Below are 57,671 nucleotides of genomic sequence, written 5' to 3' on the forward strand. Positions count from 1 at the left end.
TTCATCACCATTTATCCAACAATCACCCAAAAATTCGGTATTGCTCCAAGGATATATAAAAAAATTTCTTCCTGCGTTCACATTTCCCTTAAAAGTTGTCTGAGATGAAGGTCGAGAAATAAAATCGTTAGTAATCTCCGAATTGCTGTTCACAGTGACTTCTGAACCATCGGTTGTCCAGAAACTTTTGCCAACCCATAACGTATTCGTTGAATCACTTCCAAAAGTTACTTTTGCACCGGGGAGGATAACTACACTGCCGCTGACGTTGACATCGCCATTAAATGTAACAGTCGCATTCGAACCGACCAAGAGGTCACCCTTCACCGTTAAGTTGCCTCTTACCTCACTAGACACCCCCTTCGTAAACTGCGTCATGCCTTTAACAGAAACGTTATCATTAAATCCAGAATTTTGATTCACCTGAACACCTTGGGCAAAATTAACATCTTGATTATAAGAAGCGTTGTTCGCTAAATCCTTAGATACTTTTTGAGATCCATTTATTGCGCCGCTTTGAATCAAGGTGAAATTATTCGCAGAAGACGGAAGCTGCAATTGATGGGCACTGAACTGAGGTAATATTTTGGTTGTCATTAAATTGTCTAAGTTAGCGTTGATAACTGGCTTGTAACAGCGAGTGGTCTGGTTATCAAGATAAATATTATCAGCTCTTAATAGATTGTTATTCATTAGCTTCGTAAAAAAGCTATTCCATTGATCCACAAGGCCTTCAAGTTTACTACTGTAATCGGGCGCTGCAGGCGTCGCATCACCACTGACGTTCGGTGGTGTATCTTCTGGTTCTGATGATTGAGAAATGCTTACTTCAGACGAAGATGGCGGTGGATTATCTACGTATTGAAGTAAATACCTATTCTGGGAATTTCCCATAGTTAAACTGCCGTTAAAATCATTGGGAACGTTTATGCCTGTTCCATCTGAATCGCCTGTCGTTGTATTTACTTTTTTGGTATAACTAATCACTATCATTTGACTGACTTGCCTATTGACGCCATTGACAACACCGGAACTGGTAATTTTAAATGGGACATTTCCAGGCTCCGTCAGGCCCGTGATCGTTGCCGGATCAACTGCTTGGACAGTCAAATTGTTCGAAGGATGATTTTGCAAGGCACTTAATGATGTATTGGCGTTAATTGACTGCGCGATCGATTCAATTTTGTTTGTAATTTGACCTTCAATTGTCATTGAATTAGTTGGATCATTTGAATCATTGGTATCGATCGTCGTCTTTCCACTATTTAAATCATTAGATAAATTCATTAATTGTGTATTTAAATTTGTTGAAAAATTTTTCATTCCCATTTCCGCAACATCCGTCGCTTGAACTCTGTATTGCTCATGCGTAATTTGTTGCGAATGACTATAGGAAACACCCATTAACGACAAGCTTGCAATCATCAAGAATGAGATGACAAGCATGACAATGAGTAATGCATACCCACTTTCGTTTGATTGACAAATCTGTTTCACCAATTTCATCATCAAATTCAGCACCTCCTACCATCAATTTCCTGTTCCAACTGCATCAGAGAGCGTAATATCTAATTCATAGGACCAGTCTCCGACGGCGCCATTGTCCGAGGTAACGACAAGTTGAATCGGTTGAGCCAACAGGCTTTGGGAGCCGTCGTTACTTGAACTGAAAAAGTTCGATTCATCTGAACTATCTGATGTGCTGCCCGTTTGTTCCGGCCAAGTATAGCTGCCATTCGGTTGATCTTTCACGTTGTAATTGATTCCATCACTGGAGACAACTTGGTTCTTTCCGTCTTGATACAAAAGTACAACTTGATGGTTATTGTTCACTTGTAAAGAAAATGGAGCGGATGATCGATTGATAAAGGCTTCTTGAACACGTTTTTGTACGAGCTGTGCATCCTGCTGTATCGTATTTTCTGTCAATGTACGATCTGCGGCTCGATCGACGGCTATCCATATTGAAGAAATTAATACGACACAAATGGTCGTCAGTGTCACCGCTGTAAGCACCTCAATCAAGGTCAAACCATTTTCATGCTTTACGCTCATTTATTGTTCTCTCCTCTTTTATTGAGCGTCCATTATTGATTTAATGTGTTATAAACTTCAACGTAATTTTCAGGCGAATAATACACTTGCACAACCATTGGGGAAACTTCGGTCACTAAACTGCTGTCATTCGAAGAAGAACCACTGTCTTCATCACTCTTGAGGTAAAGATAGACCTTGTATGTCCCACCGTTTTGCGAAGTCGATGCATCGGAATCGAACAAGCAGTTATACCCATCAATTGATTGTTCCGGTTTATTCTCAGTAGCTACTTCTGTCAGTTGACTCATATCTAACTGGTTTTTCGCGGCTTTCGCTATTTCTTTTTGAGCGATCTGCATTGCTGTTTGCCTGAGGCCATTATTGGTCACTACTTGTTGGGCCTGTACAAGTGACAGTGAAAAAGCGACAATCACCAAACTCAGTAGCGTAATCGCCGCTAGTACCTCAACCAAGGTGAACCCTTTATTTTTTCCATGGTCCATTCGTCATAGCCCTTTCTTAATTCCTATTTTTATTTTAAACTGTATGTGTTGGAATGAGAAGAAGCTTTCGAAGATTTGTAGTCTTTTCATCTTATAGAAGGAGCGTTTTCATGCAACGAACGCATCAAAGACTTGGCGATTTGCTAATGACCAACGGACTGATTTCGCAGCGTCAATTGGACTCAACGTTGGAACAGAAAGCGCCCGCGCAGCGATTAGGAAACGCTTTGATTGAACGCGGTTATCTCTCAGAACAGCAACTGATTGACGCGCTCTCCATTCAGCTGAATATCCCGCAAGTCCACCTCTCGACGATCATTATCGATAAACAGGCTGTTCGGCTGATCGATCAGAATTTCGCGCGCGCGCAGGAATTGATCGCCTACCAGAAAGAAGATAACGTACTGAAAGTTGCCATGGTTGATCCTTTGAACTATTTCGCCATTGATGATTTGCAGATGATGACTGGATGCAAGATTGACGTCGCCTTGGCACTGCCGAGTGAGATTATTTCGAATATCAACCGAATGTACAGCGACGAGGATCCTGTCAATGACCTGTTGAAGGAAATGGATATCCGCGTCACGGACGAAGCCGTGACGAGTGCCACCACCCAGGACACACCAATCATCAAAATTATTAACAAAATCCTTATCAGCGCCGTTGAAGAGCGCGCCAGTGATATTCATATCGATCCCCATGAATTCAATATCGCCATTCGTTTTCGCATTGACGGCCGGCTGCATCTGTACCGCACCTTCCCGAAAGAGATGCTCAGTATACTTGTCACGCGGATTAAGGTGATGAGTCAAATGGACATCACAGAACGACGCTTGCCGCAAGACGGACGCGTCAAAGCCACCATTGGTAAGAAGCGGCTGGATTTGCGCGTCTCTGTTCTCCCGACCCTTTTTGGTGAACGGATTGTGATGCGGCTGCTCAATACGCAAGGTCTGCTGCTGAAAATACCCAATGTCGGCTTCACGAGCGATCAGCAGAAGCTGTTCATGAAATTGATCACGCGGCCAACAGGACTCGTCCTCATCACCGGACCAACGGGATCAGGGAAAACGTCGACACTATACGCTGCGCTCAATCATCTGAACCGAGAAACAGAAAATATCATGACGATTGAGGACCCTGTCGAATATCAGATTGACGGAATCAATCAAATTCAAACGAACGCGCCGATCGGACTGACTTTTGCCGCTGGACTACGTTCCATTCTTCGCCAAGATCCGAACATCATCATGGTCGGCGAAATCCGCGATTCAGAGACGGCTGAAATTGCGATCCGCTCTTCCCTGACCGGGCACCTAGTCCTCAGCACGTTACATACAAACGATGTACCGACAACGATTTACCGATTAATCGATATGGGCGTGGATCCGTTTCTTGTCTCTGCTGCCTTAACCGGCGTTGTTGCGCAGCGTCTCGTCCGGCGGATTTGTAAGGACTGCGCGGAAGATACGCTGCCAACATCGATTGAACGTGCGCTGTTCGCGAAATCCGGAATGACCTGTCCCGATCATTTAGTCAAAGGTCGCGGCTGCGCGTCGTGCCATAACACCGGCTATCATGGTCGAACGGCCGTCCACGAGATGCTCGAGATTAACGAAAATGTGGCTGAAAAATTGATTGATCACAACTCTTTTCGCGAAATCCAATCGCTCGTTGCTGGATCCGGCGGGCAATCGATGCTCCAGAATGGTCTAGAAAAAGTTTCCAAAGGCATTACAACGGTCGATGAACTTTTAACGATTATCAATTAATCGAGGGAATGAAATGATGGAAAATCAAAAACTGACGAACTGGCTAACGACTGCTTACGAAGAACACGCTTCAGATTTACATATCTCTGTCGGCATGCCGCCGGCGATCCGAGTAAACGGCATGCTCCACACGCTCGATCAGCCGGCTGTTAAACCGGTAGACACGCTTGAAATGGTTCGCGATATTTTGTCAGAGAAACAATTGAATGAACTCAGTGCGAATGGTGAATTGGACTTTTCTTTCAGTATCCATGGTCTCTCCCGTTTTCGGGTTAATGCTTTCCGCCAGCGCAGCTGCTATAGTTTGGCGTTTCGACTGATTCCGCAGAACGTCCCACGCCTCGCTTCCCTACATCTGCCAATGGTGCTCGAAAAGTTGTGCGAACGACCGCACGGACTCTTTCTTGTGACTGGACCAACCGGTAGTGGGAAATCGACGACACTCGCCGCGCTGATTGACAATATGAATCAAACGATGCGCCGGCATATTATCACGTTGGAGGATCCGATTGAGTATTTGCACAAACATAATAAATGCATTATTCAACAACGCGAAATTGGCAATGACACGGAATCATTTGCAATGGGTCTCCGCGCCGCGCTGCGCCAGGATCCGGATGTGATCATGGTCGGGGAAATGCGCGATTTGGAAACGATCCGAACCGCGCTAACCGCCGCGGAAACCGGTCATCTCGTGTTAGCGACCCTGCATACCAATGACTCCGTCCAAACGATTGATCGAATTATCGACGTGTTTACAGCTGATCAGCAAGGGCAGATTCGGATTCAACTGGCTGCTGAACTTGTCGCGATTGTCTCGCAGCGTCTCTTCCCTTCCGCTGATTTTAATGGGCGTTGCGTGGCGACAGAGATATTAATTAACAATCCCGCGATCAGTCATCTGATCCGCGAAAAGAAAATTTATCAGATTCCGAGCGTGATTCAGATGAATCGGTCCGAAGGGATGCAATCGATGAATACGTGTGTTCAGGAACTTCTGGCGCGCCGGCAAATCGCGAGCGAATCGGTTGAACCCTATCTGCTGAGGAGGTAAAGCATGCCGATTTTCGATTATATCGCCACCGACTCCCGCGGGAAAATGAAGAAAGGCCGTTTAACCGCAGACAATCGCCAAACCGCATTAACAGAGATCATAAAAAAGGGTTTTGTCATTGAATCGATTAAAGAGCAAAGTGATTCGATCTGGCAGAAAAATTTAGTCCTCGGTAGCGGCGTCAAACTTAAGGAAAAGGTCGTCTTCTTAAGACAATTTGCGACAATTATTCAGGCTGGTGTTCCTGTTGCCGAAGCGCTAGAAATCCTTTGCAATCAAGAGGAAAGGAATAAATATTTCAAAGATGTGATCCGCCAGATGGCCAATGATTTAAATGAAGGACAGACGTTATCACGGGCATTTGCGAAGCATCCGAAAGTCTTCGGCTCGATGATCGTTCATATGATTCGCGCCGGTGAAGCAAGTGGTCGTTTGGAAGAAAGTCTCGACCATTTGGCGATTTACTATGAGAAACAAAATAAATCCCGTCAAAAACTGACGACAGCGATGATTTATCCATTCTTTGTTTTGCTGATGTCTTTTGCCGTCGTCCTGTTCATGCTGACATGGATCGTACCGATGTTTCAATCGATGTTCCAGAGTATTCACGGCAAGCTGCCACTCATTACTCGTTTTACTATCTATCTATCAAACGGCTTACAGCATTCTTGGTTGATTCTGCTCCTGTTACTAATGGCACTGCTCATCTCTATTATTCTTATTTTCAAAAATCCATCTAGTAAAAAATGGCTAGACGGTGTTATACTGAAGGTGCCATTAGTCGGAGTTGTGACCTATAAGACAGAATTATCTCGGCTCTTGTGGATGCTCGCTCTGTTGATTGCCAGCTCCGTCCCGGTGATTGACGCGCTCGAGTCAATTAAAAAGATTACGAACAATTTAACGATTCGGGACGCGATCGCGCGGGTGGCTGCGGCTCTCGACTTCGGCAAACCGCTTTCCGAGGCATTCCGGGACGAAAAAATCTTTCCGGCCATTATTTATCACATGACAGCAATCGGAGAAAAAACAGGTATGCTCGATAAGATGCTGAATCATGTGGCTACATACTACGACAACGATGTCGAACAGTTGCTTGAACGGATGAAAGCGCTGATTGAACCGATTGTCATCCTCTTTCTCGCCACAATAGTTGGCTTCATCGTGATGTCTATCATCATCCCGATGTTTCAAATGTATCAACAATTTTAATACATGGAGGCGTTTTCTGTGCTCAAAGCTCTGCTCAAGAAATCAAAAAAGAATCAAAAAGGCTTCACGTTGATCGAACTCCTCGCCGTGATCGTGATTCTCGCCATATTAGCTGCGATTGCCATACCGAGTGTTATTTCGATTATCCATACACAGAATCAAAAAGCGCTAGCTCAGGACGCACTCAATGCGATACATGCAACAAAGATTTACGTAGCTGATCAAAATCCAACTTTACCAGTTACAAATGCCAGTACGGCTTCAGATGGTGTACTAAATTCATATGTTGATAAAGCAGGCGGCACAGGTGGTCATGAATATAAAGTTAGTGTTAATACGAGTTATGATTATACAGTTAATGGTGTTGCCACTGGAGATTTACCTGATAATGCTCCATCAACTGTTACAGAGGCTAATTTAATTTATTTTAGCCAAAATGGTAAATGGCCAACTGCAAATCAATAATTATTGTTTTTTAAGGAGGAATGATTAATGTATCGATTCTTTATGAAAAAAAAGGTTAAATTAAATCAAAAAGGGTTCACTCTTATCGAACTTTTGGCTGTTATTGTTATTTTAGCTATCTTAGCAGCAATTGCTATTCCGAGTGTGATTTCAATCATGCACAGTCAAAATCAAAAAGCACTTGCGCAGAATGGATTAAACGCAATACATGCAGCAAAACTATACGTTGCAGATAATAACATTGATCAATCTACTTCCGATTTGACAACATCAAATCAATTAAAACCATATGTCGATAAGGCCGGTGGTGTAAGCGGGGATTACACGGTGTCAGTTACATTTTCAAGCAGTGATGGCTCAGCTACATATACAGTAACTAGTGGTGATCTTCCTAATACTGCAACAAGCGCAACTGAATCGCAACTGATAAACTATAGCAAAACAGGAAGTGGAATTAGTACCCCTGCTTCTTCTTCAACAACAGGTGGCTAAAATGATATTGTATTATCATTTTATGGGTTGGGATGTTACATATGATCTTTCTTGATAATATATACATTGCCATCTTAGGTCTTGTCCTTGGCTCTTTTTTCAATGTTGTTGGCATGCGCGTGGTCGCAGGCCAGTCAATCATCACGCCGCCTTCGCACTGCACGTCGTGCGGGCGGCGTTTGACTATCCGCGACTTAGTACCGGTCTTCTCATGGCTTTTTCTGAAAGGGCGGTGCCGGACGTGCGGGGCGAAGCTCTCGCCGCTTTACCCGATTATCGAAGCGGCAACGGGTCTACTTTTTCTGTTCAGCTTTCTCCATGCGACATCGATTGCAGAAATTTTGGATGGCTGGCTTCTTGTCTCGCTCCTGATGATTGTCACCGTTACGGACATTGAAGCGATGGTTGTTCCAAATAAAATCATTCTGTTTTTCTTTATACTCTCGATCGTTTTTCGGATCATTTTCCCGACAGCACCTTGGTGGGATGCCGCGCTTGGCGCAGGGACTGGCTTTTCTTTACTGTTTCTTATCGCGATTCTTTCAAATGGCGGCATGGGCGGCGGTGATGTGAAATTATTTGCGGTGCTCGGCCTTTTGGTCGGATTCAAACTGGTTTTAATTGGCTTTTTCTTCGCAACTTTTTATGGCGCTTTGCTTGGCGGCCTTGCCCGCTTGTTTGGAAAAGTCAAAAAGCGTCAGCCCGTTCCCTTTGTGCCATTTATTACATTAGGAATGCTCACCGCCTTTTTCTTCGGCGACTGGCTGTTCCGCGCTTATCTAAGCTTATTCTCCTGACAGAGGAATGATGGTCATGTTCGATTGGTTTCATACACACGCACGCGTGGGGCTCACCTTTTCCGATCAGCTGATTCGCATGGTACTGTTCCGCGGCAATCCAAGCGATCTGTCGCGGCTTCAGTTCTGGGAAGAAGAGCTAAAGCCGGACATCGTTCAGGCAGGAAAAATTAAAGATGAACAAGCCTTTACGGATGTACTGAAAAATATGGTGCGCGCGCTTGGCGCCAAAGGCAAGTCGGTCTCTTTTGCGATTCCCGAAACACAGCTCGTGCTTCGCAAATTGGATATGCCCGGCTTGATGACTGACGCTGATTTGAAAAATTATTTTTTTATGGAAATCGGCAAGAAGATTCAGCTTCCTTTTGAGCAGCCTGTGTTCGCCTTTCACACGATTTCCCAAGACGCGACCGGAACAAAGGTGATTCTCTTTGCTTCACCGGAAAATGTCGTCCGCCATTATATGAAAATCTTGCGCAATGCTGGTCTCGATCCAGTCAGTGCCGAATTCTCTTCGCTCGGGATTGAGCGCTGGATGCTCTATCAGAATCCGGAGATTGAGAAACAGCAAAGGATGTACATACAACTTGAGGAAGAAACACTCACGGTGACATTCTTTGATCAACAGGTACCTCTCTTTGTTCGTCAAATCCATTTGCAGCGCGTGACCCGCGGATCAGAGAAAGATCAGGAAAATGAATTCTTACTTAATGCAGCCGATGAAGTCGGACGGATGGTCGATTTTTATCATTATTCGGTGCAGGCCGGTCAGGCAAAAATAGAGAAAATCTATTTGATTGGCGGCGCGTCCGCAATGAAGGCATTCAAACAGATTTTGAAAAAAACATTGGATTTTCCGGTCACCATTCTCTCTATCGATCCAGAACGTACCGACGCGCCTGAAGATCTCGAACCGGTATTCCTTCCGGCAATAGGGCTCGCAATGAAAGAGGTGCGCGTATGATAGATATCAATCTACTGCCCTACGAAAAACGAACACCGAAAGCGCTCATCCGCCTGATTATCATTTTTGCTGTCTTCTGTTTGGTGATGCTCATTCTGGCCGTTATCTATACCATCAATCTCGGGCATGACGTGCAGCAGGCAGAGCAGCAAGAAAGCCTGTGGCAAGCGCGCTCAGAGGTAAAGAAAACGTTGAAACAGCCGAATGCGCAAGCATCTAAAAACGCGCTGTCCCAATCTGAAGCGGTCATGAATGTGAAAGCGTCGCGTATTCCGTTGTATGATACGTTGCTGCTCTTTCAGCATCAACTGCCGCCCGGTGGCACGATCCAGCAGCTTTCCTTTGATTCCAGTGGCAATATGAGTGTCACCTGTGGTTTAAACAGCTATAGCGACATGCAGCAATTCATCGCCAAGTTACGAAAAAGTGCATTTAATAACGTAGAATTAACGCAAATCACTAATGGACAGGGCCAGGCTGGATCGAATACAGCAAGCAGCAGTAAGTATCAAGTCAGCCTGACTTTAGTCAGCCTGGCCAATCAGCAAGGAGGCCAATGAGCATGACCAATAAAACACTCTATGTCGTCCTTGCTTCGCTACTTATTGTCCTACTTGGGTTTGGTTCGTTCTATTTGCTGAAAATCCGTCCGATGCAGCAAGCGCTGGCGCTGGCGCAACAAAACACAACCATGTATCAACAACTGACCGCGGCAAATCAGAAAAATTATAAGAAACAAAAAGAAAAAGCAAAGCAGAACGCAGCAGCAAAAAAAAATAAAATAAACGCAGATAAAGTCAATAAGCGTATTTTACCGGCTGATCCGAATCTCGAATCCTTTCTCGTTGATTTCCAGAGCAAAGCCGCAAAATACGGGGTCACCATTGACACGGTCAGCAGAGCTTCTGCTTCGGATAACGGAAACTCAGCCGCAGTGAACGCTGCAGCGTCTAATAGTGGTTCAACCGCTTCAGAAGTCAGCACAACGTCAGCAAGTAATAGTGCTGATTTTTCAAGTGCTGCGGTATCTTCTGCAAGCAGCAGCACATCCACTGCTTCAAGCAATACGCAAAATGCTGGCAGCTCATCCGCTCAAAATAGCGTTGCAAGTGCGGCTTCAGCGCTTCATGCGGATAATTTGGCGATTACGCTCAACGCACCGAGCCAAACCAATATCACCTTGTTCGTTGGTTATTTGGAATCTTTGAAACGGCTGCTTGTGATCACCAATTACACGATGCAAGCCTCCGAACAGGCAATCACAACAGACACATCGAGCCCCGTGTCATCGACCCGTACAAGTAGTTCAGGAGAGTCAAACAGCGCGAACAGCTCAAGCAGTGACAGTTCAAGCGCTGTGCCGACGATTCCGATTGTGCAGGCAACAATGACGCTAACCCTATTTTCGGCAAAATAAGAAGTGAGCGCTCGAAGTCAATAATTTCGAGCGCTCACTTCTTTGACGCCATTTGCTTCATGAGTAATAAACCAGCAGTTTCCGACTGTACTGTTCAATCAGTTTTATTAACGGAAAAACCCCGTATGGCTAAGCCATACGGGGTTTGTTTTAGGTTTTAAGGTCCCAAACGTGCCGTTGAGGAACCGTAGCTTTGAAACCCGCAATAGAGCAGGTGGGTGTCCTGTTCCACAATTTACGGATCCCTCTACGGGCCTGCGCGCCAGGTGAAAACAACGGACTCCCAAGCATTAAATGTTCGGTCAAAACATATCGGCATCCGACTAACACTTTAGGATCTGAACTAATAATAGCATAGATTGATGCAGGCAGCAAGCCGATGAACAGGCTCGTAAGCCTGGTTTATTTTAACAGCGTCGCCACATCGAGATGCAATTCATTTAGTTGAGCATCGCTAACTTCACTCGGCGCGTGCGTCAATACATCAGAAGCGCTGGCCGTTTTCGGGAAGGCGATGGTGTCGCGCAGGCTAGAGCAGCCAGCGAGCAGCATCACAATTCGGTCGATCCCAAGTGCCATGCCGCCATGTGGCGGTGTGCCGTATTCGAAGGCTTGCATCAAGAAGCCGAATTGCTGTTCTGCGCGTTCCTCACTAAAGCCGAGCACCTTGAACATTTTTTCCTGCATCGCGTGATTACAAATACGTTCCGAACCACTACCGAGTTCGAAACCGTTCAGTACCATGTCGTATGACTGCGCACGGACACTACCCGGATCGCTTTCGATCTTGTCCATATCTTCAAGGAACGGCATCGTGAACGGGTGGTGTTCCGCCAGATAACGGTGTTCCTCTTCGCTGTAGGCGAGCAACGGGAATTCTGTGATCCAGAGGAAATTGAATGCAGACTCGTCAATCAGGCCGAGCGTTTTGCCAAGATGGAGACGGAGCGCACCGAGGCTATCTGCCACAATTTTTTTCTTGTCGGCGACAAAAAGTAACAGGTCGCCTGCTTCGGCATTCAACCGTTCGCGAAGACGCGCTGTCAAGTCTTCATCGAAGAATTTCGCGATCGGTCCTTTCATCGCATTTTCTTCAACTTTGAGCCACGCAAGGCCTTTAGCGCCGTATGGCGTCACCACAGCCTTCAAATCTTCGTCGACCTGCTTGCGTGAGAAATGCGACGCCTTACCTTTGACATTCAACGCTTTGACCTGACCGCCGCGTTCCTGAACCTCTTTGAACACTTTCAGCGTGCTATCAGCAGCAATGTCTGTCAAATCAATCAATTTCAAATCAAAACGGGTATCCGGCTTGTCGCTGCCGTACAAGTCCATTGCCTGCGCATAAGTCAGGCGCTGAAAAGGACGCGGGATGTCGATACCTTTGATTTCTTTCATCAAGTTGACGAGCATCTCTTCAATCATCGCTTGAAATTTGTCGACTTCGAAGAAAGACATTTCAATGTCGACTTGTGTAAATTCCGGCTGACGGTCTGCCCGCAAGTCTTCGTCGCGGAAACAGCGCGCGATTTGGTAATATTTTTCCATGCCGGAAGCCATCAGCAATTGTTTGAAAAGTTGCGGCGACTGCGGCAGCGCGTAAAATTCGCCTGGATGCACACGGCTCGGCACCAAATAGTCACGCGCGCCTTCTGGTGTACTCTTTGTCAAAATTGGTGTTTCGATATCGAGAAACTCTCTGTCATCGAGGAAACGACGCAGTGTCCGTGTGACCTTGCTGCGCAGTTTAAAGATATTCAGCATTTCCGGACGACGCAGATCAAGATAACGATATTTCAGACGCACGTCTTCAGAGGCATCAATCGTGTCTTCGATCGGGAAAGGTGGTGTTTTCGATGTATTGAGCACTTGGATGTCGCTGATCATCACTTCGATATCGCCGTTCTTAACTTTCGGATTGATCGCTTCTTCAGCGCGCTTCATCACTTCACCGGTGACCGAGAGACAGTATTCGCTGCGCACCTTGTCTGCCTTGCTCCAAGCTTCCTTTGAGACACTCGGATTGAAAACAACCTGAATAATCCCTGAGCGGTCGCGTAAATCAATAAAAATAACGCCGCCGAGATCCCTTCTTTTCTGTACCCATCCGGCCAGTGTGACTGTTTGGCTAGCGGATGCTACGGATAACTCACCGCAATTTGTGTTCCGATACACAAAACTCACCCCATCAATGGTTTATTTTATTCTTGAGATACGTGCTGACTTCGTCAAAAGCAACCCGTTCCTGAGATCCATCAGTCATATTTTTCACATTCGCTTGGCCGTTCGCTAATTCTTCGTCGCCAATCACGAGCACGTAAGCCGCCTGTTCGCGATCAGCTGCTTTGAATTGACCTTTCACCTTTCGACCAAGGTAATCCTTGTCCGCGCGAATCCCATTCTGCCGCAGTTGGTGCAGAAGGACTGCCGCTTTTTTCTCAGCTTCAGCACCGATTGCCGCCAAATAGCAGTCTAACTGGTTACCTGTCTGGAGCGTTATTCCTTCGCTCTCGAGCGCAATCAGCAACCGCTCAATACTGAGGGCGAAACCGACACCGGCTGTTTCCGGACCGCCAAGTTCACTGACGAGCCCATTATAGCGGCCGCCACCGGCTAGCGTCGAAATGGCACTGCCCGTTGCCCCCATGATTTCAAACGTGGTGTGGTTATAGTAATCAAGCCCGCGCACAAGCGTTGGGTCAAGTTCATAGGTGATGCCTATCGCGTCCAATGTCAATTTGACCTGTTCAAAATAATCCCGCGCTTCATCGGTTAAATAGTCAATGATCGAAGGTGCGGTCGCCATCAGTGGATGGCCGTGATCCTTTTTGCAATCGAGGATGCGCAACGGATTTTTCTCAAGACGCTCCTGACAGTCTGAGCAAAATTCGCCAATGGACGGTTTGAAATGATTAATCAGCGCGTCACGGTGGGCCTTGCGGCTTTCCGGATCACCAAGACTATTCAGCACCAACTTCAATTTTTTCAAACCAAGCTTACGATAAAACGTCAGCGCAAGCGCGATCATTTCCGCATCGATCGCCGGATCTTTTGAACCAAGTGCTTCCGCGCCGAATTGAGTAAACTGGCGATTGCGTCCCGATTGCGGTCGCTCATAGCGGAACATCGGACCAATATAGTAGAGCTTCACCGGTTGCTGCGGATCGCCGTATAGTTTGTGTTCAACAAACGCGCGAACGACCGATGCCGTCCCTTCTGGCCGTAGCGTCAGTCGACGTTCACCACGGTCTGTAAAATTATACATTTCTTTCTGCACGATATCGGTTGTATCGCCAACACCTCGCTGAAACAAGTCAGTCGATTCGAAAATCGGCGTGCGAATCTCTTTGTAATTGAATAAAGCGCAAGTTTCTCTAGCCACTTCTTCAATTTTCTGCCAAACACCAGAATCTTCCGGCATGACATCATACGTTCCTCTCGGAATCTGTATCAACACAAGTCCTCCTTCTGTTTCTCTCTTGTAAAAATGAAAAGTCCCTTGTCCGTCATCAAATGACGGACAAGGGACGAATGAACATTCGCGGTACCACCCTAACTTGAAGCAAAAATATGCTCCCGCTCAACTCCGGTTAACGCCCGGCTGACGATCGCCCCTACTGACGCTTGCGTTCGGGGCGATACCTCCTAAGTGTCTCTCTGCAGCTGTAAATGCCAGACGCGCTTTCAGCCAGCGACGCATCCTCTCTGGGGCGGCAAACAGCAGAATCTCTTATTCATCGGTCTGTCCCTATATAGTACGAATGAATGACAGAAATGTCAAGAAAATTCGATAGCTTCTTTGAATTTTCTTGTCTTTTTTTGTCAAAAAGCATGTCCGTAAAAATAATAGCTTTTTCTTGTTCAAACAATAGATGAGTCGTTACAATAAAACAAAATAAATCTTGGGAAAGAAACCACGACTTGGGTGGAGGAATTCTGATGCTATTTTCTCATACTAAAGTGGAAACCGGCAGACCATTCCGCTACAGATCAATTAATATCGGCAACGCACTCGATGCACCACGCGGCATTTCATGGGGGGTAAGCATTGAAAGTAATTTTTTTGCTGCGATCCACCAAGCGGGTTTTAACGCTGTTCGACTTCCTGTGCGTTTTTCGGATTATGTTCAGGCAGCGCCAAATTACGTTCTTGACCCGGAATTCATGAAAAAAATAGACGATTATCTCTCTGTCGCGTACCAACAGCAACTGACCGTGATTCTTGATCTTCACCATTTTATCGAATTGATGGATAACCCGTTGCGTTACCATGATTGTTTTTTATCGATCTGGGATCAACTGGCGACGCGCTACCGTGACCAGCCAAACACGCTGCTGTTTGAAGTGCTGAACGAACCCACAAACAAGCTAAGCGGCGACTTATGGAATCACTATTTAGCCGAAGCCATATCCGTGATCCGCCGCACAAATTCGACTCGACCGCTGATTGTCGGTCCGGATCATTTTAATTCGCTGCATCGCTTGCACGCACTGCGTCTCCCAAAGGATCCGAATTTGATCGTCAGCTTCCATTACTACGAGCCGAATGCGTTTACTTTTCAGGAGAATCCTTATCTCGGCTTCACACAGGCGCGTAATGTCGCTTGGCTTGGCACACCAACGGATCTCAGGCAGATTCACGAGGACTTTGCCTACGTCAAGCGCTGGGCGACGCGCCATCATGTTCCGATCTATCTCGGCGAGTTCGGCGCCAATCAAGCCGCAGCCAATGACTCACGACGGCGCTGGACTGAGGCTGTGCGTCGTGAGGCCGAAACGCTGGCATTCGGCTGGGGCTACTGGGAACTCGCCTCGTGGTTCGGCATCTATGATCCGGAAACCCGGACTTGGGATCAGGCGCTGCTTGATGTGCTCCTGCCTGAGGTGCGCGATTAAATTGTGCGGCGGCCGATAGCAGCTTTCTTCGAAGAACGCGCCACTTTTCGAGCGGTTTTGAAATCGATTGGCGCACCTTGCCTCGTTTTCCGAGCACTGTGTGCTACTTTTAGCGTTTTACGAATTTTTCAACTGCAAGCTGAGATGCTGCTTGCGTTCCGCCGAACGCAGCTATGATCTTTCAAGCAAAATCTGCAGAAAAAAAAGAAGCGTGTTGCAAGCAGCATCAATTTTGAAGCGCGCAACACGTAGGAATTCGCTTATTTATTTTTACTTTCAACAATCAGGGTAACAGGGCCGTCGTTTACGAGTGAGACGGCCATGTCGGCACCAAAATGGCCCGTTTCAACGGTGAGACCATGCTGGCGACGCAGGTGCTCATTAAATGCTTGATAGAGCGGCTTCGCCTCTTCGGGCCGCGCGGCCTCAATGAAGCCTGGGCGGCGGCCATGGCTCGTATCCCCATAAAGAGTGAACTGCGAAACCGAGAGGATGGCGCCGCCACAGTCAATAATGGAGCGGTTCATTTTACCGCCCTCATCTTCAAAAACGCGGAGACCCGCGATTTTATCAGCAACATAAATGATATCGTCCGCCGTATCACCTTTTCGGATACCGACGAGCAGCATCAGTCCCTGTTCAATTTTACCAACGCAGGCGCCATCAATAGCAACCTGCGCTTGCTTCACGCGTTGCAAAACAACTCGCATCGAATCATTCACCCTGCCTTTTGCTATTTCCTTGACTCATTTTTTGTGTGATGCGCCTTGCGTGCCTTTTTATTGCATGACGCGCCTGACGCTGTAGACATCAGGAATCCGTTTAATTTTATCAACGACACGGTGCAGATGCGCAATATTAGTAATGGCGATCGTCATATGAATCATCGCCACTTTATTTTTGTCGGCGCGACCGCTGACGGCATTAATCGCCGTGTGCGCGTCGGAAACGCATTGCAATACCTCATTGAGCAGGCCATTGCGATCATAGGCGGTTACTTCAATGTCAACATTATACGCTTTGGATTTCGACTCGCTGTTTTCCCATTCGACTTCCATTAGCCGATGCTGATCTTCGCTACTGATATTCGGACAATCCTCGCGATGAATCGTAATCCCGCGCCCGCGCGTGACAAATCCGATAATCGGGTCGCCTGGAACCGGATTGCAGCAACGGGCCAGACGAACGAGCAGATTGTCCACACCTTTGACGCGAACGCCGAGCGCTGTCCGTTTCGCATGTTGCGGGACGGGCTGCTTCACTTCCGAATGTGTTTTGGCTGGCTCCGGTTCTTTCTGTACTTTATTTTCCTGGATAAGCCGACTGACGACCTGTTTGACGGGTATGCCATCATAACCAACAGCGGCAAACAACTCATTTTCGTGTGAAAAATTATAACTTTTGCACGTGCTGGCGATATTTTCTTCAGTCAGCGTGTTTTTCAGACTAATGTCTTGGCTGCGCAATTCTTTTTCAATCATCTCACGGCCCTTGGCGACGTTTTCTTGACGCTGCTGGCGTTTGAACCACTGACGAATTTTATTCTTCACCGCGGAACTTTGCGCGATCTTCAACCAGTCACGGCTCGGTCCGTAGGAATGACTCGACGTCATCACTTCGACAATATCGCCGGTCTTCAGTCGATAATCGAGCGGCACCATTTTACCATTGACACGTGCACCGACTGTTTTATTGCCGATTTCCGTGTGAATGCGGTAAGCAAAATCAATCGGCACCGAACCGACCGGCAACTCAATGACATCGCCTTTCGGGGTAAAAACAAAAACGGTGTCGGAAAAAAGGTCCATTTTGAGCGATTCCATAAATTCTTTGGCATCGGATGTTTCATTCTGATACTCGAGAATTTCGCGAAACCAAGTCAGCTTGTCCTCAAATTTATTATTGAGATTCTTCGTTTTTCCTTCTTTATATGCCCAGTGGGCAGCAATACCGTATTCGGCGACATCGTGCATTTCCTCCGTGCGAATCTGCACTTCAAGCGGGTCACCTTTCGGTCCGATAACAGTCGTGTGCAGCGATTGATACATATTAGCTTTCGGCATCGCGATATAATCCTTGAATCGTCCCGGCATTGGCTTCCAGTGGGTATGAATGATGCCGAGTATCGCATAACAGTCTTTGATGCTCTTAACAATAATGCGAACCGCGAACAAATCATAGATTTCATTGAATTGTTTATGCTGGTTGACCATTTTTCGGTAGATACTATAAATATGCTTTGGCCGTCCCGATACTTCGGCCGGAATATGCACGGACTTGACATATTCGCGCAATTCGTCAACGACCTGAGCGATATATGCCTCGCGCTCATCGCGTTTCTGCTTCATTAGATTGACAATTTTATAATATTGCTGCGGTTTCAAGTAGCGCAGCGAAATATCCTCGAGTTCCCATTTGATCGCTGAAATACCGAGCCGGTTGGCAAGCGGTGCGAAAATCTCCAGCGTTTCATTGGCCTTCTGAATCTGTTTTTCCGGCGACATATATTTCAGCGTCCGCATATTGTGCAGCCGGTCCGCCAGTTTGACGATCACGCAGCGCAGATCGCGCGCCATCGCCACGAACATCTTACGATGGTTTTCTGCCTGCTGGTCTTCCTTGGATGTATATTCAAAATGGCGCAATTTGGTCACGCCATCAACGAGCAGCGTCACATTGTCGCCAAACTTCGCGCGGATATCCGCCAAAGTGATCGGCGTATCTTCAACGACATCGTGAAGGAAACCGGCGGCAATCGTCGTTGCATCCATCTTTAAATCGACAAGAATACCAGCAACCTCAATCGGATGCATGATGTATTTCTCGCCTGATCGACGCACCTGCCCTTGATGGGCATTATCCGCAAAATGATAGGCTTCCTCAATCAAATCGAGATCCTTCTGATCCAAATAGGTTGCGGCGTTTTTCATCAATTCTTCCATTGTCATATATCTATCACCTATGTGCAGCCTCATTTCAAAGTGTATGGCATTCGGCAGCAGCACCGCCGTCAGCACGTATCGCTACAATCGTTCGATCACATGAGCAGTTAATGATCAATTATATATTGAACTGCCTAAATTTTTCTCATGCACCTTTTTTCCACAAATGCGCCCCGGCTGCTCGCTTGCCGCGGGCGCCGCGCGTCTCCTCAGACAGGCTAGAATCTGCGGGGTCCCACTTGGCTCGCTTCTCCCGCAGGCGTCTCGCGCCTTCGCTCCATTTTTTTTGTAAAATCTTATACATTCTTATCTCTTGAAAAAAGATAATAATCTTCTGAATTCTTCATGCAGATGAAACCTCGCATGCTTCGACTGTTGAAAGGGGCAAACAGTCTTGCGGCTTCTGTCCCTTTTCAATTGCCTTGTGATTATTATCAAAGAAAATGTCTGTAAAGTAAAGTTTTTTTCAGGTACTAGGAGCAAATCCACTGTTTTTTATGTAAAAGGAGCACCCAGTTGCTTCAGGCGCTCCAAAATCAATCAATACTTAATTAGAGAGAATACATTATAGTCTTTAAGCAAGGAACGACCGCTCAGTTCCGTTAATTCAATCAGGAACGCGACGCCGACTACTTTCCCACCGAGCTGTTCGACGAGTTTGATCGTCGCATCAATGGTTCCGCCGGTCGCCAGCAAATCATCTGTGACAAGCATCCGCTGCCCTGGCTTTATCGACTGGCGGTGAATACACAACTGGTCCGTTCCATATTCCTTTTCATAGCTTACCGAAACGACGTCACGCGGCAATTTTCCAGGTTTACGTACGGGGACAAAGCCGGTTGTCAACGCGTAAGCAAGTGGTCCGCCAATCACAAAGCCACGCGCTTCAGGTCCGACGATCACTTCAGCTTGCCTCTCCCTAGCAAATTGCGCGAGTTCATCAATCGCGGAGCGATAAACCTTGCCGTCTTCGAGTAGCGATGTGATGTCGCGGAAATTAATCCCTTTTGTCGGAAAATCCATTACCGACTTAATATACTGCTTATAATCCATTGATGGTCCCCTCCGGAAGAACTTCCTCTCCCCGATGCTTCTTCTGAAGGTCGAACCAGTCTTTTAAAGAACTGATCGGGGAGTAGCAGAATAAATCTTCTAATTCCATTTGTTTTTTTTCATTCTGATAAGTCGTTGATGCACTTAGCGGCTTTTTCTCAGGTGCCGCGACAACGCTCAGGACACCCTTATCTATTCTAACAAAACCCAGTTCAAAAAACACCCTTGTCATTAAATAAACCATCCGTTCCGACCAACCCTTATACGTCGCAATTTGGTGTAGTGTCGGATCGATTGGAAACGAGCGTCGTTTTCGGATCAAGGCAAACAGCCAGACGAAATGTTCACGCTGCGGAAACGCAGTGAAAAAGTGATCACGCTCATGTGAGAAAACTGCATAAATGCGATGAACGGCCGGGCTTCTGGCAAGTAAAGTCGCAAGTTCAGACGCGTCTTGTGGTAAATCCAGAAGCACAAGCACCGGTTCATGAACGATCAATGCCGAGTCATAAACAGTAATCGCTGTTTCTAGGTGCAACCTGTCCACCGTATCCTTGCGAAATGCCAAATAAACGGACGAAACCGCGGATAACTCCGTTAATTTTTCCCGCAGCCGTTTCTCGGATCGCCAGTCGAAAAGTTGCAAGCCATCGACGCGCAGATCCTGAATCACAAATTGCGCTTTGCGGAATCCGTTCCATTCGTTGATACTGCATTCGCCGAGCACAGATAAATGGTCGCTTGCGGCAATTTGCTTAGCCACTGCGCCAAGACGAAAACCAATTCCATCGAGCTCTTGCTCCTGTCCTTGCAAAACGCCTTTTAAGTGATCCTGGTCGCGTCCGATCAGCCGGACTTTTGTCATCGTCACGTCATTCATTTGAAAGACCGGTTTTGGATTACCCGTACCGAAGGGGGCGAGTGCGGCCAGTTCATTGATAAAATCAGTCGTCACCTGGTCCGGCGTGACCGTTCCAGCGACAGCCACTGTAGGCAAAAGTGGTTTATTGGCTAAAACTTCTGCAGCATGGGCGGCAAATTTTTCCCGAAATGACTCAATCGAGGCAATAGCTAAAGTAAGTCCAGCCGCCATCTTATGTCCACCAAACTGTTTCAGATTAGAAGCACAGGTCACCAGACCCTCGTAAAGATTAAACAGATCGATGCTGCGTCCGGAACCTTTCGCAACGCCCTTTTCTTCATCGATACTGAGGATAATCGTCGGTCGATGGTAGCGTTCGACAATTTTTGAAGCGGCGATACCGATCACGCCTTGATTCCAACCCTTTCCCGCGAGGACAAACGCTTTATCGCCCCGCGCTGCGTAGACCTTCGCCTGACTGTCGGCTTCAACTGTAATCGATTCGACAAGCGCCTTACGCTCGCGGTTCAATGTTTCAAGCCGTTCAGCAAGTGGCTGTGCTTCGCTCGGATCATCTGTAAGTAACAAGCGTAGCGCCGGCGCAGCATCCTCAAGTCGTCCAGCAGCATTGAGACGCGGTCCCATTTGGAAGCCGATCACATCGCTATCGACCGGGCCAGAAACACCCGCCTGAGCTTTTAGCGCATTGATCCCGGCAAAAGAACCCATGCTCATTTGATTCAATCCTTTTGAAACAATCAAGCGGTTCTCGCCAAGCAGCGGCACCAGATCGGCAATCGTCCCAATGGCGGCTAAATCAAACCAACGTGGATCAAAAGTCTCGTCAGGAAAAAGTGCCTGCACTACTTTCAAAGCAACCCCGGCTCCACAAAGGTCTTTAAATGGATAGGAACAACCCGGCTGCTTCGGATTTAAAATGGCAAAAGCCTCGGGCAGCTGTTCCGGTGGTTGATGATGATCGGTGACAATATAATCAATGTTTAATTCTTTCGCCCGCCGCGCCGGATCAAGGGCGGCTATGCCGGAGTCAACCGTGACAATTAGGCGAACACCCGCAGCGGCTGCAGCTTCAACAGCCCCAATATTGGGGCCATAGCCGTCCTTGAAACGATTGGGTATGAATCGAGAAACGTCAGCGCCAGCCGCGCGCAGCGCACGGACGAAAAGGGCGGTCGACGTCACACCGTCTGCGTCATAATCGCCAAAGATCCGTATTTTTTCATGTTGCGCAATAGCCGCTTGAATGCGATCCACCGCTTCGCGCATGCCGCGCATTTGCATCGGATCATGAAACGTATCGCGCTCGGGGTGCAGAAAAAGATCTGCGCGGTCAGGAGTCCCTGCGCCGCGCAGAATCAAGAGTCGGGCAGTCATCGGTGAAAGATGAAGGACGCGTGCCAGTTCTTCCGCACGCGCTTCATCTGCATCCTGAACAGCCCATTGATATTTGGATGGAAGCATCCGCCTTCGCTCCTTCTCTAATCGCATGATCAGGCGGTTTCTTTATTTTAATCTTCTTCGCCGTGCGTAACGGGAGTCTTCCGTGACGGCCTCATCGGCAACAGCGTCTTCGTCAGGGACCGAATTATTATCTGCATCCGTCGAGAGATCGCGGTTGTTTAGTTGCCGTTCCAGTATTCGTATGCGCCGCTGCTGTCTGTAAATTTTGCCGTAAGTAAATAAACCGACAAGCAACGCACCGATTAGAATGCCTCCAATTATCACGAGAATCAACGGCAGTCGCACTTTGCCGACAAGGAAACTGAAGGTCACATTATCGACATTGGCAATTGAAAACAAAATAATCAACAGTATAAAAAGTAGCGTAAACAGAAGATACCATTGTTTTTTCACAATTATCCAGGCTCCTTCCAGAAACAGCTCGTCCGGCGCTTATCAGTTTTGCACCTGCACCGTTCTCTTTTTCTTTCGGCTAGCCACATATTTCGTTTTCATCACTGCCCAGAGTGGACAAGCAATACAAATGGAGGAATAAACCCCGCAAATCAAACCAACAAACAACGCAATCGTAAAGGTTCTGATCGATGGACTACCGAAAATCAGCAAGCAGATAACCGGAAATAAAACCGTCAGCACAGTGTTGACCGAGCGTGTTAGGGTTTCGCGAATACTGAGGTTGACAATATCGCCAAATTCCTGCAAGGTCGCCAATCGTCTGCGACTCAATTTAATATTCTCGCGAACCCGGTCGAACGTCACAATCGAGTCATTAATCGAATAACCAACGATCGTCAATACAGCAGAGATAAACAAAATATTGACTTCGATATGCAGCAGGCTGAAGACGGTGATGATGATAAAAGCATCATGAATCAAGGCGAGTACTGCGGTTAGACCCTGTAAAAATTCGAAGCGAATCCAAACATAGATGATAATGAAAATCGATGCGAGAATCAAAGCAAAAATACCGTTTTTAGCTAAATCGCGGCCGACCTGCGGTGAAACCGTACTAATCGTTGGGTTTGCGCCAAATTGTTTCTGCATCGCGCTTCGGAGCTTCGCAACCTGATTCTGATTCAATACTTGGCGTAACTGCACAGTCGCTACATCATTGTGTGCGCCAGAGAGCACAGGTTCTTCTGTTTGGTAGCCCATCTTTTGAAGTGAGCGAACGACTTTGTTCAACGGCATCGTCTGATTCGTTGGGCTCTGGATATCGACTCGAGTCCCACTTGAGAAATCGACACCTAGATTCAATTTGAAAACGAAAAGTGAAATGATTCCGAGTACAATCAACACCGAGGACACGGTGAAGAATACATTCCGGAACTTCATAAAATCGAGACGTCCGTAAAATTTATTGTAATGTTTATAATTCATTTTTTCATCAGTTTTCACGAATGTCACTCCTCTTCACGCCGAGCAACCCTGGCTTGTTATTAAGCAATTTACTATGAACAAGCAGTCCTAGGAAAAGCCGTGCACCATAGATCGACGTAATAAACGTAATAATATTACTAATCAGCAGCATCACAGCAAATCCTTTAATCGCACTTTCGCCGAGGACAAACAAGACGGCGGCAGCGATAATCGTCGTGATATTGGCATCGACAACGGTTGGCAACGCGCGATGGTTGCCGGCACGGAAAGCAGAAAGTATCGTTTTGCCGCTGCGGATTTCATCCTTTATACGTTCGAGTGTGATAATATTCGCATCAACTGCCATACCGATACCAAGAATTAAGGCAGCGATACCCGGAAGTGTTAATACAGCCTGCAAACCAACAAATACTCCCATAACAATAAACACATAGAAGACGAGCGTAATATCGGCAATCAAGCCGCCGAGGCGATAGAAAAACAGCATGAATAGGAAAATAACCGCCACACCAATTGCACCAGCGAACAAAGTCTCTTTCATCGAATCCTGACCGAACTGCGCGCCGACACTATTCGAATAGATTTCTTTCATTTTAACCGGAAGCGAACCAGAATTCAGCAGGTCCTTCAGCGTCGTGGCTTCCTGAACACTAGACATGCCAGTGATCTGCACATCGCTTGTATTCAGCACAGAATCAACCGAAGGCGCGGAAATAAACTTATGCTTCTTCTTGTTGACTTGCTTCAGAAATGAGTCGCCTTTCTGGTAATCCAACCAAATGACAAGCACATTGGGGTTTTCATTCATAATTTTTCTTGTTACTTTTGCGAACTTATTCGGATCTTTCAGCCGCAGCGTAACCAGTGGTTTGTTCAGGTTATCAAAACCGACCTTGGCCTTGCCTGGCACCAGATCCGAGCCATCGAGCATTAGCCGATCCTTATAATCGCGGAATGTCAGATTCGCTGTTGTTGATAGCAATTTACGCGCCCGTTTTTCATCTTTGACACCAGGAAGCTGGACACGAATCCGGTTGCCATTCTCAATTGAAATATTCGGTTCACTGACGCCGAGCACGTTGATTCGTTTATTAATCGCCGCCACTGCATTACTCATCGTGTCTTTATCAATTTTCTGCCCTGCTTTAAGCGGCTCCACTTGATAAAGCACTTCAAATCCGCCTTTTAAATCAAGCCCAAGCTTGACATTATGTATGATTGGCTGCGCGATCATCGCCATGATCACACCGGCGACAATCAAAATCGCAAAAAAGGAAAAAAGATGCCCTTTTTTTACCATGACTTAACTTGCTCCCTTCTCTATCGCACCGGGCGATCGCCTTTGCGCCCCGGTGCTTGTCCCTCTGCACTTATTTCAAATGAAAAAGCGTGCCCATATCCGTCTCACTATCTTTGAACATATCAATTCTTAATTTATTCATATAATCGTTGACCGACAAAGACATTACATGGGCGACCACTTCGTGAATCCGTTCCGGCTTTTCTTTCTTTTTCCCCTCCATCGTCTCTTTGGCAAATTGCCAAAAATCGTCAAAAGTCAGATGGTTCAGTCCAAGCATATGGAATTCTTTTAATTTGCTGTAGAGAAACGGTGCGATCACCGTCCGCCATTTTTCAAATTCGTCATGAACATCAGCCATGCTGCTTCCCTCCCATAAAGATTATCATAGCATATCTGGCACAGCATGCGAAAGACAAAATACAGGACGCACCAAAACTCCTATCGCCTGCAAAAAATCTTGAAAAGTCAACGTGAGCGGCACCACTTGAGCCTTATTTCCAAACAGCTTGTCATGCTTGGACCAAACCCATGCATATAGTTAAATAAAACGAACGGTTCTCGAGCAGACCTTGCACGAAGAAAGCGGGAGTGGGATGACACGTCAATCATTTCTTAAAGGATCCTTTATATTGATGGCAGCCGGCCTGCTGACCCGGGTGCTTGGTATGATCAACGGCATGGTGCTCGCTCGCGTCATCGGTGACGAAGGCGTCGGCCTCTTTATGATGGCGTATCCAGCGATGCTGCTCGTTGTCACACTGACGGAGCTTGGCCTTCCAATCGCTATTTCCAAATTGGTTGCTGAAGCCGATACATTCGGCGATAAACGAAAAATAAAATTGATTCTTGCCTTATCACTGACTATCGTCGGTTTCGTCAGTGTTACATTAACGATCTTGATGTTGATAGCCATTCCTTTCATCGCAAAATTTCTTTATGCAGACAGCCGCGTCATTTATCCGCTACTTGCGATCACGCCGGTGATTCCGATTGTCGCCGTTGCTTCAGTGATTCGTGGCTATTTCCAGGGTATCCGGAATATGAAACCTTATGCCTATTCCGGGATTGTTGAACAAGTGGTACGGATCTCGCTTGTTTTTACATTATCGAGCATGCTGATGCCACGCGGCGTTGCTTTTGCGGCAGCCGGTGCGATGATCGCCGGAGCGGCCGGCGAATGTGCGTCGCTGTTCTATATGATCCATCAATTCCGCAAAGAAGCGCAAATGAAAATTAAAGGCGGACGAAAAATGTTGAAAGGCAGCCGGTTAACCTTGCGGCGCTTGTTGAATATCGGTCTGCCGACAATGGGCAGCCGATTGATCGGATCGCTCGGCAATTTTCTTGAACCGATGATCGTTTCACACGGGCTGATGGTTGCTGGCTATTCCATCAAAGCTTCGGCACAGTTATACGGTCAGCTCACCGGATACGCCATGACCTTGCTGCTTCTGCCGACCTTTATCACGCATGCGCTGCATGTCTCTCTTGTTCCGGCGGTCAGTGAAGCTTATGCCCGTAAGAATTACGGAATGATCCATTACCGACTCAATCAGGCGCTGCGGATCGCGATGATCCTTGGTGGTCTGTCAATCCTCGTTACCACTTGTTTCGCTGCGCCATTGATGCAGATAATTTACGAATCGCCCGAGTCGGCCTCATTTTTGTATATAATGGCGCCGTTCTTCCTTATTTACTATTTTCAAGCGCCGATGCACGCTGTTCTTCAGGCACTGGATCTCGCGAAACCAGCGATGTACAATACGCTGATTGGCGCTGTTGTCAAAACAATTGCCTTATTTCTGCTGACGAGCCAACCGCAAATTGGGATCAATGGCGTTGCGCTGGCAATCTGTATGAATGTCGTTCTGGTCACGCTGCTTCACGCGTCCGTCATGTTCAAGGCCATCGGCTTTTCGCTCGTCATCCGCGACTATGTCAGAACCGGTGCAGTCATGCTGATCGCAGCGTTCTTTGCTCGTTTTCTTATCGACCATACTTTTCTGGGGATAGCATTGATTCCGCGAACGATTCTGCTTATCACCATCCTTGCCAGCACCTATCTTCTGCTTGCGATCGTTTTTGGCATGATAACTAAAGAACAGCTGCGCTCCCTGCCGCTAATTGGTAAATGGTTTGAACAAGTCAAATTTTAAGGATTACCCTCTTTTTTCAAATCCATAAAAAAATTACCTGTCTGATCCATCGTCAGATAATTCACTTGACGAATGTCGCGATAACCGAATTTGCGTAGTTCCTGACGTAGCCAAAGCTGCGTCCGTTCAATCCGGCGCAAGTTATCGCTGCGTATTTTGCCGTTTTCAATCAAGACAAGTCCCATTACAGGAATCGGTTCATCCGCATTCAGATTTTTCGAAAGAAGCTCATCTGCGGCTAACGTCAAGGGAACAAGCGACATCTGTGGCCATTTGCCTGTAAGTTTCTGAAACCATGCAAAAAAACGGTGAGCGAGAATCAGCAAAAGGATCGGGACAAAGAAGAACGTTAACGGCACGTCGGGTTCAATCACAGCAAGCACCGAGAATTCAGCTGCCGCAGCCAGAATCAACCATTCAGAAAACGGACGATCACTCATCTTCGCAGCAAGCATCTGTCTGAATCCGAGCCCGATCAGCACCATTAAAAAAAGCGTACGCGTGATAATCGTTTCCAATAAAATCATCGCTCCTTTGCCCCACTGTTCGTCCGGGACTTGCTTTCCATTCTTATTATGAACCAACAGAGACGGATCATGAGAACCAATTTTTGCGGGCGATCTATTGAACCGTTGTCGTTTAAAAATTAATCAGAACGCTCAGTCATCAACCCAGTCTTGTCCGAATAAGATCAAGCATCGAGTCTAAGCATTGACTGTTAACTATTATGGAGGTGTTCTTATGGCGCGTCATTGGCTTGCAGCGGTGACTTATGGGATAACTGCCGCACTTCTTATCATTCTTGCGTCGGCTTTCTTACTTGCGTCGCTGCTGCGCTTCACATCATATTCCGAAAGCACAAGTTCCATACTGCCGCTGATTATTTCTCTGCTTTCTTTGTTTATCGGCGGCGTCATCGCCGGTTCTAAGATGAAAGAACGCGGTTTACTGATCGGCGCGATAACCGGATTGATTTATTGTTGCTTCAGCTTCTTTTTCCAATTTCTCGGCTTTGACCATGCGCCAGGTTTCAGTCAATATGGCTTTTTCGCAGCAAACATCGCTGCCGCGGCACTTGGCGGCGTCGTTGGTGTGAATTTATTTTCGGCCAAGCATTAGAGAAATTTCGTGTATCCAGAAATCGTGCGTGAAAATGCGAACAGCCCTCTGAGATTGGCATCAATGTCCAATTCAGAGGGCTGTTCCTGGCCTTGCTGTCTTATTTCTCGGAAGTTTCAGCGGCAACGTCTTGCGTTGCGTCTTTCTTATCTTCCAATTTCTTCTCTTCTTGTTTCGGTTCAGCAGCTGATTTAACTTTTTCGCGAATCGCGCCACGGTCGAAAGTCAGCCGGCTATTGCCGCATTTCAAAACCATCTGTTTCTCATCAAAGGAATCAATCGTGCCGTGTAGGCCGCCGATTGTTACCACTTTATCGCCTCTTGACAGTGATGCTTGCATTTCGCGTGTTTCTTTTGTCCTCTTCTGCTGTGGGCGAATCAGCATGAAGTAAAAAATGGCGACAAATAACACTAAAGGGATAATCATACCCATCTTTCTCTCTTCCTCTCATCGTTTAGAAATTTTTAGCGTTCGGCTGATTAAAGCCGTAAGACTCAAAGAATTCTTCTCTGAAATCAAGCAACCGATCGTCCATAATTGCTGATCGGACACGCTTCATTAATTTTATCAGAAAATAAAGGTTATGGTAAGTAGTCAGACGAAATCCAAAGGTTTCATTTGCTTTTACCAAATGGCGAATATACGCCCGCGAATAATTTTTGCAGACCGTGCAATCACATTGATCGTCAAGTGGGCCAAAATCATGCGCATACTTGGCGTTGCGGATGACCAAACGCCCGTGTGAAGTCATACAGGTTCCATTCCGAGCAATCCGCGTCGGCAACACACAGTCAAACATATCAATGCCGCGAATCGTGCCGTCAATTAATGAATCAGGCGATCCGACCCCCATCAGATAACGCGGCTTGTCGGACGGTAGAAGAGGCGTCGTAAACGCCAGCATCTCATTCATTGTCTCTTTCGGTTCACCAACCGAGAGCCCGCCGATTGCATAGCCTGGAAAATCCAGTGAGGTGAGATCACGAGCAGACTGTTCACGCAATTCCTTAAAGCCACCGCCTTGAACGATACCAAAGAGCGATTGCATCTCCGGATTGATATTTGCCGCGAGGCAGCGTTCTGCCCAGCGGCTCGTTCGCTCTGTCGATGTTTTCATATAATCAAAGGAGCACGGATACGGCGGACATTCGTCAAAGGCCATCATAATGTCCGAACCAAGCGCATTCTGAATCGCAATCGATTTCTCTGGCGTCAGAAATAATTTCTCACCGTTCAAGTGATTGCGGAAGTGGACGCCCTCTTCCGAGATATCGCGCAATTTGCTCAGGCTGAAGACCTGAAAACCTCCGGAGTCGGTCAGGATCCCTTGATCCCAGTTCATAAACTGATGAAGGCCACCGGCTTCACGAACAATTTCTTCTCCGGGACGCAGCCAGAGGTGATACGTATTACTCAGAATCACACCAGCGCCCATTTCTTTCAGTTCGCGCGGACTCATTGTTTTCACAGTCGCCTGCGTCCCGACCGGCATAAACATTGGCGTGTCAAATGTGCCGTGTGGCGTGTGCAAACGGCCGAGCCTAGCGCCAGTATGCTTCTCAGTTTTAATTAATTCGTAAGTGACTGCGTGATTCATTATTTGTGAATTCCTTCCTCGATAAACATCGCGTCGCCAAAGCTGAAGAAGCGATAGCGTTCCGCAACGGCTGTTCGATAAGCTTTTAAGATAAAATCGCGACCGGCAAACGCACTGACGAGCATGATTAGCGTTGACTTTGGTAGATGAAAATTCGTAATCATCGCATCAATCCCGCGATATTTAAAACCTGGATAGATAAAAATAGTCGTCCAACCCGAAGCCTCTTGAAAATGTCCATCGAATTTAGCGCATATCGTCTCTAGTGTCCGGATAACGGTCGTGCCACAAGCGATAATCCGTTTACCTTCAGCACGCGCTTTTGTTAATGTGTCCGCAGCTTGCGCCGACATTTGATAAAATTCGGAATGCATCGTATGTTCTTCTATTTTGTCCACTTTGACCGGACGAAATGTCCCGAGTCCGACATGCAAGGTGATGAAGACAAGATGAACACCTTTTTTCTCAATCTCAGCGAGCAATTCCTTTGTAAAATGAAGACCTGCCGTCGGTGCAGCCGCTGACCCACGGTGCTTTGCGTAAACGGTTTGGTATAAATCTGGATCATCAAGCTGTTCTTTTATATAAGGCGGCAGCGGCATTTTCCCTAGTTCTTCCAGCACTTCGTAAAAAATACCCGTATAGTGAAAAGCCATCAATCGGCGCCCTTCATCAAGCTCCTCAATACATTCTGCGCTCAGGCGACCGTCACCAAACTGAATGTGTGCACCTTGATGAACGCGTTTTGCCGGCTTCGCAAGACATTCCCATGTATCGCCTTCGGTCTGCTTTAGCAGCAGTAGTTCAATTTTCGCGTTCGTCTCTTCTTTATGCCCAATCAGACGGGCGGGCAGTACTTTGGTATCGTTGAGCACAAGGCAGTCGCCTGGGTTCAGATAGTCAATGATCTCACTGAAATGATGATGTGCGATCCGATCCTTATTCGGATTCAAAACCATCAGCCGGGAAGCCGCGCGATCTTTCAATGGTGTTTGCGCAATCAATTCTTCAGGTAACTCATAATCAAAATCAGATACATCCATCTTTCTACAGCACTCGCTTTCTTTAACGAAAATGATTGATCAGATAAAAAATTAGGGATAAAACAAGACTAATTACAAGACAGGTGACAATTGGGAACATGAACGTAACATTACCTTTTTTAATCACGATGTCGCCGGGTATTTTACCGATAAGTGGCAGACAAAGACCGACAATGAAGAGAACCACCCCGAGCACCATCAGTGTGCGACTTAAATCCCCCATAATCAGCTCTCCTTTGCGATATGAAGATGTGTATAGGCTAGACTTGTCGCCACACGTCCACGCGGCGTACGCTGAATAAAGCCAAGTTGCATTAAATAGGGTTCATAAACATCCTCGATCGTGTGTCGTTCTTCACCGATAGCTGCGGCTAGCGTGTCCAGACCAACCGGACCACCGCCGAATTTTCGAATCATGCCTTCAAGCAGCTGGTGATCGACACGGTCAAGCCCCGCCTCATCGACGTGAAGACGGGTTAAGCCTCTCCGAGCAATATCGCAAGCGATCGCTCCCCCTGTTTCAACTTGGGCAAAATCACGGATTCGCCGAAGCAGGCGGTTGGCAATTCGCGGTGTTCCGCGCGATCGTCGCGCGATTTCAAAGCTCGCTTCCTGATCGATTGCCACATGCAAAACCGCTGCCGTCCGCCGGACAATCTGAGCCAATTCATCCGTTCGATAAAATTGCAGCCGGTTGACAACGCCGAAACGATCGCGCAACGGCGGCGACAAATAACCGGCTCGGGTCGTCGCGCCGACAAGCGTGAACGGCGGAAGATTCAGGCGGATCGAATGGGCGGTTTCATCCTTGCCGATGACGATATCCATGCAGAAATCTTCCATTGCCGGATAGAGCACTTCCTCGACATTGCGACTCAGCCGATGAATCTCATCAATAAAAAGCACATCTCCCGGCTCAAGCGATGACAGAACGGCAGCTAAATCGCCGGGCCGCTCCAACGCCGGACCAGATGTCATTCGGATGCCTGCACCCATCTCGTTGGCAATTATCATGGCCAACGTTGTTTTTCCAAGTCCCGGCGGTCCGTATAGCAACACGTGATCGAGAGGTTCCTGACGCTCTTTCGCTGCTTGAATAAAGATTTGAAGATTTTCTTTGATCTCTGTTTGCCCGATATAATGGTCGAGATCCGCCGGACGAATCGACTGCTCAAGACCTTGATCTTCTATTGATGATTCACCGGACATCAGCCGTTCTTCATCCATTGGCATTCACCTCTTTTTTACCCTTTCATCAGCAGACGTAACGCCTCTTTCACATAATTTTCAGCTGTCAACTCTTGTTTGCTGAGTACAGGGAGGACACGTTTAATCTCTTTCTCGGAGTAGCCGAGCATTTTCAAGGCATCACTGGCTTCATCCAGCGATTGATTGCCTTCCTCTGGATGCGCCGCATGGCTGACCCCAATTGAAAAATCTTTCAGTTTGCCCTTTAAATCAAGAATAATCTGTCCAGCTGTTTTCTTCCCGATCCCTGGAAAACGCGTCAGATAACGTTCATCCTCCGCTTCAATCGCTCGGATAATTTCCTCTGTTTCACCAGACGCCAGAACAACGAGCGCTATTTTGGGTCCGATACCGGAAACTGAAATTAAGCGGATAAACAATTCACGTTCTTCACGGCTTTTAAACCCGTATAAAATATTCGTGTCCTCGCGCACATACTGAAAGAGGAAAACCACTGTCTCTTTTTTTAGAAGCGGCTGATAACTGAATGGATTGGCGCAGACAATTTGATAACCAATTCCACTTTGTTCGAGAACAATTCCATTTCCCGATAAATAGGTCAAAACGCCTTTAATATAATCAAACACGCTCCCGCTCCTCACTCGTCCCATTTTATACTCATTATCATAGCATAAGCGCAGCTTGCTGTAATAAAACAAAGCTGATTATCCCGCAGGCGTCTCGCGCTTTCGCTGCTTTTTTTACAACAAATAAGCTCATCTACTTTTCTTACTGACAAAGAAAAGGGACACCCGATACCGAATGCCCCTCACCTGATTACACTCATTTTTCAAAAATCCAAACAGTTTCAGGCTTCTTCCAGATTACTGTAGATATCCTGAACGTCATCATTATTCTCAAGTGTGTTCATCAGTGTTTCCATCTTTTCCAAATCATCACCAGTTAAAGCGGTTCTTGTTTTCGGGATCATAGCCACTTCGCCGCGATCGATCGCATAGCCTTGTTCGTCTAAAGCTTTTTTGACGTCTTCAAACGATTCCGGCGAGGTGGTAATGATAAAGCGATCTTCTTCGGTCTGCACATCGTCAGCACCAGCATCAATGGCATCCATCATGACTTGGTCCTCGTCGAGGTCGTCCGTTTTTTCGATTTCGATCAAGCCCTGCTTATCAAATAAAAAGGCCACACTCCCTGATTCGCCGAGATTGCCGCCGCTCTTTGAAAAAGCATGGCGGATTTCCGACGCGGAACGGTTGCGGTTATCCGTCAGCACATCAACCATTACAGCCACGCCGCCTGGTCCGTATCCTTCATAGGTTATTTCCGTATACGTCACGCCATCGAGATTGCCTGTAGCCTTATTTATCGCCCGGGAAATATTATCATTAGGCATATTTGCTGCTTTGGCTTTTTCAATGGCATGCCTCAGTCCCGCGTTCATTTCCGGATCACCACCGCCCCGGCGTGCTTCCGTATAAATATCTTTGGATAATTGCATGAAAATTTTTCCGCGAATGGCGTCCAGCGCATTCTTTTTATGCTGAATGTTATTCCATTTTGAGTGACCTGACATAAAAATTCTCCTCTCTTTCTGATTCTTACCCTTTGTAAGGCGCGCATTTCATCTATCGAATCAGATACATTTCCGTTTCTCATTATACATATTTTTATTACTGAAAAAAAGAGCAAGGAAAAATCCCCTGCTCTCTCCGGATGAAGGATCCGATTTATTTTGCGTTGTTTTGAAAGGGACGTTTTAGCGCGCTTGAGAGATCATTAATAATCCCAGTGACGTCCGTGCGGAACTCACGCATCCCTTTACCGGTATTAAAACGTGTTTCCAAATTCGTTATCTTGGTGACATAACGGCGGTCGGTTGTTATATAGACATGTCTGCCACCTGCAAGCGGTTTAACTGCCAGGTACACCGATTTTCTAAGCGCTTTTAACTGCGTCGTGGCAGAATCAGCCTCTAAGCCGATCAACACATTATTTCGGCTAACCACCACGTGAGCCTTGGCTACACCGCTGATTGACGCTGCCCGATCTGCTATCTGCTTCGACAATGCTTTATCAGTCGTATAGCTATTCTGCATGATATTTGGCTGCTGCGTCGAATAATACGGAACAGTTGAATTCGCATTAGGCACATAGGACGTATTTGGCACCGTTGAATTCGTACGATAGGTCACATTTTGTGTCCCATTCGGCGTTTGATAAGCGGAGTTCGCGCCGCATCCGGCGAGCACTCCGGTCATCGTCAAAACAGCCCCTAACGTCATCACAACTTTCTTCACTTGTAAATCCCCCTTTCGCTTTTATCATGTGTGGCGAAAGGAGTTTTTACGCTTATCAAAAATTACCTGTAAGGGTGCCTTAATCGCCTCGCGGTGCCTTATTTTTTGATACGTATGGATTCATCGGCGGTTGATTTCCGCCGTAATAGCTAGGCCCTTGATAAAAAGGTGAATACAGCTTCGGGCCGCATCCGCCGCAAGGTTGCTTCGTCGCTGGCATATAAGGGTACGGATAGCCGCCAACCATTCCTTTCCCGACTGGCAGATTTTTTGATGGCATTGCAGGTAGCTGCGTACTTTGTCCGCCGACGACGTGTTGCTGTGGCATCCATGGTGCAGTAGCGCTCGTCTGCCCTGCCTTAATAGACTGACTCGGTTGAATGGCCCCTTTTTTCATAAATGGATAATCTTGATAGGCGTTTACTTGTGATGGACTCATCGCGTTTGGAACGTTCGGGCCTGTGCTCGTCGGACTCACCGCGCTCCCTTGCAGCATCGTATTTGGGTAACCCCATTTTGGGCCTGTTGCGGCCGGACTCGTTGCCGTCGGCGCTTTGGCATACATTGGACTTGTCGCACTTGGGCTCATCGCACTCAGTGGAACATTTGGACCGGTGCTTGCTGGACTCACCGCACTCCCTGGCAACATCGTATTCGGATAGCCCCATTTTGGGCCTGTTGCGGCCGGACTCGTTGCCGTCGGCGCTTTGGCATACATTGGACTTGTTGCACTCGGACTCATAGCACTCTGTGGAACATTCGGACCGGTGCTTGCTGGACTCACCGCGCTCCCTGGCAGCATCGTATTCGGATAACCCCAATTCGGACCTGCCGCGGCGGGACTCGTTGCCGTCGGCGCTTTGGCATACATTGGACTTGTCGCACTTGGGCTCATCGCACTCTGTGGAACATTCGGACCGGTGCTTGCTGGACTCACCGCGCTCCCTGGCAGCATCGTATTCGGATAGCCCCAATTCGGGCCTGTTGCGGCGGGACTCGTTGCCGTCGGCGCTTTGGCATACATTGGACTTGTCGCACTTGGGCTCATCGCACTCTGCGGAACATTCGGACCTGTACTTGCCGGACTCACCGCGCTCCCTGGCAGCATCGTATTCGGATAACCCCAATTCGGGCCTGTTGCGGCGGGACTCGTTGCCATCGGCGCTTTGGCATACATTGGACTTGTCGCACTTGGGCTCATCGCACTCTGTGGAACATTTGGACCGGTACTTGCTGGACTCACCGCGCTCCCTGGCAGCATCGTATTCGGATAGCCCCAATTCGGGCCTGCCGAGGCGGGACTAGTTGCCGTCGGCGCTTTGGCATACATTGGACTTGTCGCGCTTGGGCTCATCGCATTCAGTGGAACATTTGGACTGGCGCTTGCTGGACTCATCGCACTCCCAGGAAGATTGGCATTCGGGCCCCAATTTGGAACCTGTGAATACGGACTAACCATTGAGTGTGTCGTGACTGGAGCAATATGTGTCGGCTCCTTTGGATAAAAAATGATCGGATAGTCTTCTTTAGGTTTCGTCGCTGCTGGCGACACCGCTGCGTTCGCATTCGGCTTCGTCGCTGCTGGTGACACCGCTGCGTTCGCATTCGGCTTCGTCGCTACTGGCGACACTGCTGCGTTCGCATTCGGCTTTGTCGCTTCTGGCGACACTGCTGCATTCGCATTTGGCTTCGTCGCTGCTGGCGACACTGCTGCGTTCGCATTCGGCTTCGTCGCTGCTGGTAACACCGCTGCGTTCGCATTTGGCTTCGTCGCTGCTGGTGACACCGCTGCGTTCGCATTCGGCTTCGTCGCTGCTGGTGACACCGCTGCGTTCGCATTTGGCTTCGTCGCTGCTGGTGACACCGCTGCGTTCGCATTTGGCTTCATCGCTGCTGGTGACACTGCTGCGTTCGCATTTGGCTTCGTCGCTGCTGGCGACACTGCTGCATTCGCATTTGGCTTCGTCGCTGCTGGCGACACCGCTGCATTCGCATTTGGCTTTGTCGCTTCCGGCGACACCGCTGCGTTTGCATTTGGTTTCGACGCAGAAGGCGTCATAAATTGCGATAGTGGGATTTTCTTCTGCCCAAGTAATTTGATTTTCGGTTTCTCCGAACGCATAGCGACTCGGACCGGCTGTATGCCAGCATCAATAATAACTTTCATTCCAGCTCTTAATGTCCTATCCGTCACATGTTCATTCATCTTTATAAAGTTTTCCAAGGTCATCCCATTTTTATTTGCAATACCCGCTAGTGTGTCGCCCTGTTGCACAACATATAATTTCACGGTTCCCATCCCTCCTGTGAAAGTCACTTTTATGTATATGGCTCTACTAGGCATTTTGCCACTGTTTCTGCAGAAAACTTGTCGAAGTGACACCATATTTCGGGATAAGCCCGCTTTTTTGTCCACCTACGCCGTGCAAGGAATACAAGGATTGATTATAATAAAACAAGCAAAATATATGTGGAGGTTGCAAATGTCGGAAATCCAGAACAAGCGCCGTCCTGCTAAAGAGAGACGCGAGCAAATTATCCAAATTCTAAGGAAAGCTTTAGCACCGGTTACCGGCAGTGATCTGGCAGTACAGCTCTGCGTCAGCCGTCAGGTGATCGTTCAGGATATTGCGCTGCTCAAAGCGCGGCTCATCCCGATTATTGCTACCGCTCAAGGCTATTTATTTTTGGAAAAGACGGAGAATGTAAAAACAACTCGATTGATTGCCTGCAAACACAGTGTGTCGGAAACAGAACGTGAGTTGACCCTGATTGTTGATAATCACGTTTCTATAATCAACGTAACGGTTGAGCACCCGCTCTATGGCGAAATGACTGGATCCTTAATGATTCGCTCACGGCAGGATGTCGCACAGTTTATTGAACGTCTGTCTGCTACTAGAGCTTCACTTCTCTCTTCTCTGACAGGTGGCGTTCATCTCCATCTTCTTGAGGCTGATTATCCCGAACAAATTGATCACGCTGTACTTGATTTGAAAGAGGCCGGCTTTTTGCTCTAGAAAGTATGAAAAGAGGTTGTCACAAGAGCCAATTTTTATTTGACCATATGGGACAGCCTCTTTCTTTTTCTTGCGTATTATAAGCGTCTTGCGCCTTTGCTGCATATCAGAAAAACTTGGCTTAGCCAAGTCCATTTTTTGCAAAAATCTTTATACTTTGTTATCTCTTAAAGAAAATGCGGGCTTTTTAATCTGTATATTCAAATTCAAAATCGAGGATACGTACTGTGTCCCCTTCCTGAACCCCTTTTTCCTTCAACGCGTCATCGACGCCCATGCTGCGTAATTGGCGGGCAAAACGGCGAATCGCTTCATCATGATGAAAATTGGTCATTTTAAATAAATGTTCTAACTTTGCCCCCGAGACATTGAAAATGCCATCGCTGTCTCGAATAATCGTGAATGGCGCTTCTTCCATTTCAAACTGAAAAACAGTATCTTGTTTTTCTGTTTCTTCAAGCGGGAAAAGCGGCGTTTTCTCAATTAATTCATAAACTTTGTTAGTTAATGGCTTTAAGCCTTCATGTGTGACTGAAGAAATGGGATAAATCGGAACATCCGCACTGATTTTTTTACGGAAAGCTTCCAAATTCTCACTTGCACCCGGTAAATCCATTTTGCTCGCAGCAATCACTTGTGGGCGTTCCATCAGTCGATACTGATAACTTTTTAATTCCTCATTAATCTTCTGATAATCGTCGAATGGATCACGTCCCTCGCTACCGGACATATCGACAACATGGACAATAACACGAGTTCGCTCAATGTGCCGAAGAAATTGGTAACCAAGACCGGCACCCTCGCTCGCGCCTTCAATAAGTCCGGGCAAATCGGCAATCACAAAACTGCGTCCCTCATCCACTGACACAACCCCAAGATTCGGCGCAAGCGTTGTAAAGTGATAGGCAGCGATTTTCGGTTTCGCTGATGTGACTGCGGACAATAGCGTTGACTTTCCGACACTTGGGAAGCCGACGAGACCCGCATCCGCGAGTAGTTTCAATTCAAGCACAACTTCGCGTTCCTGACCCGGTTCACCGTTCTCTGAAATATAAGGAGCAGGATTGGCTGGCGTTGAAAAGCGACTATTGCCGCGGCCGCCGCGACCGCCTTTTGCAATGACTGCACGTTGGCCATTTTCCGTTAAATCGGCCAATACGTCGCTTGTCGCTGCATCGCGAACCACAGTGCCAGGCGGAACAAGGACAATTAGCGGTTCGGCGCTTTTACCATGCTGATTTTTCGTTCGGCCATTTTCCCCTTTTTTCCCTTTGAAATGTCGTTTATAGCGGAAGTCCATCAGTGTTCGAAGTCCTTCATTGACGACAAAAATAACATCGGCACCTTTCCCACCGTCGCCGCCGGCTGGACCGCCATCAGGTACATACTTTTCCCGACGGAAAGCGACCATGCCGTTGCCGCCATCACCGCCTTTAACAAATACTTTTACTTGATCGACAAACACAAATTCCACCTCATTTTTTGTTCCTCATTCTCCTCAATATAGTGTTCTTCGCAAGGAAACGAATCATTCAGGAGCTTCTCTCGAAAAGTCGCAAAGGCTGCCTCTTTTTGTTGCAACGCCCCAGAATAAAGGATCTTGATCTGTAAACCAGACGTATCGTTCAAAATGTAAAGATCAAAAAAATTATCCGTTAACTCGGAGGCATATTGCTTGAAATACGTCAGAAGCTCAGCAAACAGCATCGTTAGCTGTTCGTCAATAATCGAGAGACGCTTTGCTCCGACAGGCGCTTCGCTAAGCGGCCGCAAACCCTCAGCAACATGCACAGCGATTTGGAAAGGAAGCGCTGACCAGACTGCAGTCGTTAAAAAAAAAGTCACTTTCGGTAAATTCAATCGTGAGAGTCGTGCTTGCTCTCTCAATTGTTCAGTAATTTGATCAATGATTTCATTTGCTTTCTGTGTCTTTTGCATATAGAGATAACCTTTTATCAGCTGGAGCTGATTCAAGAGTACATGCCGTGCCGAACTGATTATTTTAACGCCCTCTTCCTCAGTAATCATTCCGGTTCCTCCTACCAAAATATACTAAGACAAGTATAGCAGAAAAATCAAAAATCGCTTTTATATGGCATCGTAGTTCAGAAAAACTTGGCATTGCCAAATCCGCTATGTTCTTGGCAAAAAAATCCATGCTTTATTCATAAAAAAAGACAGCAAAGATATCCTGCAAACAATACAGAATCCTCTGCCGTCTTTTTGGCGAAACCATTCAGCTGTCCACCGAATTATGCTTCCTGAGCAACCGGGTAAACACTGACTTTTTTCAAGCCTTTGCCAAACTTTTCGAATTTAACAATACCGTCAGCCGTAGCAAACAAAGTATCGTCGCCTCCGCGTCCAACGTTGGTTCCCGGGTGAATCTTCGTACCGCGCTGACGATACAAGATCGAACCGCTCGTCACCAACTGGCCGTCCGCACGCTTCGCGCCGAGACGCTTCGCGATCGAATCACGGCCGTTCTTCGTGCTACCCACACCTTTTTTGGATGAAAAGTACTGAAGATCGAGTTTAAGCATGATCGACACCTCCTTTATCGTGAATTCGTAAAAATTTACCGTACGATTGCTCAATGGTTCGCATCGAGACAATCATTGCCTCAAGAATTAACTGCGCCTTGTCCTGATCGCTTTCTGATGCCTGTTCATCCGCTCTGTAATCAAGCAACCCGCCATCAGGTGCCTGTTTGACATCCGGATGACTATGTGTCAATGCTTCGACCGCGTTAATCGCGCCAAAAGAGACTGCTGAAACACCAGCACAAACGAGATCATAACCATAGGGGCCGCTGCCAGCATGTCCGGATAAACGAAATCCGGTAATACGCTCGCGAGACGACCGTTCCACATGGAGCGTTATCACGCGCAGTCACCCTCAGGCATTGATTTTTTCAATCGTAACCTTTGTGAAAGGCTGTCTATGCCCTTGTTTCCGACGATAGTTCTTTCTTTTCTTGAACTTGAAAACGATGATCTTCTTGTCACGGCCCTGTTCAACAACTTTTGCCGTAACAGTCGCACCAGCTACGAGTGGCGCGCCAACCTTAACTTCTTCACCGCTGACGAAGAGAACTTTGTCAAACGTGACCGTATCCCCAGCTTCTGCCTGAAGCTTTTCAACAACGATCGACTGTCCTTCTTCAACCTTCAATTGCTTGCCGCCTGTTTCAATAATTGCGTACATGCTTCTGCACCTCCTTTATTAATCTCAGACTCGCCGGTTCAAGGCAGCCAATTGGCATTTATCGACCCATCCAGTCGCCAGTCCCGTGCGGTTGGAGCGAGAGGCTCCGTCTGATCATTCATCATTCAGACAATGACAACGTTTATGTTACCATAGGTCATACGGACTGTCAATCCGTGTTATTTTCCTTGTCTCTTTGGTAATCCTGCAGACTGTATCGCTGCCTTTTCCGCGTGATTTCATATAATCCCATGGCGGTGAATCCAAAAAATTTCACTGTTTCCGTATCCCTTGCAAAGCCAGCACGTAAAGCGTCAGCCACCTTCTTGCGATCGTCTTCTTCAGCAAGACGCAAAAAATCGATCACGATCATGCCACCGATGCCTCTGAGTCGAATCTGACGGGCAATTTCGGTGGCTGCCTCACAATTGATTTGTAGCGCACGGGCTTCCCAATCATCGCGTATATGTCTTGTGCCAGAGTTCACATCAATAGCGGTCAGTGCTTCGCCAGAATCAATGACGAGTGAGCCGCCTGCTTTTAGTGGCACCATGCGTCGCAAGGCATCTTGATAATTTTTTTCCAAACCATATTTTTCAAAGAGGTCACCTGTTTCTTCACGAACCCAGCGAATCGCCGTCACAAGACTTTCACAATCGCAAGTGCTGCCGCAGTACACCGTACAAGATTTCGGCCAATGATTTTCATTCAATATCGAAGTCAGAAAAGTAAATGGCCGCTCGACTAAACCGGGCTTTTCCATTTTCTGATAACGTTCATAAATCGTGTTCCATCTCTTGCGCAAGCGGTCAAACTCGTTCTGGAGCGTAATTTCATCAAGCAATTGTGCTTCCGTTCGGACGATCACGCCTTCTTCGCCCACACACCACGCGGCTGCCGAATGCCGAAGCGAAGTGCGCAGCGGTTCTTCAATGGCTCGCGACGCGGCGGAATAATGGCTGAACGGTAAGAAAACCAGACCCTGTCCAGCTATTTGGATTTGTTCAGTCAGCTGCGCGCCCTTGCCCCTGCCTGGCATTTTCTCGACCTGGACAATGAGATGGGATCGCTTCCTCATTTGGTCGGGATGGAGGGCTTTGTCACGGGGAAGAAAGGCGCTCGTGCCATCACCAAGAGTCAGAAACCAACCTGCAGCTGCCAAACGTTCTTCAGTCACTTCGGCATAAAAAATATCACCCGTCTGTAGCCGGTTTTCTGAAGCTTGCAAATAAAACGAAAGCAATTCACCATTTTGAAGCAACGCTGCCCGCGTCAGACCGCTCTGTCGGCCATCAATAATCACTCGCCACTCATCCGCATCCACCCGCTCACCCCCATCAAAGTCCTGATTGCCTTAATTATGGCAAATTGACCCAAAACAAGCAAACAGTGAAAAAGAACTTGAGCACGAATTCATTTCGATTAATTCCTATCAAAACAGCTAGAGGAAAGCAGCCCGGCAATCTTCAATGGTATTACCCGAACATCTGCCCGCGAAGAAAGCGGCAACCATTTTCTGGCCGTCTAACGGCGGCAGCGCATGTCCCTCAATATAAACGCGATGCGAAGACTGCCTATAAAACGTCGCAAAAACTTCTGACAACGGTGTCTCCGGTTGAACCGTTACATGACGAACAATTGAAAATTGTCTTTTCTGATGTGCCATTTTGAGCAGAAAGCGGAGAAAATGAACGGCAATCGCGCGGCGTTCTTTGTAAAGCGATAAGCCAAGAAAAGATAGGACAACCCAGAGATTAAGCGAATAGGGGAATAGGAAAAACACAAAAACAGAGAGCAGACATAACGCAACGAACGAGAACGATAAAACCTTCTTGTACGCCGCGCGAAAGGGGTAGCAGCGCTGCAAAATGAGATGCAGCAGACGCCCACCGTCAAGCGGCCAGATCGGCAGTAAATTGAATAATAAAATCGCCGAATTCTGGTTGATAAAGATATGTTGCTCAGGTGCTCCCCAAAAAGGCAGTGCAAAGAAACTTAGGGACAAGATAGGTAGCAGCAAATGCTGCAGCGGGCCTGCAAGAATAACAAGACATTCCTGCCAGAACGGATGGTCCACATTTTCATCAATTTGCGCAACACCGCCAAAAGGCAATAATTCAATTTTTATGATTTTCCATCCAAATAAATAGGCAGCTGCAGCATGTCCCCATTCATGAATCAATACAATGAAAAACGCGATTATCGCTTCCCACAAATGACCTGTGATCAGACCAGCCGCAAGAATCAGCCAAAAGAGCGGATGAACAGTTGTATGCACGAGTAGAAATTTAATCAAAAGACATCACCTGAATCGGATCGATGAATTTCGCTCCTTTCTTGAGTGCAAAATAGAACGTGCCCTTTTTTCCGCCAGATGTTGTCCCAATTTTTTGCCCTTGAGTCACGTTCTGATAGACTTTGACCGTCACTTTATCAAGATGTCCGTACCACGATTCACTATGATCTTTATGCTGAATTATTATCGTCTGCCCAGTTGCCTTCTTTTCACCGACAAACAGAACCAGTCCATCCTGTACAGCTTTAACAGCTTCTTTCGACGTGGTTTTCACTGTAACACCCTTCGTCTTGCTGCTATAAGGGGCTGTCACCTCACCAGTCACTGGTTCGGCGAATTTCCCATTTGAAGAAGCGGACAGGCTGCTGCCTTTATTGTTTCCCGTGCCTGGAAGAAAGCTGATCGGATTGCCCAAATTTTTTTCGTACCAACTGGACACAGCCTCAAATTGAAATTCCTGAGTCATAGCTGCTTGCAACGACTGATCGATCGGTTTCATGAAAGACTGCGTATTGTTATGCGCCTCGTACGCGCCAGCTACAAGCAATGAAGACAAAACGATTTGAACAAGCAGCTGACGACCCGGACGCCGTGTTTTGTCAGAAGGCGTCTCCATCTGTTTATCAAAATGGCGATAGCGCTCATACGGTCTATTTCCTTCGAATTTTGTTTCTTGACGGATATCGGCGGGATAGATCTTTTCGAGCGTTTTGTTTTTCCGTTCGCGGTGTCTGCGTTTATACTCCTCGATAGCATTCATCTTCTCTTCTTCCTTCCCCGTTTGCCCTTTTTTCACTCTATAGAAGCATTGAAAATTCAAAAGTTGGCCATGCGTTAAAGCTTGTCTTTCAATGATTTTCTATAAAAGGGTATGCTGAAAAAGTAGATTTATGTTCCCGCGATTATATGACTTCAGGCTATAAGATAAACCTGGCCTAGCCAAGTCTTTTTTTGTCTAAATTACGCTCCGGTCGCTCGCATGCCGCGGGCGATCCGTGAGCCTCCTCAAACAGGCTAGAATCTGCGGAATCTCACTTGGCTCGCTTTTCCCGCAGGCGTCTCGCACCTGCGCTGCATTTTTGTGCAAAAATCCTTATACTTTCTTGTAACAATTACGCTCCGGTCGCTCGCTTGCCGCGGGCGATCCGTGAGCCTCCTCAAACAAGCTAGAATCTGCGGGGTCTCACTTGGCTCGCTTTTCCCGCAGGCGTCTCGCACCTACGCTGCATTTTTGTGCAAAAATCCTTATACTTTCTTGTAACAATTACGCTCCGGTCGCTCGCTTGCCGCGGGCGATCCGTGAGCCTCCTCAAATAGGCTAGAATCTGCGGGATCTCACTTGGTTCGCTTTTCCCTAAGGCGTCTCGCGCCTTCGCTCCATTTTTTGTGCAAAATCTTATACATTCTTATCTTTTGAGAAACACTTGGCCTAGCTAAGTCTCTTTTATCTCAATTGTGCTCCGGTCGCTCGTTTGTATCAGGCACCAAAGCAAATACAACGTATGGTTTCAACCTATTAAAAAAGGAACTCCTCCTTTTCGGAAAAGTTCCTTATCGTATCCTGTTTGTACTGGCAAACGATTAACGCATGCCGAGAAGATTTTTGACTTTATGAAAGAATCCAGGATGATCATCCAAAACCATCAGTGGAACGGATTCGCCAAGTATTCTGCGCCCGATATTCCGGTAAGCTTGGGAAGCCTTTGAGGAAGGAGTCATCGCGATCGGTTCGCCCTTATTGGATGAAGAAATCACATCATCGTCATCCTGAACGATGCCAAGAAGTTCGATAGCAAGAATATCCATGATTTCATTGATCTCTAGCATGCCGCCGTTCCGAATCATATGCTGTCGGATTCGATTGATGACCAAGCGCGGAGGCGTAATCTGTTTTTCTTTTTCAAGGATGCCAATCACGCGGTCCGCGTCACGTACCGATGATATTTCCGGTGTGGTGACAACAATTGCATGATCTGCACCGGCAACAGCGTTCTGAAAACCACGCTCAATACCAGCCGGACAATCGATAATAATATAATCGAAGTCAGCTTTTAATGCATCGACAATTTTCTTCATTTCCGCAGGTTTCACGGACATTTTATCTGTTGTCTGGGCGGCAGGTAGAAGACTGAGCGAGGCAAAACGTTTATCTTTGACCAAGGCTTGGTTGAGTTTACAACGATTATGCGCCACGTCAACCAAATCATAGATAATGCGATTCTCAAGTCCCATCACCACGTCTAGATTGCGCAGACCGATATCTGTATCAACCAGACAAACCTTTTTCCCCTGCAACGCAAGCACGGTGCCGATATTCGCCGATGTCGTTGTTTTGCCGACACCGCCCTTTCCAGACGTTACAACAATGGCTTCCCCCATAGTCCACACCTCTCTCACATTGTTCCGTTTATTAAGAATTTCTCTTAAAATCAGTCGATAAATCCCGATGCTTCATCACATTTTGAATTTTGCCAATGACAATCTTCTTTTGTTCCTGATCGAAATAAGCAACTTCGATTGTGTGCGAATCGCTGCCCTCTTCCTGTTGTCGCTGTTCACCAACCGCATCAAGCTTACTGACATGCGAGCCAATCCGAAGCTGTGTCGGCTTCATGATGGACGCGGCAACCACTGCCTTCGAGTCGTTATCGCCGAATCCAGCACAAGCAAGTCCTCGTAGTGTGCCGAGAATATAAACATTTCCAGTCGCACGAATCGTGCCGCCTGGATTGACGTCACCGATCAAGAGAACATTTCCTTCAATCATTAATTCTTGTCCGGATCGTACAATCTGTGCGACAGAAATCAATTGCTCTTTTTTTTCTTGATTTTCAAACTCATCACGCGTCATGACATTCGACTCGATTTGCTCCACTTCAAGTGATTTATAAGAACGAATCACTGCTATCAATTCATCGCGATGTTCCGGGCTTAAATATCGATTTCCCGCTTCGACTTTAACAGATATGGGTGGCCCTTCCTGATACAATTGATGATTAACCGATAACTTTTCCTTAAGTTCTGCAAGAAGAACAGGATAGGCACAATTTTCATCTAAAACGAGAATAAACCCGTTTTTTCGCCCTTTCATTGTCACAAGTGGGGAAGTGGAAGAAATACTGGTCGACATCGGGAATATTCACCTCAATACCATAAAATATTCAACACATCGATTAAAAATCCTCTTATAACTTATCGACAGAAACCGTCAAATTCTTCATTTATTCTTCAGCGTTTACCCGCAGTCGACTCCATGACACGCCGCAATGGATAAAAACTAATCAAGGCGAAAGCAGCGTTGAGAAGCATTGTTGGCACGAGGTGAGCTGACAGGAAAGCCCAGAAACTTTGCTGCGTCATACCAATCATTAAATAGATCAGATAAACAATGAATTGTTCCACAAGGAGACCAAAGTTACTGAGTAACAACGCTGACACAACCGTAATTGTCACCCAGCGTGACAGCCGATAAGTCAGATAGACAGTCAGTGCCATCGAAAACGCGTAAACGCCTAAAACAGGTGTGAAAATGATATCTGTCAAGAAGCCGAAAAGAAGCGAATAGCGAAAGCCCCAATCCAAACGCCCAAATAAAGTCACCAGTAGTAAAGCGACGAAAACAAATTGTGGGACCATTTGAACCGACGCATCACTGGTGCTATAAAAGAACCGCGGCATGACTGTCCCCTGTACAAGGAAGAGCAGAAACAGGATAATAAATAGCTTAAACTGTTTCATCATTGACCTCCTGTACCTGCCGACGCTGCCTTTCGTTCAATGACCGCGACGTAATTCAGATCATTAAAATCAACTGACGGTTTGATTTTGGCCGTCTTCGTTAATCCATACTGATCGGTTGATACGGACACAATTTTACCGATTGAAAGCAATTTAGGATACATCCGGCTTAAGCCAGAAGTCAGGACACTTTGTCCTTTCTTAATTTTGGCGTTAATCGGCACCTTTTGCAAAGAAAGCGTGCCAGCATTAGGATTATAGCCAGTAATCATACCGTACGTATTGGCTTTTTGAATGATCGCGGATATTTGACTGACATCCTGTGTGTCCGTAATCAAGAATACCTTGCTTGTAAAATTTCCGACCGATCCCACTTTCCCGATCAGCCCTTGATCGTTCACAACCGCCATGCCCGCTTTGATACCATTTAGCCGGCCTTTGTCAATCGTCAATTGCTGGTTCCAAGCATCAGAAGAACGAGCAATCACCATTGCTGGATACTTTTTATAATCAAATAAATTAGGATCTTTATTGATGCCGAGCAATTTCTTCATTTGATTATAACTATGCGTTAATTCTTCATTCTGCTGTTCAACTTGTGCATAGTGTTCCAGATCGCTTTTCAGCTTTTTATTTTCCTGATAAGCGCCGCGCATATCGTCAATATTCTGAAAGAAACCCGCTGCATATTGAGCGGGTACATTAAGCACATATTGAAACCAGCCAACTGTATCCTGCGCAAAACGTTCAGGCAATGAGGCGTGCGTTTCATTTTTCAGCGAGTAGCTAATTAAAGCGATCAGGACAATAAGACTGGTTAATAGGACAATAAGTTTTTTATTTGAGAAAAATGAAGGCATAAAGACACCTGCTTAATTCATGTGTTTTTGATCAGCTGTTTTTCGTTGCGGAGCTGAACTTTGACTTGTTGCGGAAAAGATGAAGATTCTCCAATGAACGTCCGGTACCAATGGCAACACAATCCAGCGGATTTTCCGCAACGATCACCGGCATTTTTGTTTCTTCGCTCAACACGCGATCCAGATGATGCAGCAAGGCGCCACCACCAGTCAGAACAATGCCACGGTCCATAATGTCTGCGGCTAATTCAGGCGGGGTTTTCTCAAGGGTCACTTTCACCGCTTCAACAATATGAGCAACTGTATCGCTAAGTGCTTGCGCTACTTCCATGCCTGTCACTTCAATGGTTTTTGGCAGACCCGTCAGCAAGTCACGACCACGGATGTCCATCTTCGCTTTTTCCTGTGCTTCATCATGACCCGCCGAACCAATTTCAATCTTCAGCATTTCAGCAGTGCGTTCACCAATCATCAGATTATAATTTTTCTTTATATATTGAATAATCGCCTCGTCCATATCGTCTCCAGCAATACGAATGGACTGGCTGGTGACAATCCCACCAAGCGAGATAATTGCAACTTCTGTTGTTCCGCCACCAATGTCAACGACCATGCTTCCTGTCGGTTCCCAGACTGGCAAATCGGCACCGACTGCAGCAGCAAAGGGTTCTTCAATCGTATAGGCTTCTCTTGCCCCAGCCTGTTTCGTTGCATCTTCAACGGCACGCTTTTCGACAGCTGTGATGCCTGAAGGCACGCATACCATCACATTTGGTTTCCGTGAGAACATGGATCGCTGCTTCTGGGCCTCGTTAATAAAATATTTCATCATCGTTGCCGTCGTATCAAAATCAGCAATAACGCCGTCTTTCATTGGACGCACTGCGACAATATTCCCCGGTGTACGCCCAATCATATTCTTTGCAGGGGTACCGACAGCTTCAATCATCCCTGTATCTGTGTGTAATGCGACAACCGATGGTTCACGAACCACGACACCTTTTCCTTTAACATATACCAACGTGTTTGCAGTACCGAGGTCAATCCCCATATCTCTTGAAAATCCGCCAAACATCTATGTAATCTCCCTTCATCATTTCAGAACTCATAAATTTTATTATAACTTACTTAGCGATAAAATTATAGAACTAGAATAATCCTTTTTGCTTGAGGCTGACAAATTTCCGATCACCGATCACAATATGATCCAGCACATCGACACCAAGCATCTTCCCGCAGGAAACAAGACGCCGTGTGACATCGCCATCTTCACGGCTCGGTGTCGGATCACCGCTCGGATGATTATGAAAACAAATAATGGAAGCCGCTGACCGTCTGACCGCTTCTTTAAAAACTTCACGTGGGTGGACGATTGACGCGTTCAGCGAACCGACAAATATCGTTGTCTTATGAATGACCTGATTCTTGGTATTCAGAAATAAGACAACAAAATGTTCCTGAGCTAAAAAACGCATGTCTTCCATGACATAATTTGCGCCATCTTCCGGCGAGCGGATCGTATAACGCTGTACGGCAGCCGGACGAACCAGTCTCCTGCCGAATTCAATACAAGCGGCAATAAGTGCCGCTTTCGCTTCACCAATCCCCTTTACTTTTTGTAATTCCTCAATACTTGCTTCACTGAGCGCGTTCAGTCCACCAAAATGATTAATTAATCGTTGCGCCAATTGGAGCACCGACTCGTTTTTCACCCCTGATTGGAGCACTATAGCCAGCAGTTCCTGATTCGACAATACAGCGGCACCCTCGCGTACCATTCGTTCTCTTGGACGATCAGCCTGCGGCATATCACGCATCATCATTTTTTCTCCCATAGTTTTGCCTCCCCGCCCGCAAACATGCGCCGCTGAATGATTCCTCTCCAATCGAAAAATCATCAAACCCGCTACCTTTGATTTTCTGCAGGCTTTTCCTTTAAAATACCTCAGCCAGAGAATCATTGCAGGCGGAGAAAAGAGAAAAAAAGCAGCAACAACTACTGCTTTTCTATATTTTTCGTTTCGATTAAAGCTTTTATGACAATTTTTTTATTAAAAAGGCTTTATTTTTCTGAAGCAGCTGCGGGCAAATCAATCATTCCTTGATAGAGAGCAATCAGTTCAAGCAGCGCTTTCTGATAAGAAGCAAACTGCGGTCCCGTCTGGCCTTTCACACTGACCACCGTTCTTGAAACCGCGTTTTGCACGGCAGTCTTTATTGAGGCAGATAAACTGGCTAGCTGGCGGTTGCTTGTCTGTACGTTGATTTTCTGCAATTGATCGGACAATTCAGCGAGCTTGACTGATACTTTTTTGTCCGGGTGGATTTTGCTACCGCTCTCAATGATAGCGTTTTGTGCCATTTCCATGATTATCGCCCGTGTTATCCGTGCAAATTGAGCATTTTGATTATTGTGGAGAACCTCTGGATCAGACGCCGGCTGAAAACGGAGCTGTTTCTGATAAACCGGCACGTTCTGATTCTTATAATAAGCGGCGAGTCGCTGTGCACCACTACTACCGCTTGCGGCGCCAATAAAAAGCACGGTTTCATTTGAGCCTCCGGATAGAACCGCAAGACCTTTACTGCGCAGAATAGCAGCCGCTGCTTCGGCTTTTGCTTTCGTTGAATAAACACCTGCTTGCAGAAAATAGGCGGTTATTTGCAAATCATTTTTGTTGATTGAGGCAACTTGCCCGCTGACAGTTGTGGCATTGTTTCGTTCCCAGGTACTGCTTGTTTGCTGTTTCTGGCCTGAAAAAAGAATGAGCATCGTTAGACCGATAGCCAATCCGATGACGATCGCTGCTGTGGCTGGAAGCCAGAACACGTGCAACGTTCGAAAAAATTTTTTAACGGGCGGCAGTTCCTGCTGGACAGGAAAAAAGCGGAGATGTTTTTTAACATTTTTATTGGCGGCTTCCTTTTCCGGAGCGTCTGCAGAGCCGGCTTGCATTTTAGGAAAAGCCTCACTCCAGTCAAGCATATGTTCTTTGTCTGCGGCGGTTTCTTTCTGTGTCCATTCCTCAAGTGTATGCTTTTCACCATTGAATCGAATGCTGATAGGGGCATGCTTTTCTTTATTGTCGGCCACGTTTTTATCCTCTTTTCAACAGGATTCTCTATTGCATATTTTTTTAGAAAAATTTGGTTTAGCCAGTCTTTTTTTGTAACAACTACGCTTCGGCTGCTCGCTTGCCGCGGGCGATCCGTGAGCCTCCTCAAACAAACTAGAATCTGCGGGGTCTCACTTGGCTCGCTTTTCCCGCAGGCGTCTCGCGCCTGCGCTGCATTTTTGTGCAAAAATCCTTATACTTTCTTGTAACAATTACGCTCCGGATACTCGCTTGCCGCGGGCGATCCGTGAGCCTCCTCAAACAAACTAGAATCTGCGGGGTCTCACTTGGCTCGCTTTTCCCGCAGGCGTCTCGCGCCTGCGCTGCATTTTTGTGCAAAAACTAATACCTTCTTTACTAATTAGAAAATTAGACAAAAAACGTCCAGTCCTTTTTTGAAGCAAATACGCTCCGGCTGCTCACTTGCCGCGGGCGCCTGCATTGACTTTGTGTCAGAATAACAGTATCAACATGGTTCAAAAGGCAAATCATTTATTCGATAGAATTGAAATCGTTCTCGTGATTGCTGAATAGTAATTGAAGAATATCATAATTCATGTAAAAAAGGACAAGACTTTTGTCGTCTTGTCCCCAATATTTTCTATCAGAAAAAGTCATGATTCGCCAAAGTTTGACGCGGTTCAACCATACCGTGACACACGGTTTTTCCCCATTCGTTTGGCACCACTGTACATGGCGTGATCAGCTTTACGAATCAGTTCAAATGGTTCGTCTGCATCTTGAGGTGCTGTGGCTGTGCCCACACTGATGGTCACATCAATTGATTTATAGCGATGCTCTTGATCGAGATAGATCATGAATGGTTCATCGGCGATTGATTGCCGGATCTTTTCTGCGAGTGCAAAACAGTCGTGGCAGCTCACGTTCGGCAGAACAATGGTGAATTCTTCGCCCCCATAGCGAACAGACATTCCGCGATGCCCAACCACACGGAGCAAGCGGTTTGCTACACCAATCAACACATCGTTACCATTCTGATGTCCGTACTGATCGTTAATCTGTTTAAAATTGTCAATATCAAACATAATAATGGATAGTGTCTGCTGATCGCTCATTTCAAATCGTTTATTTAAAACAGCGATTAAATAACGATAATTATAAAGTCCGGTTAGCGGACAGTGCTCGCTTTCTTTCTTCGTAATTTCAAAGCTATGGGCATTACGCAAGGCGATTGCAAGAAAGTTGCCTACGATTTCAAGACCGATGCGATGCGTTTTTGAGTAACCGGATTTGACGCTCGTCCCAAACGTCAGTACACCGATTACTTTTCCTTGGTAAAACATTGGAACCGAGAGAAAGGATCGAACTTTATTTTGCGAGAGCGCCTTGATATAGGGATACATATCTTTTTTCCGTGAACCGATTGTTGCTTTGCCACTGTGGTAAACATCGAAACTGACGTCCGCTTTTATTTGGTACGGGACAAAAATTCCGTCGTTTTCTTTCCGATATTGGCAAATCAGCCGCGGCTGATCCGGAACGTCATAGAGAACTATATAGCCATAATCGACATCAAGCATCGATGGAAGTTCTTTGAGCAAAAGTTCAATGATATGATCCGCGGATAGAGCTTCAGTCAGTTTCTGACCAAGATAATTGACACGTTGTAAATATTCAGACATTTGCTGACTGGAATTGAATAAGCGAATAATAATGGAAAGTGCAACCATTGGAACGGCGATCAAGAACATACCGGACAAGCCTTTAATCGCATACAGGGTGTAAAAAGCTACACCCATTGGCATCATCATCACGGTTGCAACAATTTCCCAGACCGAATCCTTCTCAAAAGGCTTGACCAACTGGGAAGGGGAACCGATCAGCCACCTTCGAAAAACGTATAAAAGAATTTCATTAGTTATATAAGAAGCCAGATAAAAGCCGAAAACAGGCACAGCGTTATTCAGCAGAAAGTGCAGTTTGTCTGGATGCACTTCACCACCAAGCAAGTAATAAACCGCTCCTTCGGTAATTGACATGCCAAGAAACATCAACATGTTCAAAGGAATACGATAGGAATCCGCCCAGTTCAGTCTCTGCGTGAACAGATAGACAGTAATCGCTAATTCTGTTAATAGAGCCTGAATGAATAATCCGAAAATGAGAAGCGCGGCAAGTCCAATACCTTGGAGTAAAATAATATCTGTTCTGCCAACTTTAAAGCTAAAAAAGACAGTAATTAAATAAACAAAGGCGACTGTAACCAGTGAGGCTACAGCCATATTCCTCGGAGGATCGTTCATATAAAGCACAGCAAACGCCGTGGGTGTGATCAAGATCCAAAGTATCCATAATATTTTTTTCCTAGATAAAGTCAATCGCACTTCCCCCTTTGTCCAGATGTGCGATGAGCATGTCTAATTAAACAAGACTAATTGACTAAGTGTATTGTAGCAAATGGTAATACATAAGGGAAGTATTTTTTGTTTTTTCAGGGTCTTGAAAAAACAAAACATTTCAGTTACACTGCTTGTAAGCTTAATAATGAATTCTTATCTAGAGAAGTCGAGGGACTGGCCCAATGACACTTCAGCAACCGCCGTTCTTTTACGGTAAGGTGCTAATTCCAGCAGGCAATTGCTTGAGGGATAAGAAGAGTGTGCGGCAGTCCCCTCTTCTTATGAAGAGGGTTTTTATTTTCGCATTTTTACTATTCCAGGTTTCGACTCAATTCAAGCAATGAAACTTGCTAGAAAAAGTCGAAATCATTAAAGATTTTACAAATGGAGGGAACAAACATGTCCGTAAAAACCCAAACCAAAGGTCCGTTCCGATTTGATCAAGTAGGCAGTCTACTTCGGACGGAAGAACTAAAAACCGCTCGCGAAAAATTTAACGCTGGTGAAATTGACCAGGAGGCACTGACGCTTATTGAAAATGAATCGATTAAAGAAATTGTCCGTAAGCAAATCGATGCTGGATTGAAAGCAGTCACTGACGGTGAATTTCGCCGCAGCTGGTGGCATCTCGATTTTCTTGCGGGCTTAAACGGTGTCGAAACCTATAGTCAACACGCCAGTTATAAGTTTCACGGGGCAAACACACGCGATACAAATGTCCGTTTCATTGATAAAGTCTCCTATAATCCGAACCATCCGTTTTTCGCAGCGTTCCGCTTTTTAAACGAGATTGTTCCAGAAGGCATTACCGCAAAGCAGACAATACCGAGCCCAACACTTTATTTCCGTGATAACCGTAGCGATAATGCACCGAAATTTTATCAATCACGCCTCGCGTTTCTGACTGATTTGGCAGCTGCATACAGGCAAACGATTCAACATTTCTACGATTTAGGCTGTCGCTATTTACAACTGGATGATACAACTTGGGCATTTCTCATTGACCGGCTCATTCATGCAGAAACAGACGAAGAAAAAGCATTCTACCGCAAGCTTGCCGAAGATAGTGTCTTCGTGATTAACGAATCGATAAAGGATCGCCCTGATGACCTGACGATTACGACTCATATCTGCCGTGGCAATTTCCGTTCCACCTTCCTCTTTTCCGGCGGCTATGCCCCTGTTGCCAAGTATCTGGCACAACTGAACGTCGACGGCTATTTTCTTGAATACGACAACGAGCGTTCCGGCGATTTTACGCCGCTGAGCGAACTGGCGGCAAGCGGTACTGAGAAAAAAGTCGTTTTGGGATTGATCACGTCAAAATTCCCGGAACGCGAATCTGAAACAGCGCTTCAGGAACGAATCCAAGAGGCAGCCCAATACGTGCCGATCGCCAACCTTTGTCTGTCAACACAGTGTGGCTTTGCTTCAACTGAAGAAGGCAATAAACTGACGGAAGAAGAACAATGGGCAAAACTGAGACTGGTTGTCGACACCGCTAAGCATGTCTGGGCAGACGCTGAATAATTCAATTGGCAAAAACGCGTGATCGCTACCAAGGCGATCACGCGTTTTTATTGACAATGATTATTTTTTTGTTTCCAGTAGAAAATGTCTTACTCTCGATATGAAATAGAGCGAGCCGCAAACAAGAAGCAGTTCCTGATCGCCAGTTTCATCGATCATCGCGTGTAAAGCCTGGTGCCAATCTGGAACGTTCCTTTTCTTCGGATGATGGGAAACGACAAATAATTCGTCACTCGAAGCTGCGCGCGGGTAATTAAATGTGGTCAGTGTCAGATCCGACGCGACTGTTTCAATGATCGCTATCATTTGGTCATATTGCTTATCAGCCAGTGCAGCATAAAGGACATGGACAGTGCGTCCCGGATAATAACGTTTGACCGTAGCTGCCAAGGCTTCTGTACCCTGAACATTATGTGCGCCATCAAGCACAATCAGCGGCTTTGTCGCTACGCGTTCAAACCGGCCCGGCCAAGCTGTTTTCCGTAAACCGTCGCGTATTTCTTGATCATCGACAATTAACGCATAATAAGTCTTCAAATAACTGACAGCCATCAGCGCCGCTGCGGCATTTTTCACCTGATGCGCACCGCTCATTCGCACAACCGCATGATCCAATTTCAAAAAGTCTGATGAAAAAGTGAAGTGTTCGCCTTCCGCATCATGACCGAGCGATTCCACGGTGAATTGTTTTCCAAGCTGATAAAAACGCGAATGCTTCTCATCTGCCCGCTCTTGAATGACACGCAGCGCCTCCGCATCCTCCGCAGTTGTCACAATTCCGATGCCACTCTTGATAATCCCAGCTTTCTCAAAGGCAATCTTTGAAATTGTATGACCAAGCTGTTTCATATGATCCATTGCGACATTTGTGATCACTGAAACGAGCGGATGAATCACGTTTGTCGAATCGAGCCGCCCGCCGAGGCCGACTTCATAGATCACTAGATCGCAATAATTGATACTACCAAAATAAACGAGGCTGATCATCGTAACCGCTTCGAATTCTGCCGGTTCGCCGAGATCTGTTTCCCGCTCACAAGCTTTAGTCAGCGGATAAACGATGTTTGCCGCTCGAATTAAATCTTCGTTGCTGATCGGTTCGCCGTTGACCATGATCCGCTCGTTAAAACACGTGATGTAAGGCGAGATAAAACTACCGACTTTATACCCTGCTTCTTGATAAATGTGGCGGAGATAACTTGACGTCGATCCTTTGCCGTTTGTACCGCCGACGTGAATGGCACGGATCCGTCGTTCCGGATTGCCAAGTTTCGCTAGCATCCACTCCATCCGCTTCGTACCTGGCTTCATTCCATGCGGAATCAGACCGTGAATCCATTGCATCGTTTCATCAATCGTCGTGAACACATCGTATTCCCCCATCATCTAAGCTTTAAGAAAAATTTGGCTTGGTCCTTGTTGGTAGCAAATACGCATTCGTCGCTCGTTTGTCGCGGACGCCAGAGCGTTTTTGCCGCATTTCTCGCACAAATTCTTATACATTCTTATCTTTTTGCTTTGTTAAAATCTGCTGTTGTTTTTAATTGTTTCTTGACATCTGTTCGCTTGCCACGGGCAATCCGTGAGCCTCCTCAAGCAGGCGATAACCTGCGGGGTCTCCCTTGTCCTGCTCTTCCCGCAAGGCGCCAGCGCACCAGTGCAAAAATCCTTATACCTTATCTCTTGTAAAAAAGGCGGCCGCGCGCGGACCGCCTTTTTGTATGAAGTGATGATTGGTTTAATTAGGCTTTCAGTTCAGCGATTCTTGCTTGCAGTTTTTCCCGTTTCTGCAAATAATCTTGCTCTTTTTCGCGTTCCTTTGCAACAACGTCTTCAGGCGCCTTGTCGACAAAACGCGCATTACCGAGTTTCTTCTGAACACGCTCAACCTCGCCATTCATTTTTTCAAGCTCCTTGTTCAGACGCTGAATCTCGTCATCAAGATTAATTAGATCGGCAAGCGGCAGATAGATCTCTGCACCGGAAACAACTGCAGAAACTGCTTTTTCTGGAACGGGAATCTCTGTGCCAATTTGCAGGCTACTCGGATTGCAGAACCTTTCGAGGTAAAGTTTACTCTTTTCGAGCAGCGTTTGCTCAAAATCCGACTTAGCCTGAATCAATAGCGCCACCGGCTTCTTCGGCGCCACATTCATTTCCGCTCGAATATTGCGTACAGAGCGGATAACATTGATGAGAAGCGCCATTTCTTGCTCTGCTTCCAGGTCGTCCCACTTCTTAACGGCGACCGGCCAATTGCTGCGCATGATCGTTTCACCTTCGTGCGGAAGGTGCTGCCAAATCTCTTCGGTGATAAAAGGCATGATCGGATGCAGCAATTTCAAGATTTTATCAAGAACATAGGTCAGTACCGACTTCGTCGTCTGTTTCGCTGCTTCGTCACTGCCATTGAGCGGCAATTTCGCCATTTCAATATACCAATCACAGAAATCGTCCCAGATAAATTGATAAAGCGTGTGACCCGCTTCGCCGAAATCATATCGGTCATAGCAGCTAGTTACTTTCTCAATTGTTGCGTTCAGACGCGTCAGTATCCAGCGATCCGGTATCGAATGCGGCGCATCCATCGTCATTTCATCGAGTGAGAAACCATCAAGGTTCATCAACACGAAACGGGATGCATTCCAAATTTTATTTGCAAAATTCCAATTGGCTTCCACTTTGGACCATTGGAATGTCAAGTCCTGACCGGGCGTCGTACCGGTTGCCAGCGTATAACGCAGTGCATCGGCACCATATTTAGCTATCACATCCATTGGATCGATGCCGTTGCCAAGCGATTTACTCATCTTACGCCCTTGCTCATCGCGTACCAGCCCATGAATCAGCACATCCTGGAATGGACTTTTGCCGGTAAATTCGGTTGACTGGAACATCATTCGTGCAACCCAGAAGAATATAATGTCATAGCCAGTCACCAGTGCGTTGGTTGGAAAATAGCGTTTGAAATCATCGGATGCTTCATCCGGCCAGCCCATTGTGGAGAATGGCCAGAGCGCGGAACTGAACCATGTATCGAGTACATCTTCGTCCTGCGTCCAATTCTCGCTATCTTTAGGCGCGTCCATGCCGACGTAGACTTCACCGGTTTGTTTATTGTACCAAGCCGGAATACGGTGGCCCCACCAAAGCTGACGGGAGATGCACCAGTCGCGGATATTTTCCATCCAGTGATTATAGGTGCCTTCAAAACGTTCCGGAACAAAATTGACCTTATCTTCTGTCTGCTGCATCTTCAGTGACGCTTCAGCGAGCGGCTTCATTTTCACAAACCACTGTGTTGACAAAATCGGTTCAACAACAACGCCGGTGCGCTCGGAATGACCAACCGCGTGTGTATGTTCTTCAACATAGGCTAATGCGCCGCACGCTTCCAGATCGCTGACAATCTGTTTCCGGCATTCATCTCGATCAAGGCCCTGATATTTTCCGGCATGTTCATTCATCTTGCCGCTTGCATCAATAACAAG

Annotated in this window: 53 protein-coding genes, 1 other RNA gene, 1 pseudogene, 1 riboswitch and 2 other annotated features (2 of these 58 running past the window's edge); of the genes and pseudogenes, 14 read left to right on the top strand and 41 right to left on the bottom strand. The window is 46.7% G+C overall.

The annotated features are described in order from the left end of the window. The 3 genes in view from JOC27_RS04130 to JOC27_RS04140 are tightly spaced (at most 32 nt apart) and all read right to left on the bottom strand, a layout consistent with a single transcriptional unit that may run on beyond the window. Positions 1–1,509: the 5' portion of a polymer-forming cytoskeletal protein gene (locus tag JOC27_RS04130; RefSeq protein ID WP_205005740.1), read on the bottom strand. The gene continues 459 nt to the left of window position 1, outside the view; 1,509 of the gene's 1,968 nt are visible here — the first part of the coding sequence; its start codon is at positions 1,507–1,509; its stop codon lies beyond the left edge, outside the window. Positions 1,510–1,530: 21 nt separating this feature from the next. Further along, complete coding sequence (locus JOC27_RS04135; RefSeq protein WP_205005741.1) at positions 1,531–2,055, bottom strand: type II secretion system protein; 525 nt, start codon at positions 2,053–2,055, stop codon at positions 1,531–1,533. A 32-nt stretch (positions 2,056–2,087) separates the two neighbouring features. Next, positions 2,088–2,540 (bottom strand): prepilin-type N-terminal cleavage/methylation domain-containing protein, encoded by a 453-nt coding sequence (locus JOC27_RS04140; protein ID WP_205005742.1) that lies wholly within the window; start codon positions 2,538–2,540, stop codon positions 2,088–2,090. Between the two features lie 110 nt (positions 2,541–2,650). On the opposite strand from JOC27_RS04140, the gene JOC27_RS04145 reads away from it, so the two are divergent. Genes JOC27_RS04145 through JOC27_RS04185 form a run of 9 tightly spaced genes read left to right on the top strand, consistent with a single transcriptional unit; the run spans position 2,651 to position 10,713 of the window. Continuing rightward, entirely contained in the window at positions 2,651–4,312 is a 1,662-nt protein-coding gene (locus JOC27_RS04145; protein ID WP_205005743.1) for a GspE/PulE family protein, read from the top strand. 13 nt (positions 4,313–4,325) lie between these two features. Further along, positions 4,326–5,366 carry a type IV pilus twitching motility protein PilT gene (locus JOC27_RS04150; protein ID WP_205005744.1) on the top strand — a complete coding sequence of 347 codons (1,041 nt, stop codon included), beginning with the start codon at positions 4,326–4,328 and terminating at the stop codon, positions 5,364–5,366. Between the two features lie 3 nt (positions 5,367–5,369). Beyond that, positions 5,370–6,578, top strand: a complete 1,209-nt coding sequence (locus JOC27_RS04155; RefSeq protein ID WP_205005745.1) for a type II secretion system F family protein — start codon at positions 5,370–5,372, stop codon at positions 6,576–6,578. 18 nt (positions 6,579–6,596) lie between these two features. Further along, a complete protein-coding gene (locus JOC27_RS13515) occupies positions 6,597–7,043 on the top strand; it encodes a prepilin-type N-terminal cleavage/methylation domain-containing protein (RefSeq protein WP_338062766.1) in 447 nt (148 codons plus the stop codon). A gap of 27 nt (positions 7,044–7,070) precedes the next feature. Then, positions 7,071–7,535, top strand: coding sequence for a prepilin-type N-terminal cleavage/methylation domain-containing protein (locus tag JOC27_RS13520; protein ID WP_275587772.1), 465 nt, complete (start codon positions 7,071–7,073; stop codon positions 7,533–7,535). A 41-nt stretch (positions 7,536–7,576) separates the two neighbouring features. Then, positions 7,577–8,332, top strand: coding sequence for a prepilin peptidase (locus tag JOC27_RS04170; RefSeq protein WP_205005747.1), 756 nt, complete (start codon positions 7,577–7,579; stop codon positions 8,330–8,332). Between the two features lie 16 nt (positions 8,333–8,348). Continuing rightward, positions 8,349–9,296 (top strand): type IV pilus biogenesis protein PilM, encoded by a 948-nt coding sequence (pilM, locus tag JOC27_RS04175; RefSeq protein ID WP_239529582.1) that lies wholly within the window; start codon positions 8,349–8,351, stop codon positions 9,294–9,296. Further along, entirely contained in the window at positions 9,293–9,856 is a 564-nt protein-coding gene (locus JOC27_RS04180; RefSeq protein ID WP_205005749.1) for a PilN domain-containing protein, read from the top strand. The genes pilM and JOC27_RS04180 overlap by 4 nt, the downstream gene beginning before the upstream one ends. Positions 9,857–9,858: 2 nt before the next feature. After that, on the top strand, positions 9,859–10,713 hold the full coding sequence (locus JOC27_RS04185) for a hypothetical protein (protein ID WP_205005750.1): 855 nt from the start codon (positions 9,859–9,861) through the stop codon (positions 10,711–10,713). 158 nt (positions 10,714–10,871) lie between these two features. Here the strand turns inward: JOC27_RS04185 and ssrS are convergent. The 3 genes from ssrS to hisS form a co-directional block, all read right to left on the bottom strand. Further along, a non-coding RNA gene (gene ssrS, locus JOC27_RS04190) (6S RNA) lies at positions 10,872–11,054 on the bottom strand. A 61-nt stretch (positions 11,055–11,115) separates the two neighbouring features. Then, on the bottom strand, positions 11,116–12,888 hold the full coding sequence (gene aspS / locus JOC27_RS04195) for an aspartate--tRNA ligase (RefSeq protein WP_205005751.1): 1,773 nt from the start codon (positions 12,886–12,888) through the stop codon (positions 11,116–11,118). A 13-nt stretch (positions 12,889–12,901) separates the two neighbouring features. Beyond that, positions 12,902–14,170, bottom strand: coding sequence for a histidine--tRNA ligase (hisS, locus tag JOC27_RS04200; protein WP_205005752.1), 1,269 nt, complete (start codon positions 14,168–14,170; stop codon positions 12,902–12,904). 63 nt (positions 14,171–14,233) lie between these two features. Next, positions 14,234–14,460 (bottom strand) — a binding site (T-box leader). A gap of 192 nt (positions 14,461–14,652) precedes the next feature. On the opposite strand from hisS, the gene JOC27_RS04205 reads away from it, so the two are divergent. Next, positions 14,653–15,609, top strand: a complete 957-nt coding sequence (locus JOC27_RS04205) for a glycoside hydrolase family 5 protein (protein ID WP_205005753.1) — start codon at positions 14,653–14,655, stop codon at positions 15,607–15,609. Positions 15,610–15,869: 260 nt separating this feature from the next. Here the strand turns inward: JOC27_RS04205 and dtd are convergent, their stop codons facing one another. The 7 genes and pseudogenes from dtd to JOC27_RS04240 form a co-directional block, all read right to left on the bottom strand. Beyond that, positions 15,870–16,319, bottom strand: coding sequence for a D-aminoacyl-tRNA deacylase (dtd, locus tag JOC27_RS04210; protein ID WP_205005754.1), 450 nt, complete (start codon positions 16,317–16,319; stop codon positions 15,870–15,872). Positions 16,320–16,388: 69 nt separating this feature from the next. Then, positions 16,389–18,557 carry a RelA/SpoT family protein gene (locus tag JOC27_RS04215; protein WP_205005755.1) on the bottom strand — a complete coding sequence of 723 codons (2,169 nt, stop codon included), beginning with the start codon at positions 18,555–18,557 and terminating at the stop codon, positions 16,389–16,391. Between the two features lie 534 nt (positions 18,558–19,091). After that, on the bottom strand, positions 19,092–19,604 hold the full coding sequence (locus JOC27_RS04220; protein WP_205005756.1) for an adenine phosphoribosyltransferase: 513 nt from the start codon (positions 19,602–19,604) through the stop codon (positions 19,092–19,094). Continuing rightward, entirely contained in the window at positions 19,594–21,948 is a 2,355-nt protein-coding gene (recJ, locus tag JOC27_RS04225; protein ID WP_205005757.1) for a single-stranded-DNA-specific exonuclease RecJ, read from the bottom strand. Before recJ ends, JOC27_RS04220 begins: the two co-directional genes overlap by 11 nt. A gap of 42 nt (positions 21,949–21,990) precedes the next feature. Next, on the bottom strand, positions 21,991–22,341 hold the full coding sequence (locus tag JOC27_RS04230) for a lipopolysaccharide assembly protein LapA domain-containing protein (protein WP_205005758.1): 351 nt from the start codon (positions 22,339–22,341) through the stop codon (positions 21,991–21,993). A gap of 42 nt (positions 22,342–22,383) precedes the next feature. Next, a pseudogene (secD, locus tag JOC27_RS13650) lies at positions 22,384–24,628 on the bottom strand (protein translocase subunit SecD). 70 nt (positions 24,629–24,698) lie between these two features. Continuing rightward, positions 24,699–24,989 (bottom strand): post-transcriptional regulator, encoded by a 291-nt coding sequence (locus JOC27_RS04240; protein WP_205005759.1) that lies wholly within the window; start codon positions 24,987–24,989, stop codon positions 24,699–24,701. 235 nt (positions 24,990–25,224) lie between these two features. Between JOC27_RS04240 and spoVB the strand changes: the two genes are divergently transcribed. After that, positions 25,225–26,787, top strand: coding sequence for a stage V sporulation protein B (gene spoVB / locus JOC27_RS04245; RefSeq protein ID WP_205005760.1), 1,563 nt, complete (start codon positions 25,225–25,227; stop codon positions 26,785–26,787). Here the strand turns inward: spoVB and JOC27_RS04250 are convergent. Beyond that, positions 26,784–27,314 (bottom strand): YetF domain-containing protein, encoded by a 531-nt coding sequence (locus JOC27_RS04250; protein WP_205005761.1) that lies wholly within the window; start codon positions 27,312–27,314, stop codon positions 26,784–26,786. The two genes, spoVB and JOC27_RS04250, sit on opposite strands and share 4 nt — an antisense overlap. A 214-nt stretch (positions 27,315–27,528) precedes the next feature. Between JOC27_RS04250 and JOC27_RS04255 the strand changes: the two genes are divergently transcribed. Beyond that, the gene (locus JOC27_RS04255; protein WP_205005762.1) at positions 27,529–27,906 is read left to right on the top strand and encodes a TIGR04086 family membrane protein; all 378 of its coding nucleotides are present in this window, start codon (positions 27,529–27,531) and stop codon (positions 27,904–27,906) included. Positions 27,907–28,006: 100 nt separating this feature from the next. Here JOC27_RS04255 and yajC read toward each other — a convergent pair whose 3' ends face one another. From yajC to JOC27_RS04300, 9 genes are all read right to left on the bottom strand, one after another. After that, the gene (gene yajC, locus JOC27_RS04260) at positions 28,007–28,339 is read right to left on the bottom strand and encodes a preprotein translocase subunit YajC (protein WP_205005763.1); all 333 of its coding nucleotides are present in this window, start codon (positions 28,337–28,339) and stop codon (positions 28,007–28,009) included. Between the two features lie 22 nt (positions 28,340–28,361). After that, positions 28,362–29,504, bottom strand: a complete 1,143-nt coding sequence (gene tgt / locus JOC27_RS04265; protein WP_205005764.1) for a tRNA guanosine(34) transglycosylase Tgt — start codon at positions 29,502–29,504, stop codon at positions 28,362–28,364. Next, positions 29,504–30,547, bottom strand: a complete 1,044-nt coding sequence (gene queA, locus JOC27_RS04270; RefSeq protein WP_205005765.1) for a tRNA preQ1(34) S-adenosylmethionine ribosyltransferase-isomerase QueA — start codon at positions 30,545–30,547, stop codon at positions 29,504–29,506. The genes tgt and queA overlap by 1 nt, the downstream gene beginning before the upstream one ends. Before the next feature lie 22 nt (positions 30,548–30,569). Further along, positions 30,570–30,770 (bottom strand): DUF2905 domain-containing protein, encoded by a 201-nt coding sequence (locus JOC27_RS04275; protein WP_205005766.1) that lies wholly within the window; start codon positions 30,768–30,770, stop codon positions 30,570–30,572. A gap of 2 nt (positions 30,771–30,772) precedes the next feature. After that, positions 30,773–31,774, bottom strand: a complete 1,002-nt coding sequence (gene ruvB / locus JOC27_RS04280; protein WP_205005767.1) for a Holliday junction branch migration DNA helicase RuvB — start codon at positions 31,772–31,774, stop codon at positions 30,773–30,775. Between the two features lie 17 nt (positions 31,775–31,791). Next, positions 31,792–32,382: a Holliday junction branch migration protein RuvA gene (gene ruvA, locus JOC27_RS04285; protein ID WP_205005768.1), complete on the bottom strand. Its 591-nt coding sequence runs from the start codon at positions 32,380–32,382 to the stop codon at positions 31,792–31,794. A 221-nt stretch (positions 32,383–32,603) separates the two neighbouring features. Next, positions 32,604–33,329, bottom strand: a complete 726-nt coding sequence (locus JOC27_RS04290) for a YebC/PmpR family DNA-binding transcriptional regulator (protein ID WP_205005769.1) — start codon at positions 33,327–33,329, stop codon at positions 32,604–32,606. A 154-nt stretch (positions 33,330–33,483) separates the two neighbouring features. Beyond that, positions 33,484–34,053 (bottom strand): YhcN/YlaJ family sporulation lipoprotein, encoded by a 570-nt coding sequence (locus JOC27_RS04295; protein ID WP_205005770.1) that lies wholly within the window; start codon positions 34,051–34,053, stop codon positions 33,484–33,486. Positions 34,054–34,132: 79 nt separating this feature from the next. Continuing rightward, positions 34,133–36,343 (bottom strand): LysM peptidoglycan-binding domain-containing protein, encoded by a 2,211-nt coding sequence (locus JOC27_RS04300; RefSeq protein WP_205005771.1) that lies wholly within the window; start codon positions 36,341–36,343, stop codon positions 34,133–34,135. Between the two features lie 193 nt (positions 36,344–36,536). Between JOC27_RS04300 and JOC27_RS04305 the strand changes: the two genes are divergently transcribed. After that, positions 36,537–37,073, top strand: coding sequence for a transcription repressor NadR (locus JOC27_RS04305; protein ID WP_205005772.1), 537 nt, complete (start codon positions 36,537–36,539; stop codon positions 37,071–37,073). A 187-nt stretch (positions 37,074–37,260) separates the two neighbouring features. On the opposite strand, the gene obgE is transcribed toward JOC27_RS04305, so the two are convergent. The 16 genes from obgE to JOC27_RS04385 all read right to left on the bottom strand — a co-directional run bounded on the left by obgE (position 37,261) and on the right by JOC27_RS04385 (position 52,629). Further along, the gene (gene obgE / locus JOC27_RS04310; RefSeq protein WP_205005773.1) at positions 37,261–38,538 is read right to left on the bottom strand and encodes a GTPase ObgE; all 1,278 of its coding nucleotides are present in this window, start codon (positions 38,536–38,538) and stop codon (positions 37,261–37,263) included. Then, on the bottom strand, positions 38,520–39,101 hold the full coding sequence (locus tag JOC27_RS04315) for a Spo0B domain-containing protein (RefSeq protein ID WP_205005774.1): 582 nt from the start codon (positions 39,099–39,101) through the stop codon (positions 38,520–38,522). Before JOC27_RS04315 ends, obgE begins: the two co-directional genes overlap by 19 nt. A gap of 224 nt (positions 39,102–39,325) precedes the next feature. Then, the gene (rpmA, locus tag JOC27_RS04320) at positions 39,326–39,616 is read right to left on the bottom strand and encodes a 50S ribosomal protein L27 (protein ID WP_205005775.1); all 291 of its coding nucleotides are present in this window, start codon (positions 39,614–39,616) and stop codon (positions 39,326–39,328) included. Beyond that, on the bottom strand, positions 39,609–39,959 hold the full coding sequence (locus JOC27_RS04325) for a ribosomal-processing cysteine protease Prp (protein ID WP_205005776.1): 351 nt from the start codon (positions 39,957–39,959) through the stop codon (positions 39,609–39,611). The genes rpmA and JOC27_RS04325 overlap by 8 nt, the downstream gene beginning before the upstream one ends. A gap of 12 nt (positions 39,960–39,971) precedes the next feature. Next, the gene (gene rplU, locus JOC27_RS04330; RefSeq protein WP_205005777.1) at positions 39,972–40,280 is read right to left on the bottom strand and encodes a 50S ribosomal protein L21; all 309 of its coding nucleotides are present in this window, start codon (positions 40,278–40,280) and stop codon (positions 39,972–39,974) included. Positions 40,281–40,296: 16 nt separating this feature from the next. Beyond that, positions 40,297–40,383, bottom strand: a sequence feature (ribosomal protein L21 leader region). Between the two features lie 66 nt (positions 40,384–40,449). Next, on the bottom strand, positions 40,450–41,604 hold the full coding sequence (locus JOC27_RS04335; protein WP_205005778.1) for a ribonuclease E/G: 1,155 nt from the start codon (positions 41,602–41,604) through the stop codon (positions 40,450–40,452). Between the two features lie 117 nt (positions 41,605–41,721). Further along, positions 41,722–42,576 carry a site-2 protease family protein gene (locus tag JOC27_RS04340; protein ID WP_205005779.1) on the bottom strand — a complete coding sequence of 285 codons (855 nt, stop codon included), beginning with the start codon at positions 42,574–42,576 and terminating at the stop codon, positions 41,722–41,724. Next, on the bottom strand, positions 42,569–43,336 hold the full coding sequence (locus JOC27_RS04345; RefSeq protein WP_205005780.1) for a M23 family metallopeptidase: 768 nt from the start codon (positions 43,334–43,336) through the stop codon (positions 42,569–42,571). Before JOC27_RS04345 ends, JOC27_RS04340 begins: the two co-directional genes overlap by 8 nt. A gap of 821 nt (positions 43,337–44,157) precedes the next feature. Beyond that, a complete protein-coding gene (gene minD, locus JOC27_RS04350) occupies positions 44,158–44,955 on the bottom strand; it encodes a septum site-determining protein MinD (RefSeq protein ID WP_205005781.1) in 798 nt (265 codons plus the stop codon). A 31-nt stretch (positions 44,956–44,986) separates the two neighbouring features. Next, positions 44,987–45,706 carry a septum site-determining protein MinC gene (locus tag JOC27_RS04355; protein ID WP_239529596.1) on the bottom strand — a complete coding sequence of 240 codons (720 nt, stop codon included), beginning with the start codon at positions 45,704–45,706 and terminating at the stop codon, positions 44,987–44,989. Between the two features lie 98 nt (positions 45,707–45,804). Next, positions 45,805–46,314: a rod shape-determining protein MreD gene (gene mreD, locus JOC27_RS04360; protein ID WP_205005782.1), complete on the bottom strand. Its 510-nt coding sequence runs from the start codon at positions 46,312–46,314 to the stop codon at positions 45,805–45,807. Beyond that, positions 46,314–47,174: a rod shape-determining protein MreC gene (gene mreC, locus JOC27_RS04365; RefSeq protein WP_205005783.1), complete on the bottom strand. Its 861-nt coding sequence runs from the start codon at positions 47,172–47,174 to the stop codon at positions 46,314–46,316. The genes mreD and mreC overlap by 1 nt, the downstream gene beginning before the upstream one ends. Before the next feature lie 31 nt (positions 47,175–47,205). Next, on the bottom strand, positions 47,206–48,249 hold the full coding sequence (locus tag JOC27_RS04370) for a rod shape-determining protein (RefSeq protein ID WP_205005784.1): 1,044 nt from the start codon (positions 48,247–48,249) through the stop codon (positions 47,206–47,208). Positions 48,250–48,322: 73 nt separating this feature from the next. After that, on the bottom strand, positions 48,323–49,009 hold the full coding sequence (gene radC / locus JOC27_RS04375; RefSeq protein WP_205005785.1) for a RadC family protein: 687 nt from the start codon (positions 49,007–49,009) through the stop codon (positions 48,323–48,325). 227 nt (positions 49,010–49,236) lie between these two features. Beyond that, positions 49,237–50,268, bottom strand: a complete 1,032-nt coding sequence (locus JOC27_RS04380) for an SPOR domain-containing protein (protein ID WP_205005786.1) — start codon at positions 50,266–50,268, stop codon at positions 49,237–49,239. A 663-nt stretch (positions 50,269–50,931) separates the two neighbouring features. Continuing rightward, complete coding sequence (locus JOC27_RS04385) at positions 50,932–52,629, bottom strand: sensor domain-containing diguanylate cyclase (protein ID WP_205005787.1); 1,698 nt, start codon at positions 52,627–52,629, stop codon at positions 50,932–50,934. A 171-nt stretch (positions 52,630–52,800) separates the two neighbouring features. Next, a riboswitch (SAM riboswitch) is annotated at positions 52,801–52,906 on the top strand. A gap of 143 nt (positions 52,907–53,049) precedes the next feature. Here JOC27_RS04385 and JOC27_RS04390 point away from each other — a divergent pair. After that, a complete protein-coding gene (locus JOC27_RS04390; RefSeq protein ID WP_205005788.1) occupies positions 53,050–54,180 on the top strand; it encodes a vitamin B12 independent methionine synthase in 1,131 nt (376 codons plus the stop codon). A gap of 60 nt (positions 54,181–54,240) precedes the next feature. Here the strand turns inward: JOC27_RS04390 and JOC27_RS04395 are convergent, their stop codons facing one another. Beyond that, a complete protein-coding gene (locus JOC27_RS04395; RefSeq protein WP_205005789.1) occupies positions 54,241–55,548 on the bottom strand; it encodes a glutamate ligase domain-containing protein in 1,308 nt (435 codons plus the stop codon). 374 nt (positions 55,549–55,922) lie between these two features. Then, on the bottom strand, positions 55,923–57,671 hold the 3' portion of the coding sequence (locus JOC27_RS04400) for a valine--tRNA ligase (RefSeq protein ID WP_205005790.1). The gene runs 888 nt beyond the window's last position; only the last 1,749 of its 2,637 coding nucleotides appear in the window; its start codon lies off the right edge, out of view; its stop codon occupies positions 55,923–55,925.

The sequence above is a fragment of the Sporolactobacillus spathodeae genome, assembly GCF_016908935.1.
Classification (GTDB): Bacteria; Bacillota; Bacilli; order Bacillales; family Sporolactobacillaceae; genus Sporolactobacillus; species Sporolactobacillus spathodeae.

Bases quoted from the DNA above. Each gene is read 5' to 3' on its own strand.
- JOC27_RS04135 (WP_205005741.1), bottom strand. From the start codon at position 2,055: ATGAGCGTAAAGCATGAAAATGGTTTGACCTTGATTGAGGTGCTTACA.
- JOC27_RS04140 (WP_205005742.1), bottom strand. From the start codon at position 2,540: ATGGACCATGGAAAAAATAAAGGGTTCACCTTGGTTGAGGTACTAGCG.
- JOC27_RS04145 (WP_205005743.1), top strand. From the start codon at position 2,651: ATGCAACGAACGCATCAAAGACTTGGCGATTTGCTAATGACCAACGGA.
- JOC27_RS04150 (WP_205005744.1), top strand. From the start codon at position 4,326: ATGATGGAAAATCAAAAACTGACGAACTGGCTAACGACTGCTTACGAA.
- JOC27_RS04155 (WP_205005745.1), top strand. From the start codon at position 5,370: ATGCCGATTTTCGATTATATCGCCACCGACTCCCGCGGGAAAATGAAG.
- JOC27_RS13520 (WP_275587772.1), top strand. From the start codon at position 7,071: ATGTATCGATTCTTTATGAAAAAAAAGGTTAAATTAAATCAAAAAGGG.
- JOC27_RS04170 (WP_205005747.1), top strand. From the start codon at position 7,577: ATGATCTTTCTTGATAATATATACATTGCCATCTTAGGTCTTGTCCTT.
- pilM (WP_239529582.1), top strand. From the start codon at position 8,349: ATGTTCGATTGGTTTCATACACACGCACGCGTGGGGCTCACCTTTTCC.
- JOC27_RS04180 (WP_205005749.1), top strand. From the start codon at position 9,293: ATGATAGATATCAATCTACTGCCCTACGAAAAACGAACACCGAAAGCG.
- JOC27_RS04185 (WP_205005750.1), top strand. From the start codon at position 9,859: ATGACCAATAAAACACTCTATGTCGTCCTTGCTTCGCTACTTATTGTC.
- JOC27_RS04205 (WP_205005753.1), top strand. From the start codon at position 14,653: ATGCTATTTTCTCATACTAAAGTGGAAACCGGCAGACCATTCCGCTAC.
- dtd (WP_205005754.1), bottom strand. From the start codon at position 16,319: ATGCGAGTTGTTTTGCAACGCGTGAAGCAAGCGCAGGTTGCTATTGAT.
- JOC27_RS04215 (WP_205005755.1), bottom strand. From the start codon at position 18,557: ATGACAATGGAAGAATTGATGAAAAACGCCGCAACCTATTTGGATCAG.
- JOC27_RS04220 (WP_205005756.1), bottom strand. From the start codon at position 19,604: ATGGATTATAAGCAGTATATTAAGTCGGTAATGGATTTTCCGACAAAA.
- recJ (WP_205005757.1), bottom strand. From the start codon at position 21,948: ATGCTTCCATCCAAATATCAATGGGCTGTTCAGGATGCAGATGAAGCG.
- JOC27_RS04240 (WP_205005759.1), bottom strand. From the start codon at position 24,989: ATGGCTGATGTTCATGACGAATTTGAAAAATGGCGGACGGTGATCGCA.
- spoVB (WP_205005760.1), top strand. From the start codon at position 25,225: ATGACACGTCAATCATTTCTTAAAGGATCCTTTATATTGATGGCAGCC.
- JOC27_RS04250 (WP_205005761.1), bottom strand. From the start codon at position 27,314: ATGATTTTATTGGAAACGATTATCACGCGTACGCTTTTTTTAATGGTG.
- JOC27_RS04255 (WP_205005762.1), top strand. From the start codon at position 27,529: ATGGCGCGTCATTGGCTTGCAGCGGTGACTTATGGGATAACTGCCGCA.
- yajC (WP_205005763.1), bottom strand. From the start codon at position 28,339: ATGGGTATGATTATCCCTTTAGTGTTATTTGTCGCCATTTTTTACTTC.
- tgt (WP_205005764.1), bottom strand. From the start codon at position 29,504: ATGAATCACGCAGTCACTTACGAATTAATTAAAACTGAGAAGCATACT.
- queA (WP_205005765.1), bottom strand. From the start codon at position 30,547: ATGGATGTATCTGATTTTGATTATGAGTTACCTGAAGAATTGATTGCG.
- JOC27_RS04275 (WP_205005766.1), bottom strand. From the start codon at position 30,770: ATGGGGGATTTAAGTCGCACACTGATGGTGCTCGGGGTGGTTCTCTTC.
- ruvB (WP_205005767.1), bottom strand. From the start codon at position 31,774: ATGGATGAAGAACGGCTGATGTCCGGTGAATCATCAATAGAAGATCAA.
- JOC27_RS04290 (WP_205005769.1), bottom strand. From the start codon at position 33,329: ATGTCAGGTCACTCAAAATGGAATAACATTCAGCATAAAAAGAATGCG.
- JOC27_RS04305 (WP_205005772.1), top strand. From the start codon at position 36,537: ATGTCGGAAATCCAGAACAAGCGCCGTCCTGCTAAAGAGAGACGCGAG.
- JOC27_RS04315 (WP_205005774.1), bottom strand. From the start codon at position 39,101: ATGATTACTGAGGAAGAGGGCGTTAAAATAATCAGTTCGGCACGGCAT.
- rpmA (WP_205005775.1), bottom strand. From the start codon at position 39,616: ATGCTTAAACTCGATCTTCAGTACTTTTCATCCAAAAAAGGTGTGGGT.
- rplU (WP_205005777.1), bottom strand. From the start codon at position 40,280: ATGTACGCAATTATTGAAACAGGCGGCAAGCAATTGAAGGTTGAAGAA.
- JOC27_RS04345 (WP_205005780.1), bottom strand. From the start codon at position 43,336: ATGAATGCTATCGAGGAGTATAAACGCAGACACCGCGAACGGAAAAAC.
- minD (WP_205005781.1), bottom strand. From the start codon at position 44,955: ATGGGGGAAGCCATTGTTGTAACGTCTGGAAAGGGCGGTGTCGGCAAA.
- JOC27_RS04355 (WP_239529596.1), bottom strand. From the start codon at position 45,706: ATGTCGACCAGTATTTCTTCCACTTCCCCACTTGTGACAATGAAAGGG.
- mreD (WP_205005782.1), bottom strand. From the start codon at position 46,314: ATGAAACAGTTTAAGCTATTTATTATCCTGTTTCTGCTCTTCCTTGTA.
- mreC (WP_205005783.1), bottom strand. From the start codon at position 47,174: ATGCCTTCATTTTTCTCAAATAAAAAACTTATTGTCCTATTAACCAGT.
- JOC27_RS04370 (WP_205005784.1), bottom strand. From the start codon at position 48,249: ATGTTTGGCGGATTTTCAAGAGATATGGGGATTGACCTCGGTACTGCA.
- radC (WP_205005785.1), bottom strand. From the start codon at position 49,009: ATGGGAGAAAAAATGATGATGCGTGATATGCCGCAGGCTGATCGTCCA.
- JOC27_RS04390 (WP_205005788.1), top strand. From the start codon at position 53,050: ATGTCCGTAAAAACCCAAACCAAAGGTCCGTTCCGATTTGATCAAGTA.